Consider the following 40,582-nt stretch of genomic DNA (forward strand, 5'->3'; position numbering starts at 1 on the left):
TCCAGGAGAATACTGAAACATGAACATGCACAAAAACACCCGACTCACCCCGCACCACCGCCAAGCCATTTGGACAGCATACACACAGGAGAAGGAGAGCGTCACCTCCCTGGCCCGTCGTTACCAAGTCAGCCGCGTCACCATCTACCGCGCACTTAAAGCCGCAAGGGGTAGGCTGCTCAAACCCCAAACCAGCACCAACAACCGTTTCAAACAGACAAAGTACGGAATGAAACGTCTGGCCAAGGTAGAACGCAGTATTCAGGAAAAACTCAAAAAGCAGGCCAAACGCTACAACAAGTCCTATCCCGGCGAAATGGTGCACGTCGATACCAAACGACTGCCGCTGCTCAAAGGGCAGAAAGCCACCGACAAACGAGATTACCTGTTTGTCGCCATTGATGATTTCTCAAGAGAACTGTACGCCGCCATCCTGCCGGATAAAACCGCAGACAGTGCGGCCAAGTTTCTAACGGAACAAGTCATCGAACCCTGCCCCTATTTGATCGAGTGCGTGTATTCGGACAATGGCAGCGAATATAAAGGCGGGGCAAGTCATGCTTTCGGTACTGCCTGTTATGAAAACGGCATCAATCAAAAGTTTACCCGTCCTGCCCGTCCGCAGACCAACGGCAAAGCCGAGAGGGTTATTCGGACGATTATGGAAATGTGGCACGAAAAGCAGAGTTTTGACAGTCGGGAACACCGGCAAAAGGATCTGTGCCGATTTGCGAACTTTTATAACACCGTGAAGCCGCACGGTAGTCTGGGCGGCGATACGCCGTTTGAGGTCTTGCAGGCTTACTTTTCTCAACCTGTGGTGTAAACAATGCGGTTATTTTCTACAGCTGAGGTAGCCTAAAAATCTAAAACTTTGTCCCGTCCACCCCACCAAAGGAAACCCCATGCCCCTGCAATCCGGCGGCTACACCTTCAAGCCGCATGAAATGCCCTTTATGCCGGGTTCGCCCGCCTCGCCCGAGCATCCGAAAAAGCGGCGGCTCGCGTATCTTGCCATCGGTTTATTACTCGCGCTGTCGTCGGGCTTCCAAAACGGGCTGCTCACCGCCTCGCTGCCGCAGCTACGCGGCGATTTGTCGCTCGATTTGCAGCAGGGCGGCTGGATTCAGGCGGCGTATTTCATGGCTTACGCCTGCATGAGCGTCCTCTTTTTCAAAGTCCGCAAGGCGTATGGCCTGCAACGCTTCGTCCGCATCACCCTGTTCGCCCAGCTTGCCGCCAGCCTACTGCAACTGGTTTATCACCATTACGAAGTGCAACTCATCGCGTGTGTTGCCGCCGCCATCGCCGCCAGCGGCCTGCTGGTGCTGTCGATTTACTACATGATGCAGGGCTTTACCGGCACGAAAAAGCTGGTCGGGCTGGTGTTCGGGCTGGGTCTGATGCAGGTCGGCACGCCGCTGGCGCAGAGCCTCGTGCCGCTGCTGTATGGCGACGGCAACCTCAACGGCGTGTTCGCCTTTCAGGCTACCCTCGCGCTCGCCTGCACCGCCTGCCTGTTCGCCCTGCCGCTGCCGCCCGGCATCACCGTGCGCAAATCGTTCACGCTGACCGACGCGCTCAGCTTTACCCTGTTCGCCTCCGGCATCGCGCTGTTGTGCGCCTTTCTCGTGCAGGGGCGCACGGTGTGGTGGACGACGCAGTGGCTCGGCTGGCTGCTCGCGGGCGGTGTGGGGCTGACGGGGCTGGCGTTGTACATCGAATCGACGCGGCACAAGCCGATGCTGGACTGGCACTGGATGACCGTGCCGCAAATCCTCATCTTCGCCGTGATGGGCGTGATGGCGCGGCTCTTGACCTCGGAGCAGACCGTCGGCGCGGCGGGGCTGATGGGCGCGGTGGGCGTGGGCAGCGCGCAGATGAGCACGTTTTACCTGATTGTTGCGGGCGGAATGCTGGCGGGTGTGGTCGGCAGCCTGATTTTGCTGGATATCAACGACATCCGCCGCCCCGTGATGGTTGCGCTCGCCTGTTTCGCCCTCGGTGCGTGGCTGGAAATCGGCGTGGGCATGCAGACCCGCCCCGCGCAACTTTATTTCAGCCAGTTTATCGTTGCCTTTGCCTCGCTGCTGTTTATGGGGCCGATGATGCTTGAAGGCGCACTGCGCGCGCTGGCGAAAAGCCCCGACCACATGATGAGCTTCTCCGCCGTGTTCGGCCTGTCGCAAACCCTCGGCGGGCTGGCGGGTGCGGCGGCATTCAGCGCGTTTTTAACTTACCGCACCCGCGACCACCTCGCCGCCATCGCGCAAAACCTGACCCTCTCCAACCCCGCGCTCGCCGCCGACATCCAGCGCAACGCCGCCGCCCTCTCCGCCACCCTCTCCGACCCGGTGCTGCTGCAAGGCCGCGCCGTCTCGCAAATCACCGCGCAGGCGGGCAAAGAAGCGTCGGTGGCGGCATACAGCGACCTGTTCGCGCTGCTGGCGGCGATGGCGGCGGTATCGACCCTCGTCGCCGTCGCCCTGTGGCTGTACCGCCGTTATTACAAGATTGATATTCTGGCGGCGGAGAAGGCGAAAGTGTTTGCGGCGTTGGGGAAATAGTGTTTCAGACAGCATTAAAGGCAGCCTGAAAACCACCGCACCAACCCATTAACCGAATCAACCCCCAAATCAACGGAAAGCAAAAAATGTCCCAACCCGACACCCCCGAACAACCCGACACCGAATCCCAAAAAACCGCCGTGCCGCAGCCCGAGATGCAGCCTGAAACGTCGTCTGAAACCCCGTCCGAGCCGCAAGAGCCCGCCCAATGGCAGCCTGAAAAACACCGTTTCGGCAGCATCGGCATACTCGCCGCCAGCGCAATCGGCGTGGTGCTTGCCCTGTATGCCTTCCGCCTGCCGCCCTTCGGCATGGGCGAGGTTTACACCAACAACGCCTATGTGCGCGGCAGCGTAACCGCCGTCAGCCCGCGCGTGGGCGGCTATGTGCAGAAAGTGCTGGTGCGCGATTTTGACAACGTAAAAGCAGGGCAGCCGCTGGTGGAAATCGACCCCGCGCCCTACCGCGCCAAAGTCGCCCAAGCCGAAGCTGGGCTGGCGGGGCAGCAGGCGGCGTTGAACAAAACCGCGCAGGACAAAGCCTCCGCCCTCGCCGTCTCCAAAGCCAACCAAGCCGCGATTGACAACGCCCGCGCCCAGCTTGACCGCGCCCGCCGCGAATGGCAGCGCATACAGGCGGTGAGTGCCGATGCCGTGTCGCAAAGCAGCCGCGATGCCGCGCAAACCGCCGTTAAACAAGCCGAAGCGGGCCTGAAACAGGCGCAGGAGCAATACGCCGTGGCGCAGCAGAACATCATCAACACGGGCGTAGGGCGCGAGGGCGCACAGGCGGGCATCGCCAACGCGCAAGCCCTGCTGGACTTGGCAAAACAGGATTTGGGGCATACTGTGATTTACGCGCCCGCCAGCGGCAAACTCGGCGAAGTCAGCGTAAAACAAGGGCAGCTTGTGAGCGCGGGCACGCAGCTGATGTCCGTCGTGCCGCCCGAACGCTGGATCATCGCCAACATCAAAGAAACCGATATGGCCAACGTGAAAATCGGGCAGAGTGCCAGCGTGAGTATCGACGCACTCGGCGGCAAGGCGTTCAGCGGCAAAGTCGCCGAAATCTCGCCCGCCACCGCTTCCGAATTCAGCCTGATTAAAGCCGACAGCGGCACGGGCAACTTCGTCAAAATCGCCCAACGCATCGCCGTAAAAATCGTATTTGACGCAGGGCAACAGGATTTGGAACGCCTCGCGCCGGGGATGTCGGCGGAAGTGAACATTGCTACGAAGTAAGGTAAAAGGTCGTCTGAAAAGTTTTCAGACGGCCTTTCAGACTGCTTTTTTTATTGAAGTAAAGCAAATCGGGCATTATCCGTGCATCAATTGCCCAACCCACTCAACAAAAAGCAGCCTCAAACTCCATTCCCCCATTTTCAGGCTGCCTTGTAAAATTCTATAATTACGCTTTTATGCCAAACCATTTATCTGCGAAAGTCCCACACCCAATTTGACGTTGCCGTCATCGGCGCAGGCCCGTCAGGCTCGGTTGCCTCCGCCCTGCTTAACAAACAGGGCTTCAAAGTATGCGCGCTGGAAAAACAGCATTTTCCGCGCTTTGTGATTGGCGAGAGCCTGCTGCCGCACTGCATGGAAATGCTGGAAGAAGCCGGTTTGGCCGATGCCGTGCGCGCCGAGAAAGGCTTTCAGTTTAAAAACGGCGCAGCGTTCGCATGGCGCATTTCACGCGCATCACCGACAACATCGCCGCCGAAGCCGATTTTGACCGCAACAAAATCCTGATTACCCCCCACCCGCAGCACCGCGACGTATGGTTTTGGACAATCCCTTTCGGCGACAACACCTGCTCGCTCGGCGTGGTCGGCACACCCGACAAACTGGCGGGCGATTCCGAAGCCGTGTTGAAACAAATAGTGGCAGAATGCCCCAATCTGGTTGAATTTTTTAAACATTCCGAATGGGAAAACGGCTTCCCCTACCGCAGCATCCAAGGCTATTCCGCCAAACTCGCCGCTGACCTGCTTGCCCGCCAGCTCAAAGGCGAAGCGGCAGACTGGCAGCGCGAGTTCGCCGAGCCGCTGATGGTGGGCGTAAACGCTTTTCGCACCTATGTGGACGGCTGGTACGACAACCGTTTCCAAAACGTGGTGTACGCACCCAACCGCGCGCCCGAAATCAGCCGCATGATTTCCGCCATTCTCGCGGGCTATGCGTGGGATACGGCAAACCCGTTTGTAGAAAAATCGGAACAGCGGCTGAACACGCTGGCGGAACTGGTGGGGGATTTGGCGTTTGAATAGGTGTTGATGTCGTCTGAAAACAGTTGCAGGTTGGGCATTGATGCCCGACAAACACCGACCTGTTTATCTTAAAATGAGACCTTTGCAAAATTCCCCAAAATCCCCTAAATTCCCACCAAGACATTTAGGGGATTTTGGGGAATTTTGCAAAGGTCTCAAAAGGAGAAGAAATATTACAAACAGCTGTTCCGTTAATTGAGCAAATTGATGAGTTATTTTTCGGAAAGTTGGATAACAACGAAGAACAATTTAAGCATTTTCTTGTTAGATTAAACAAAGAATAAGAATATTATTTATGGAGTTGTCAATTTTGATAGCTCCATACCACATTTGAAACTCAAAAATAGAGCATAGCTATAGAACAGAAAGTTATTCAAGAGAAATATTTACACCAAAATATAGAAGTCCTCTGTTTTATTTTCAAAAAGTAAAACAGAGAACATAAATGGTTGGCTCTTGAAAGCAATGTGTAAAAATTTTACGTTAATATTGTAAAATATAATGATATAATTACTCTGTTATCGGGGTTATTTTTACGTATTTTTAAGAAAGTCATCAATATTTGATTGCAACAAGTTGAAATAATTAGAGTTTTATTTTTTCATTCTTTCCTTATATAGAAACAACCGTTCTGAACAGAAACAATATAAAAGGTCGTCTGAAAATTGGTTTTCCCGGTTTTCAGACGACCTTTTTGTTGTGTCTCGCAAGTTAAACCGGATTAATAGCCTGACAGCCTTCTGTGTTTACGCACAATCGTGAAATATGAATCTTGCGCGTTCTACTTGTTTAAAAACATAGTGGGCAAGTTTAAGCCGGTTCTGTTTTCGGTTTCGTTGCCTTGTCCTGATTTAATCTAAATCTACCCTGTATAATTTGAGGTTGATTCCGAATAGGAAAATACATTTGCACCAAAATTGTTTCAATGGGAAACCATTTAAGCAGAGAGTTTTCAGGATGTTTACTTATGCAGTTGAAGCAAATGAAAGCTACTTGGGTTATCATTGAAAATTACAAAAAGCAGTTGCAGAGCAGCCGGGAAAATTGTTGTGTTCGCTTTTTGAAGCGGGACGGCAAGTTATACAGTTTCACCGAATACAACAAATGAACATCTTTATTTATCAATCTTAACGCGTTATCTAGGATAGTATTTATGAGCAAACAGGTAACCTACAACCAACACCCCGAACAGCAAGCCCGCGACATCATCGACCAAAAACTGGAGCAGGCGGGCTGGGCGGTACAGTCGGTGAAGTATTTTAATCCCAACAGTAGTTTTGGGGTAGCGGTGCGTGAATATCCGACTGACAGCGGTCCGGTAGATTATCTGTTATTTGTCGATGGAGAGCCAGTTGCCATTATTGAGGCCAAAGAAGAAAACTTTGGCCATAAGCTCAATACGGTTGAAGAGCAAAGCGCACGCTATGCCGACAGCAAACTCAAGTATATTGAGCAAGCAGAGATTGCCTTTTTATATGAAAGCACGGGCGTAGTAACACGTTTTACCAACCGTAACGATCCCGCCCCTCGTGCCCGTGAAGTATTTCATTTTCATCGTCCTGAAACATTGCAAAAATGGGCAAACGAAGGCAAAAACACCCTGCGCGCCAAACTTAAAGCCATACCTGCGCTCAATCCCAACCGTCTGTCTGCGGCTGAACTCGGTTTGCGCGATTGCCAATTAACCGCCATCGAAAATATGCAAGATTCTTTGGCAAAAGATTTACCGCGCGCCTTGATTCAGATGGCCACAGGCGCAGGCAAAACTTATACCGCCATCAGCATTATGTATCGTTTGCTCAAATACACAGGCAAACGCCGCATTTTGTTTTTAGTCGACACTGTCAATTTGGGCGAACAGGCCGAGCAGGAAATGTTGGTTTTTACCCCGTCTGACGACAACCGCAAATTTACTGAACTCTACAACGCTCAAGTCATTAAATCGCCGCACATTCCCAACGGCGTAGAAGTCTGCATTTGTACCATTCAGCGCATGTATTCGCTATTAAAAGGGGAAGACCTGGCGATACCGGATGACAGCATGGAATTGGAAGAATGGGAAAACCGCTTAAAAGAACCATTGCCCGTTGCCTATCAACCGGATCTGCCACCCGAATTTTTTGATTTTATCTTTATCGATGAATGCCATCGCTCCATTTACAACCTGTGGCGGCAAGTGTTGGATTATTTTGATGCTTATCTGATTGGCTTAACCGCCACACCGGACAACCGCACTTTTGGCTTTTTCAATCAAAATGTCGTCAGCGAATACAGCCACGAGCAAGCCGTTGCCGATGGCGTAAACGTAGGCAATGAAGTCTATCTGATCAATACCAAAATCAGCCTTGATGGCGGCAAATTCAAAGCCGAAGAACTGGTCGAACACCGCGAACGCACCACACGCCGCAAACGCTGGCAGCAGCAAGATAGCGATGAAGACTATACCGCCAAGCAACTCGACAGGGATGTTGTCAATCCAAGCCAAATCCGCACTATTGTCCGTACTTTCCGCGACCATTTACCCGTAATGTTCCCAAATCGTCAAGAAGTACCCAAAACCCTGATTTTTGCCAAAAACGACAGCCACGCCGACGACATCATCAAAATGGTTCGCGAAGAGTTCGGGCAAGGCAACGAATTTTGCAAAAAAATCACTTACAAAGCCAAAGACGATATTGTGGGAGAGAACGGCGAAATCATCGAACACGGCGAAGAACCCAAAACCGTCTTGGCGAATTTTCGCAACAGCTACAACCCGCGCATCGCCGTTACCGTTGATATGATTGCCACAGGAACGGATGTCCGCCCGCTTGAATGCCTACTGTTTATGCGCGATGTCAAAAGCCGCAACTATTTCGAGCAAATGAAAGGGCGCGGCACACGCACGCTTGATAAAGAAGGCCTGCAAAAAGTCAGCCCCTCCGCATCATCAGCCAAAACCCATTATGTAATTGTCGATGCCATCGGTGTTACCAAATCGCTCAAAACGGCAAGCCAACAATTAGACACCAAGCGTTCGGTCAGCTTTTCCGATTTAGGAAAAGCCGTCGTCTTCGGCGGCGCATTTGATAGCGACAGCATCAGCTCACTGGCGGCACGCCTTGCCCGTTTAAACAAACAGCTGGATAACGAACAACAGCAGCGGATCACCGAAATCACAGGCGGCATCCCATTACCGCAATTGGTCAAAGACCTGTTTCACGCCATCAATACCGACGAAATCCATCGGGCAGCTTGCGAGCAAGAAGGCATTTCCATCGATGAGACGCCGTCTGAAAAAACAGTTTTAAAGATACAAAAACAGCGCGTCAAAGCCGCTGCACGTCCGCTTTCCATGGAGCTCATCACCATATTGGACGACATTCGCAAACAAAACGAGCAGAAAATTGACGCCCAGATTGATGAAGTCATCCACGCAGGCTGGGCAGAAAATGATGAAACCCTGACCCAAGATTTTGCCGAATGGATACACAACAACAAAGACGAAATTACCGCCTTGCAGATTTTCTATAATCAGCCTTATCAACGCCAAGCCTTAAGCCTTGCGATGATTAAAGAGCTGGCAGATGCCATCAAAAAAGCCAAACCGAAATTGGCATTCAGCCATATCTGGCAGGCATACGCGCGTTTGGATAACGTCAGCGAACAGGCAGAAAGCGAACTCACCGCCTTAGTCAGCCTTGTCCGCCGAGTGATTGGCATTGATGACAAAATCACCCCGTTTACCAAAGCCGTGCGTAAAAACTTCCAGACTTGGACTTTTGAACACAACGCCCGCGCCGACAAACCGCTGACCGAAGAGCAAATGCAATGGCTGACCATGATTCGTGACCACATCATCACCTCCTTTGCCATCGAAGGGAACGACTTTGAACTTACCCCGTTCAACCAACATGGCGGATTGGGTCAAGCCTATGATGTATTGAGTGAAATTGCCGCCAACGACCAAGACTTTAACGCCCTATTAGACGAGATTAACCAACAATGGACAGCATAACAATGACCACAGAACAGCAATTGCCTGAAGGGTGGAAGAAAACGACTTTGGGGGAAATTGCCACTTATGTAAATGGGCGAGCTTTTAAGCCAATAGAATGGAGTAAAACAGGCATACCTATTGTTCGTATCCAAAATTTAAATAATCCAAATGCTGAATATAATTACTACGATGGAAATATTGAGGAAAAATATCATATTAGAAATGGAGATTTGCTTTTTGCATGGTCTGCATCACTTGGAGCATATATTTGGAAAGGTAAATATGCTTTCTTAAATCAGCATATTTTTAAAGTGTTACCAAAAGAAAATATAGATAAGACATTTATTTATTATTTGCTTGATAAAGTTACTAATGAACTTTATGCCAAAGCTCATGGTTCAGGAATGGTTCATGTAACAAAAGGAAAATTCGAAGCAACATCCGTTAATATTCCTCCATTTGAAACCCAACAAACCATCGTCAATAAAATCGAAAGCCTGTTTGACGAAATCGACGAAGGCATAGGTCGTCTGAAAACCGCAGCGCAGCAAATCCAACAATACCGCCAATCCCTGCTCAAAAATGCCTTTAACGGCGAACTCACCAAAGAATGGCGCAGCAAGCACGCAGATGCCTTGCCGTCTGAAAACGAACTGCTCGCCCAAATTCAGACGACCCGCGAACAACACCACGCCCAACAGCTTGCCGATTGGCAAACGGCTGTCAGCCAATGGGAACAAAATGGAAAAGAAGGGAAAAAACCGAGCAAACCATCAACTTTGAAAAAACTTGAATCAATTGAAAAATTGAATGAAATTGAGCTTACAGAGTTGCCAGATGGTTGGTTTTGGGAGCGTTTAGGATTAATGACTTTAGGGGTTGAATATGGTACATCGGCCAAATCACAACCTGAAGGTAAAGTTCCTGTTTTACGCATGGGCAATATGCAAAACGGCAAAATTGATTGGACCGACCTTGTTTATTCTGATAATGATGAAGAAATTAAACAATATTTACTAAAAAAAGGTGATGTCTTATTTAATCGTACAAATAGTCCTGAGTTAGTTGGTAAAACATCAATTATTGAAACAGATGAAAAGGCAATTTTTGCAGGTTATCTTATTAGAATAAATCATTTAACAGAAATTACTGATGGACGATATTTAACCTATTTTCTAAATTCAATGATTGCAAAAAAATATGGCAATTTTGTAAAAACTGATGGTGTCAATCAATCTAATATTAATGGACAAAAACTAATTAATTATCCATTTGTATTTTGTTCTTTAAAAGAACAAAAAGAAATTGCTGACATTCTTGAGCAAAAATTTACCGCTTGCGATCAACTTGCCGATGAAATTGCCAAACAACTCAAACAAGCCGAGCTGCTTAAACAGGCCGTATTGAAAGCGGCTTTTTCAGGTAGCCTTTTGGATAAATAAATTAAAGAGAAAACGAATATGACCACAACGCAAAACCATACATCAAATGCCATCGTTCAAAAGGTTTGGAGTTTCTGCCATATGCTGCGCGATGACGGCGTAAGCTACGGCGACTATTTAGAACAAATTACTTATCTGATTTTCTTGAAAATGGCTTTTGAATACAGCCAGCCGCCCTACAAGCGCGATGTCGGCATTCCGGAAGAATACAACTGGAAAAGTCTGACCGATCGCACCGGCGCGGAATTGGAAAGCCATTATCTCGCTTTGTTGCGCGATTTAAGTATGCGTAAAGGCTTGCTCGGCCAAATCTTTGCCAAGGCGCAAAACAAAATCCAAGACCCGGCCAAATTATCCCGTTTGGTGGCGATGATTGATGAAACCAAATGGACGCGCTTGGGCGTGGATGTAAAAGGCGATATTTACGAAGGCATTTTGGAAAAAAATGCCGAAGATACCAAATCAGGTGCGGGGCAATACTTTACGCCGCGCGCTCTGATTGAGGCAATTGTTGAATGCGTCCGCCCGCAGGCAGATACCCTGATTGCCGACCCGGCGGCAGGCACCGGCGGCTTTTTATTGGCGGCATACAGCTATTTGGAAAAACATGCCAATTTAAATGCCGAGCAAAAAGTGCGGTTAAAAAACGGGACGTTTTTCGGTAATGAAATTGTCGCCAATACCCGCCGTTTGTGTTTGATGAACCTGTTTTTACACGGCATCGGCGAAATGGACGGCGATAGCCCGATCAGCTCCGATGATTCCTTGGTTGCACCAAGCCCACGCAAAGTGGACTTGGTTTTGGCCAATCCGCCATTTGGTAAAAAAAGCACCATGACCATTACCAATGCCGAGGGTGAAGCTGAAACCGAAGATTTTGTCTATAACCGCCAAGACTTTTGGGCAACCACCTCCAACAAACAAGTCAACTTCTTGCAGCATATTTACACCATGCTCAAAAACAACGGGCGGGCAGCCGTGGTCGTGCCCGATAATGTACTGTTTGAAGGCGGCGCAGGCGAAACCGTGCGCGAAAAACTGTTGCAGATAACCGATTTACATACGATTTTACGTTTACCAACGGGCATTTTCTACGCCCAAGGCGTGAAAGCAAATGTGTTGTTCTTTGATAACCGTCCCGCACAGGAAAAAGCCGTTACCCAAGAAGTCTGGGTATATGACTACCGCACCAACGTGCATCACACACTGAAGAAAAAACCGATGCAGTTGGCAGATTTGCAGGATTTCATTACCTGCTATTGCCCCGAAGACCGTTCAAAGCGCGCAGAAACCTATCATGCCGAAAACAATCCCGACGGACGCTGGCGTAAATTTAGTATCGATGAAATCAATAAGCGCGAAAAAACCAGCTTGGATATTTTCTGGCTGAAAGACCATTCTTTAACCGACTTGGACAATCTGCCCGCCCCCGATATTTTAGCCGATGAAATCATTGAAAATATCGAAGCGGCTTTGATGAGTTTTCGAAGCGTTGCAGCGCAGTTGGCGGATTAGTTAGACCATCAATGATATAGACTAAGGCAACTGCCGCATCTCATTACAACTTCAATGATTTTGTGAATTAGTTTACTAAGCAGTGATAGCATAAAAGGTCGTCTGAAAATCGGTTTTCCAGTTTTCAGACGACCTTTTTCGTTGCGTTTAAACTGCTAAACAGTCTTATCAAAAAGCAATCAAGATATCGAATAAAACCGATTTACTCCTGCCAGATAATCTCGTGTTTAGAACCATAAGTAATCTTTTTAATATCGCGGTCAAGAGCAATTTCTTTATCTAGCTTTCCTGAATATTTTGAACCTGCCAATTTTTGAAATAAAGTAATATTCAGCTCATCCTTGTGGGAAGTTGTTTTGATATCTGAAATGCCCATTGCGCTATTGCCTAATAAACCTGTCAAATGAACCTGCCTATAATCCTTAGCTTCATTGACTGTAATTTTGAAATTCCCAATATCATCCAACTTGATTTCGTCATTGGCAAAAAAGCAGCCGGACAATATCAAGCCGGTAATGCCCAGCATAGTCACCTTAATTTTCATCATCATTTTATCCTTTTATAGAGGCATCTTCTAATGTGCCGTCGAAATTGCCATCCATAACAATACGGTATCTCTCAACAAATCTTCATCATTGAAGTCGACAATACGCTATTTAAAATTCTTTAGAATCATAAATAAAGGTTTGAAGAGAATTTTCAGACGACCTGACCGACGGTTTTACCCCTATTTATCCTGTTTATTGACAAGGCTCCAATGAGAAAAGTTCTTTGATAAGCGCTTTAGACATATAAACCTACAAAGTATGATGTAATACTGTTTCTTACCCATTTGAAGTAAATGTATAGATAATGGGTAACTCTTTTGCTGTATTGCCCTTGTTATTTAGAAAAAATAATAATGATACGGTAAGTTTTATTATGTAATTTCAGGTTGTTTATCCATCATCCAATTTATCGTAGGAGCGATTATGCCTCAAATGAAATTTAAATTATGGCTGCCGGTGTTGCTGGCTGCCGTTTTAGCAGCCTGTTCACAATCACATCAAGCAGTTGAAGCACCGGCTGCCACCAATTCAGCCGTACCGAGCCAAAGTGCGCAAGCGGCAGAGAAATTAGGAACGGGTTGGGGCGATGAGGTGGAATCTCCTGTTCATTCTGTGGATTTGCGCCGTGTCAGTCAGGAACCTTTGGCGCAAAGCGTATTAAACTACTCTTCCAAAGATTATCGCGGTCGCAGCGTCAATTCGATTGCTTTAGCTTCAGGCAAAGTGGAATTGTCTGTACGCGGTGACGATGGCAGCCTGCTGCCGATATTCCGTGACACAGGCGACTACTATCTGCGCGGTACAGACGGACAGTCATACCGTTTGGTCTATCAAAACAACAGCAACAAAACCTTGGAAATCGTAGCCAGCGTTGATGGTTTGGATGTGATTTCAGGCAAATCGGCCAGTAAATACGCCGACGGTTATGTCTTGTACCCTCATGATTCTTTAGAAATCGAAGGTTTCCGCAAAAGCAGCAGCGCGGTGGCGTCGTTTGTCTTCAGCAGCCCCCGCGACTCTTATGCCGCCAACTCGGATAATGGCTCCATCCGCAATACGGGTGTAATCGGCACTGCAATTTTCGAACTGTACGACCCGAACCGCAGCAGAAATGAACCTCAAGCCTTTCCCGCCGATGACGGATACGCCAAACCGCCTACCCGATAAGGCATAAATAATAAAAGCGGTCTGTAAACCAAATAAGGTTTCAGACCGCTTTTTATTTTGCAGTAGCAATGAAAATACAGTGGATTAAATTTAAATCAGGACAAGGCGACGAAGCTGCAGACAGTACAGATAGTACGGCAAGGCGAGGCAACGCCGTACTGGTTTAAAGTTATAGTGGATTAAAATAAAAATGAGACAAGGCGGCAACGCCCGCCGTGTACGGGTAGTACATAAGGGCGTTGGCAACGCTGTATCATTGCAATTTTAATCCACTATAAAATAACTTGATAAAGATAAACAATAATAATCTGTTCTAAATCGTCCTGAGACAAAAGGTCGTCTGAAAACCGGTTTTACAGATTTTCAGACGACCTTTATGCTTTTGAAGCTCAGTTCAACCTATTTCTTCAAAATATATTTGCGTACAGCGGCATTGTGTTCTTCCAGATTATGGCTGAACTGGCTCAAGCCGGTGCCGTCCATTTTGGAGACGAAATAGAGGTATTTTTCATTCGACGGATGCGCGGCGGCATCAAGGGCGGCTTTGCTCGGCAGGGCGATGGGGGTCGGGGTTAAGCCGCTGCGGGTGTAGGTGTTATACGGCGTATCGCGCTGGAGGTCGGCTTTGCGGATTTTGCCTTTATACGCGCTACCCATGCCGTAAATCACGGTCGGGTCAGTCTGCAGGCGCATGCCGATGTTGAGACGGTTGACGAATACTGAAGCAACATGGGCGCGGTCGTCTTCGTGGGCGGTTTCTTTTTCAATCAGGCTCGCCATAATCAGCATTTCATACGGATTTTTGTAGGGCAATCCGCTTTGGCGATCTTCCCAAGCGTCGTTCAGACGACGTTGCATGGTTTGATAAGCGGTTTGGTAGATTTGCAAATCGCTGCTGCCTGCGTCGATTTCGTAGCTGTCGGGGAAGAACTGGCCTTCGGGATTGCTGCTGAGCGCGTCGGGGGCAATCGCCTGCATGAGTTCCGCATCGCTCCAACCGCGTGTTTTGTGTTCGATGTCGGGGGTGTTGTCGATGATTTTACGCATGGTGGCAAAACGCGAACCTTCGACGATTTGAACGGTAACGGCATCGGGTCTGCCGTTGCGGATTTTCTGTAAAATGCCCCATGCGGAAATGCTGGAAGGGAGGCGGTACGAGCCGGCGTTGAGTTTGTTGTGTGCGCCTATCAGGTAGGCGGCTGCGACCAGCACATGGCGGTTGTAAACGACTCCGTCTTCGGCAAGCGTACGGCTGACGGAAGAGATACCTTGGTTTTTGGCAATTTTGATGCGGTATGCTTTGCCGTTGTCTTTGGGAACGAACAGCAAGGCGGCGAACACGGCGGCAACGGCAACAAAAAATACCGCAAACCATTTCAACATTTTTTTCAGCATGGTAGGATTTTTGATTTGTGAACGTCGTGCGACAGTATAACCGAAATGCGCGCCTTCTTCCCTGCACGCCCGCCCGACGTATGTTTTTTCCGCCTCAGTGGTCGTCTGAAATAAAGGGTCGTCTGAATATGAATCTTCCGTCCGAATGCCAAGACATTGGCTGGCAACAAGGCTGGTGGCAGCCTGCGCGCCGCGCGTTTTCGCCAAACTTCGAGCCGCGTGCAGAATCAGAAGCCGTGTCGCTGGTGGTTTTACACAATATTTCGCTGCCGCCTTTCGAATATGGGACGGGCGCGGTGGAAAAGTTGTTTACCAACCGCATCGACCCCGACGAACATCCGTTTTTCAGCGTCATCCACACCTTGCGCGTTTCCAGCCACTTCTTGATTACCCGCGAGGGCGAGGCGGTGCAGTTTGTTTCTTGCGACGATATGGCGTACCACGCAGGCGTGTCGTCGTTTCGCGGACGTGAAAAGTGCAATGCGTTTTCGGTCGGTATCGAATTGGAAGGCTGCGATTTCGAGCCGTTTGCCGAAGTGCAATATCAAACGCTGGAAACCCTGGTGCAAGCGTTGGTCGGGCATTACCCCATCACCGCTGTTACCGGCCACCAAGACATCGCCCCCGACCGCAAAACCGATCCCGGCCACTTTTTCGACTGGCAAAGATTGCAGGCGGCGGGTTTTCCGGTTGTCCGTTAATCGCTCAAAAATGCCATATAGCATTTTTCAGACGACCCAGCCCGATTTTGGGCTATCATTCACGGCATTTGCTGTCAGAAAAGTTTATTTTCGTTATAATTGAACGTTCATACGGGACAATCCGTGTCCGACTCCGACGAACTTACTCGCGGCAATACGATTCCGCATACGCCCAAAGGCAAACCGCCCCGGGCAACGAAGACGGAATGCCGCTCTTACAAAAAGTGATTACCCATGATTTTCATCGTCTTAGGCTTGGCAGTCATCCTTGCCGTCATCGCCTACAATATGTACCAAGAAAACCAATACCGCAAACAGGTGCGCGAGCAGTTCGGCCACTCCGACAAAGACGCGCTCCTGAACAGTAAAACCAGCCATGTGCGCGACGGCAAAGAATCCGGCGGCAAAGGCCTGTTCGTCAAAAAAGCGAACAAAGCCCAAGAAGCCGCGCTGCGCAATCTGCAAGAACAAGACGAAATCTTCGCCGCCAAAGCCAAACTCGCCAAACCTTCCGCCATCAAAACCGATGTCGAGTTGGCGATTGAAGACGACTTTACCGACGAGCCGGTACAGCATACCGTCATCGGCCTGAACAACGAAATCACCACCCAAGCCGCCAGCGACGAGCCGGTCAACCTGCCGTCCGCCGCCAACCAGCCTTTGGTCAGCTTGGACGAATTGTCTCAAGTCGAATTGCCGTGGTTTGACCCGCGCTTCGACTACCTCGCCTACATCGCCCTCTCCGAAGCGCAAGAGCTGCACGCCCTGCCCCGCCTGTCCAACCGCCACCGTTTCCAAATCATCGGCTGCACCATGGACGACCGCTTCCAAGTTGCCGAACCGATTCCGAGCGTGTATTACCAAGGTTTCGTTGTCGGCCTGCAAGCAGTCAGCCGCAACGGTTTGGCAACCCAAGAAGAATTGCAACAGTTCAACCAACAGGTTGACACCTTCGCCCAACTGATGGGCGGCAAAGTCCTCCACACCGATTTGGCAGCGTTTACCGAAGTCGCGCAGGCATTGGACACCTTCTGCGCCCGTGTCGATCAAACCATCGCCATCCACTTGGTTTCACACAGCAACATCAGCGGCGTCGAACTGCGCGCTTCTGTTGAAAACCTCGGCTTCGTATTGGGCGAAGACGGCGCATTCCACTACACCGGACAAACCGGCAGCCCGATGTTTGCCATCCATAGCCTCACAGGCGATGCTTTTACCAACGCCCTTTTGGACAACCAGTCCTACAAAGGCTTCAGCATGCTGCTCGACATCCCGCATGCGCCCGCCGGCGAAAAAACCTTCGACCTCTTCATGGACTTGGCGGTACGCCTCTCCGGTCAGTTGGGCTTGGATTTGGTCAACGACAAAATGGAAGAAGTTTCTACCCAATGGCTCAAAGACATTCGCAATTACGTCTTGGCGCGTCAGGAAGAAATGCTCAAAGTCGGCATCAAACCCGGCAGCAAACAAGCCCTGCGCCTGTTCTCCTAAAATCGAATGTAATCAAAGCGGATATGTCGTTACGGCATATCCGCTTTTTTTCGGGTAAAATTCAGCTGTTTTCAACTTATCCTTTTTCAGACGACCTTTGCCCGTCCCATCATGTATAGTGGATTAAATTTAAATCAGGACAAGGCGACGAAGCCGCAGACAGTACAGATAGTACGGAACCGATTCACTTGGTGCTTCAGCACCTTAGAGAATCGTTCTCTTTGAGCTAAGGCGAGGCAACGCCGTACTGGTTTAAAGTTAATCCACTATATCAGACAAAGGTCGTCTGAAAACCTTCCTCCATGAATCCGACCGCACAACACATCCGCCACCTCACCGACCTCCTCAACCGCTACGCCTACGAATACTACACCCTCGACGCGCCCAGCGTACCCGATGCCGAATACGACAAATTATTCCGCGAACTCGAAGCGTTGGAACGAAACCATCCCGAGCTCAAACTGCCCGACAGCCCGACCCAGCGCGTCGGCGGCGAGCCTTTGGCGGGATTTGCCGAAGTGCGCCACGAAGTGCCGATGCTGTCTCTGACCAACGCCTTCTCCCCGCAAGATGAAAACGGCGTGTTCGACCATGCCGAAATGTACGCCTTCGACCAACGCGTGCGCGACGGCTTGGACGGCGGCAATCCCGAATACGTTATCGAACCCAAATTCGACGGCCTCGCCATCAGCCTGCTCTACCGCGACGGCGTATTGGTGCAGGCGGCGACGCGCGGCGACGGCACGACGGGCGAAGACGTTACCCAAAACGTCAAAACCGTCGCCAACATCCCCCTGCGGCTGCACGGCGATAATCCGCCCGAACTCATCGAAGTGCGCGGCGAAGTGCTGATGCTCAAAGCCGACTTTGCTGCCCTCAATAAAAGACAAGCCGAAAACGGGCAAAAACCCTTTGCCAATCCGCGCAACGCCGCCGCCGGCAGCCTGCGCCAACTCGATTCGCGCATCACCGCGCAACGCAAACTGCACTTTTTCCCCTACTCCATCGCCCGCCAGCAAGGCGGTTTTGTCGCGGAAGAACACATCCAAGAACTCGCCTATTTCCGAGAACTCGGCTTCAGCCTGCCTAACGGCAATTTCGGCTGTTTCAAAAATATCGACGAAGTATTGGCGTTTTACGAACAAATGCAGCAAAAACGCCCCTCCCTACCCTACGAAATCGACGGCATGGTGGTCAAAGTCAACAGCTTGGCGCAACAGCGCGAACTCGGCTTCATCTCCCGCGCGCCGCGCTGGGCGATTGCCCACAAATTCCCCGCCGAAGAAGCCCTGACCGTCGTTGAAGCCATAGACGTGCAAATCGGGCGCACCGGCGCCGTTACCCCCGTCGCCCGCCTGCAACCCGTATTCGTCGGCGGCGTCACCGTCACCAACGCCACCCTGCACAATCAAGACGAAGTATCGCGCAAAGACGTGCGCGTCGGCGACACCGTCGTCGTGCGCCGCGCCGGAGATGTGATTCCTGAAGTCGTGCGCGTGATTTTCGAACGCCGCCCGATGCAGGAAACTACCGTTGCCGTTTCAGACGACCTCAAACATCAGCAAGACGACCTGTTTGCCGAAACACCGTCCGCCAACCAAACCCAATCCGTTCCGCTCCATAAGCCCTACCACCTGCCGACCCACTGCCCCATCTGCCGCAGCGAAATCGAACGTGAAGAAGGCGAAGCCGTCGCCCGATGCAGCGGCGGCATGCTTTGTCAGGCACAACGCGCGCAAGGCTTAATCCACTTCGCCTCGCGCAAAGCCATGGACATCGACGGGCTCGGTCAAAAACAAATTGAGCAACTTGTCGCCCAAGACCTCGTCCGCCATTTTGCCGACCTCTACCACCTCGACATCCCGACCTTGCAAAAAATGAAGGAAACGGCGGATAAAGCGTCGTCTGAAAACGAAAACGGCAACACAGAAACGGTTTCAGACGACCTGTCTGAATCCAACACCCAAAACGGCAAAAAACAACCGACCAAGTGGGCGGAAAACATCCTTGCAGGCATAGAAGCCAGCAAAACGCCCGAACTCGCCCGCTTCCTGTTCGCGCTCGGCATCCGCCACGTCGGCGAACGCACCGCCAAAACGCTGGCGCAGGCATTCGGCTCGCTGGAACACGTCCGCCGCGCACCCGAACCCATTCTCGCCTGCCTGCCCGACATCGGCACCGTCGTCGCCCGCTCCATCGCCCACTTCTTCGCCCAAGATGCGCAGCAGGCGATGATAGACGAGCTGCTCGCCGCAGGCGTTGCCCCGCAAACCCAAGCCGTTACCATCCCGCCCGCCCGCCATGCCGAGCCGCAACGCTGGATTGCCCGCCTGCCCGGTTTCAAAATCAGCGAAAACAAAGCCCAAACATTATGGGAACTCGCCGGCAAAAGCATAGAAGGCCTGCAAACCGACAAAGCCCTGCCTGCCGACTGGCAAGCATGGCGCAGCGAAACACAAAACGCCGCACTGCTCGAAAACCTAAAAACCTTCTTCGCACAAACGTCGTCTGAAAACCAAGATCAAGCGTTTTCAGACGACCTAAACGAAGCCGTAGCAGGCAAAACCTTTGTGTTAACCGGCACGCTGCCCACCCTCAAACGCGACCAAGCCCAAGCCTTGATCGAAGCCGCCGGCGGCAAAGTTTCCGGCAGCGTGTCCAAAAAAACCGACTACGTCGTCGCCGGAGAAGCTGCCGGCAGCAAGCTAGAAAAAGCCAACGCCTTGGGTGTGGCGGTTTTGAGTGAGGAAGAGCTTTTGGCGATGCTGGATTAAGCATTTATTAAGGATAACCGAGCCAATTTTCCGACTGTCCAAATCGTTGATTCTGTTCTCAATCAATTTGGCAACTTATCGGGGAATGAACACTCTAAATCTGTTGAACGCCTTTTAAATACCTTACCTTTTTGCCGCCGACAATGTGGCAACCAAGTCAAACCTAGACAACCGAGGTCGTCTGAATTTTCGATTCGACAATCAAATAGAAGGAAACTGAATGAAACCGATCAAAAAAGCCGTCTTCCCCGTAGCCGGTATGGGTACACGCTTTCTGCCCGCTACTAAAGCCAGCCCGAAAGAAATGCTGCCCATCGTCGACAAACCGTTGATTCAATATGCGGTAGAAGAAGCAGTAGAAGCAGGCTGTACCGAAATGGTGTTCATCACCGGCCGCAACAAACGCAGCATCGAAGACCATTTCGACAAAGCCTACGAGCTGGAAACCGAGCTGGAAATGCGTCAAAAAGACAAACTGCTGGAACACGTCAAAGACATCCTGCCTTCCAACATTACCTGTCTTTACATCCGTCAGGCCGAAGCTTTAGGCTTGGGACACGCCGTATTGTGCGCCCGCGCCGCAGTGGGCGACGAACCCTTCGCCGTTATTCTTGCCGACGACTTGATTGACGCGCCCAAAGGCGCGCTGAAGCAAATGGTTGATATCTACAATCAAAGCGGCAACAGCGTTTTAGGCGTGGAAACCGTCGATCCGTCGCAAACCGGCTCGTACGGTATTGTTGAAGTGGAAAAACTGAAAAGCTTTCAAAGAATTACCAATATCGTCGAAAAACCGAAACCCGAAGAAGCGCCGTCCAACCTTGCTGTTGTCGGCCGCTACATCCTGACCCCGCGCATTTTCAGCCTTCTGGAAAACCTGCCGCGCGGTGCGGGCAACGAAATCCAACTGACCGACGGCATTGCCCGCCTGTTGGATCACGAGTTCGTCCTCGCCCATGCCTTCGATGGCAAACGCTACGACTGCGGCAGCAAACTGGGTTATCTCGAAGCCACCGTCGCCTACGGCTTGAAACATCCTGAAACCGGCGCGCAGTTCCGCGAACTGCTGAAACAATACATCCCCCAATAAAGCAAATGACAAAAGGTCGTCTGAAAATTTCAGACGACCTTTTTGTTTGTACGGACACACAGTTTTCTGTGTATAGTGGATTAACTTTAAATCAGTACGGCGTTGCCTCGCCTTAGCCCAAAGAGAACGATTCTCTAAGGTGCTGAAGCACCAAGTGAATCGGTTCCGTACTATCTGTACTGTCTGCGGCTTCGTCGCCTTGTCCTGATTTAAAGTTAATCCACTATAAAAACCAAAGTGCAATGCTTAAAGCTTAAAGCGGCCCCCGTAAATCTTCCTGCGTATTGCAGCTGAAAAAAACATGTTCCGAACCAAAATGCACCGATCTCGCCCGTTGCTGATGCAGCCAGCCGCTCAAGGTTTTCATCCCCGAATACAGATACGGGACGGTGCTTTGCAGGATTTGCGGACGGATATACATTACGTTGTAATGCGGCGTGACCGGTGTTTCCACATAAAACGCATTGCACAAAGGCGTGCGTTTGGAAACCGTTTCAAATTTCGCCACCAAATCAGGCGGCAGCGCAGGCATATTGCACGGCACCACCAGCAGCCAATCCGCCGCCGCAATCTGCAAATCATTGGCAGCCGTACACAAAGCCGCCAGCGGTCCCAAATGCTGCCATTGGCGCGAATCGGCAAAAATATGTGCACTACGGCGAGCATATTCCTCCAGATTCCGGTTGGCGCTGATGGCAATGTGTTCAACTTGCGGACGCAACGCTTCAATAACATGATCAATCAAAGGTTTGTCACGCCACAATACTAATCCTTTATCCGTCCCTCCCATTCGCTCTCCCTGCCCGCCGGCCAATATCAATGCGAAGGTTTTCATTTTGGTAGTCCTTTGTGAAGTCGCTGGTTTTGTGTGCCCATACTGTTAATCGGCTGATTCTTATGTTTTTAATTCATAGGTGTTATGTTCCTACCGATTCCCTGCGAAATCGGCACATCATCCCAGGTCGTCTGAAAAGACGGTTGCCCGCGATAAAATTCATATAAAGTGAATTTTATCATAACACGATTTTACATTAAAGCGCATATCACCTCATTCACACCAAATTCCCCTTCGGACAGGTTGTTTCCCCGCCTAAAGGATGATATGTTTATAACATTTGGCAACAAAACGCCCTTCCTTTATTCCATGAGCTTACGAACCCTATTTTCAGGCGGCCTGAGCCTGTCCTCACGATTAAAACTGCTGACTGTCTTATGGGTTGGTTCGGCTTTATTGTCCGTCATCCTGACCCTGATTTTATCACTGAGGCTGGAAAACGCAGCCACCGTCATTGATGATGCCGCAAGCTTGAGAATGCAGGTTTACCGTTTGGCTTACATGGCCAGCGAACGCACCCCGCAAGCGCAAATCGACAACCAATTGCGCGAATTTGAAGGAACACTCCTGCGCATCACCCAAAGCGATGCCATCTATCCCCTGATGCCTTCGGAAACACCGCCGGCCTATGGCCTGATCCAATCCATGCTCTTAATCGACTGGAAGTCAAACATCCAACCCGCGCTGAAACGTTACCGCAGACCGACGCAGATCGAACTCTACCGCTTTGCCGGCAATATCGAATTGTTCTTGCAGGCATTGGAAAACGCCAACGAAAAAAACACCTTATGGCTGCGCCGTTTCCAAATGGCGATGATGCTGATGATTTTTGTCGCCGCAGGTTTAATGATCGTATGGCACTACGCTTGGATTATCCGTCCGCTTGAAACCCTGCGCGACGGCGTGGAAACCATCAGCCAAGGCCGATTCGGCGTACAAATCGATACCGAACAGATTCAAGAGTTTGCGCAAGTCAGCAAAGGCTTCAATCAAATGAGCAGTCGTCTGAAAGTCCTCTATACCGATTTGGAAGGACAAGTCGCCAGACAAACCCAAGACCTCGCCCGTCAAAACCGTGACCTGACCCTGCTCTACCAAACCACGCGCGACCTGCACCAAACCCTAACCCCGCGCGAAGCGGCAGAAGAATTCCTAGCACGGACCCTGCCTGCCGTTTCCGCAAGCGCAGGCAGCATCCGCCTTTTAGACAACGACCGTAAAAACACAAATCTTATTGCCTCCATCGGACTGTCTGAAGCCGAAGACAGAGATTCAGATACCGAACAAACCCAGCCTGAAGAAGAAACACCCCTATTCAAACATACCGTCGTTTTTCCCATCACCTATCAAGAAGAAGAACTCGGCATCCTGACCCTATATTTTTCAGACGACCCCACACTTAACGACAACGACAACGAACTCCTGCGTACATTATGCGGTCAATTAGGTGTATCCATCGCCAGCAGCCGTCTCGAACAAGAGCGGCGCCTGCTTGCCGTACTCCAAGAGCGCAACCTGATTGCCCAAGGTTTGCACGACAGCATCGCCCAAGCATTGACCTTCCTCAATCTTCAAGTTCAAATGCTGGAAAGCGCGTTCCATGCCAACCAGAAAGAACAAGCCGAAGAAAACATCCGCTTCATCAAAGACGGCGTGCAAGAATGTTACGAAGACGTGCGCGAACTCCTGCTGAATTTCCGAACCAAAATCAGCAACAAAGACTTCCCGGAAGCCGTAACCACCCTGCTGTCCAGATTTAAACGCCAAACCAAAATCAATGTCGAAACAGTATGGCAGGACGACGGCCGCACATTAAACGATGACGAACAGCTGCAAATCATCTTCATCCTGCAAGAAAGCCTGTCCAACATCCGCAAACACGCCAAAGCCCAACACGTCAAAATCAGCATGCTCAACCAACAAAACTTTACCCTGAGCATCGAAGACGACGGTATCGGCTTTAACCTGCAACACCTGCACAAACTCTCCGGCGAACATGTCGGACTCGGCATCATGCAAGAACGCGCCCGCCGCATCAATGCCAACCTAGACATCCAATCCCAGCCCGAACAAGGCACAACCGTTACCTTAACCTTACCGCAACACAAGAGAACGACCCATGACTATTAAAATCATCCTCATTGACGACCACACACTCTTCCGCAGCGGCATCAAAGCCCTGCTCTCCCGTCAAAGCGACTTCGAAGTCATCGGAGAAGCCGCCGACGGTTTGTCCGGCGTCAAAATGGCGGAACAGCTCAAACCCGACGTCGTCTTACTCGACCTTGACATGCCCGTCATGAACGGTCGCGAAGCACTGGCACAAATCTTGGGCGTCAACCCGAACCAAACCGTCATTATGCTGACCGTTTCCGAAGACAGCGACGACCTGACCGAATGTATGCGCATCGGCGCACGCGGCTTTTTGCTGAAAAACATCAACGCCGACTTCCTACTCGACAGCATCCGCAAAGCCGTCGACGGCGACAACGTCTTCTCTCCCGAAATGACCACCCGCCTCGTCCAATCCCTGATTTCCCCATCCGCACCGCGCACCGACCAGGCACTCTCCACCCTCACCCCGCGCGAACTCGAAATCCTCGGCTACCTCGCCGCCGGACACAGCAACAAAGTCATCGCCCGCCATTTGGACTTGGCAGAATCCACCGTCAAAGTCCACGTCCAAAACCTGCTGCGCAAACTCAACCTCAGCAGCCGTGTCCAAGCCGCCGTTTACGCCGTCCAACACAAAGTCCCGCAGCCTGAAATCAATTAAACGGCTCAGGATATCGATGCCAAAGCGGTAAAAACAAAAAAGGTCGTCTGAAAACGGGCAGAACGAATTTCGCTCCAACGTTTTTCAGACGACCTTTTCCATCAAACAGGTGTAGAAATAAAGATACTGATTTATTCGGTTTTATAGTGGATTAACTTTAAACCAGTACGGCGTTGCCTCGCCTTGCCGTACTATCTGTACTGTCTGCGGCTTCGTCGCCTTGTCCTGATTTAAATTTAATCCACTATACTTCCCATCAGCTTGCTTGTCCTGCCAGCTCATCGGCTTAATGCTCCCTAAAACACGCCGACTCAGCAAAACAACCATATTCGATGCACCGATAAACCGTGTCTACCAAACCATTACCGACAATCAACATTGGCAATACCGCTCTTCTTTGGACAATTTACAAATTATCAGCCAAGAAAAGACGAAAAAATAACCGCTCGAAAGCGGTTAGATTTTATAGTGTGACGGAGGGACACAAACTAAAGGCATAATTCATTGTTTTATATTATAAAAATAATAAAGCAATTCAAATATACCCACAAAAAACACCACATTTTGCAAAGGTCAAAAAATAATTTAGCAGTTTAGGCCGGTCATTATAACTTTTTTTGGGCGTGTTGTTATTTGAGTGATTAGGCCGGCGGCTTCTCTCTCAAATTTAAACTGCTATATATATATAAAAAACACTGGTTACCCTGGTTACCTGGTTACCAGCCCCTAAAAACCTTTATAAATCAACGATAATGCGGTAACCAGTTATGCTCTTGTCATTGGTTACCAGTGCCGGTTAAGTGGTTACCCGCCGCGTTTTGCTTTCTTTTCATGGACTTGCAAAAATCTAGGGACTGCATTATTACGCGCGCGCGCGTATTGGTGTCGAAATTATTTATTCCACTGCCTGCCTTTTGGGTAGATATGGCGTAAATAGGCTAAAATTGCGCTGTAAGCGTGTTTCATTGATTGGGTAGCAACTGTATTTTGCCCGACGGGGTGAAAAATACAGTTGCTACACCTTGGTTTTAAAGTTTGTGCCACCCTCAGGTGGGGTGTGTGGCGCAGCCACGAACGCGGTTAGCGGGGATGCAGGCTACGGCTTACTTTTTTTGTTGTGTGCTTTAAGCCATTTTTGCATTTGTTCAATTTCCGCTTGTTGTGCGTTAATAATATCCTCAGCAAGCTTACGCATCTCAGGATTCTTTCCGTATTTTAATTCAACTTCCGCCATTTTTACTGCGCCAATATGGTGTGGCAACATACCTGCTGCAAAAGCAACATCAGGGTCTTTATATTGCGCAGCTGCCATCATGTCTTGATTCATTTGATTCATACCTTGCATTAATTCTTGTTGCATTGCAGAATCTGTCGACATTGACATATTCATGTGCGCTTGATGCGGTTGTTCATTAGCTTGGGCATAATTTGAAATTGCAACAGCGCTAAGTGTGATAAAAGTCATAAGTTTTTTCATGTTTTTCGCCTATGTGATAACTGAAGGAGCACAAATCATAAACTTTGACCTAAGGTTAAAGTCAATATTTATTTCGATACACAAGGGTTGGTATAAGGAAAGGGTCAAACAGTCCTAATTTTTGAAATTTAGGGGCTTCCTGTTGATTTTATGCTTTCTTGGTTGGTCTGCCTGAATGTTTGGACGTAAAAAAGCCCGCCATTGTCGGTAATAGCGGGCTTGCTCTTGGTTATTCGTCAAAGTCGGGAGGGGCTTCTCCCATCAAAACATAGAATCGTGCTGACGCGCCGTTGTATTTGCGCTGGTGTTGCCATCTGCCGTTGTTTGGTTTTTTCAGCCATTGCTCGGCGTGTAACACTTCGCAAACTTTCAGCTTGTCGAAGTTTTGGCAGATTTCTTCTTCAAATACAACAGGAATCAACCAATACTCAGTTATATGCCCTTCTTGTTTCCGATAGCCTGCGTGATTTTGGTTCACGGTTTGGCTGTTCCAATCTGAAAAGCGCATGGACAGGGCGTAAACGTCCATAAATGCGGCTGCCTGCTCGATGATTCGGCGGTCTTCGTGTTTCCCCGCCCCGTTGGTTTCCAGCCATTCGTCAAAGCATTGTTTCACGCCTGCCATGCCTACGCCTGCGGCTAAGCCTGTAACGGGGGCGGCAAGCTCCAATGCGGCGGCGGCAAGGGCAAAGCGTTTTGCCACTCTTCGCGCCTGCCCTGACAATTCGGGGACGGTCTCCATAAATGCGGTCATGCGCTCGTTTGCCTGCCGTTTGGCTTGCTCTAGGTCGTCTGAAAGCCGTCGGATGAACGCTCTGCCCGCCGCTCCGTGATATTGCTCGGCGGATTGGGCGATATGTTCGCTCAATAATGCGCCGCTCTCGAAGCCGTGCAAGGTGTCGTAAATACCGTATCGGGCGGCGGCTCTGATACTGGGCAGACGGGCGGCTTGCCCTGCGTTCCAATCGCCTTTGTGGTGTTTCAGGATGGAATCGGGGGTCTTTTCGCCTGTCGAGAACATCATCACTTTCCAGCGGCTCAAGGCGCGGTTGCCGCCCTGTTTTGCGCCCTGTACTTTGTTGATGCCGTTCATGACGCTGTAAACGGTGTCGCCGATGACGTGGGGGCTTGCCTGCCCGATTTCGTCTAATACCAGCAAGCCGTCATTGCGGGCGGCGGCGGTATTGGAAAAGCCTATTTTCGTGCCGCTCCAAGACAACAGGCTGCCCGATGGTCTGCCCCATACGCTCAAGGCTGCTTTTGCGGCGGTAGTCTTGCCGTCGGATGAATCGCCCGTTAGGTGGAAGCCGCCTGATTCTTCGCTCAACAGGGACAGCAAGGGGGCGGCAAATGACGCGCCCAATGCCAGGCAAAGGCGGCTGTTCCCCGCTGCGTATCGGGCGATATTTTGCTGCCAGTCGGTTAATTCTCCGTTTGGTCGGTATGCCGCCGCTTGGCTGGTGTCGCCGTTGTAGATGACGGCGGGCGTTTTGCCGTCTGCCGTGATGGTTTCGCCGCTGGGTATGATGTAGGTGTCGCCGTGCCAGCCCGCGCGGTCGGTAATGGTAAAGGCGGTACGGCCGCCCTGTGTCTGCAAATAATCTGCCAGTCTTTCCCTTTTTGCCCGCCCGCTCATGACGGTCAAGCCGTAACTCTGCAATCGCTGCCAGCCCTGAACCGTGCCGATTTCCGCTTGTGGGATGGCGGCGGTCTTGGTTTGGCGTGTGATTTTGTCCTGCCAGCGGATAACGCGGTAATACGCGCCGTCGTTGTCCTGCCCTGTGCCGATGATATCGATAGGGTCGGAAAGCAATAGCGGCTCTGTTTCGATGGCTTCGCCGTCTTTGCCTATTCTGACGTTTATCCACCATACGCCCCGATGGTCGGTATCGAAGCGGGGGCGCGGGCGGTATGGTTCGATGTTGTCGATGTTGTAGTCTTCAATGGCTTTAGCGTCTATAATTACGTTTGTTTTCATGGCGTAACATCTCCGTTTTGTTGGATAGGGTCGTCTGATTGGGCTTCAGACGACCTTTTTTCTTTCAGTTCGTCCAATGCGTCATAGCCTGCCGTATCGCTCTGCCATATGCGCGCCTTGATGCCCTGCTTGATGGCTCGGACTGCCAAATCATGCGCGGCTTTGAAACCTACGGGGCGCGGCGTGTCGTTATCGGCAATAATCACGATTTCCTTTAGGTCGTCTGAAAGTCGGTATTTCGCCATGCTGTTTGCGCTCAAGGCGGCAGATAAGCCCCAATCGCGGGCTTGGAACAGTTCGCGGGCGGCAAGGGCGGTTTCTATCCCCTCTGCGATAACAAGTCGTCCGTTTGCAGGGATGGGGAACAAGTGAACCGCCAGCCCTGAAATGCTGCCCTGTTTGCGGCTCTGCATCTTCTTGGCGGGCAAGGCTTCGCCCGTTTCGGGGTGTTTGATTGCCAGCTTTCGATAATGCGGGGCGTGTAGCCCGTTCTCTCCGTATGGCGTGTCATAGGTCGTCTGAAAATAGGTCATGTGCAAGCCTTGAAGCTCGCCGCCCGTATCGCGTATGGCGCAAACCATACAGGGGAAACGACCGATGAAAAGCGGCTTGTCCTCCCCTGTCGTCCAATAATCCGCCTCTCTCAAATAACGGATGTTTTCAGGTAATTGCGCCATGCCCAAACCGCGCGATTTCAGATACTGCACGGCGGTGGAATCGGCGGTTATCGGCTCTGCTCCGTTCCACAATGCGGCAAGTTTGCCGATTTGGTCTTTTTCTGGGCGTGGCTGCGTCTGTGGGCGTGTAGGCGGTATCGGCAAGGGGTTTGCCCCGCCCATGTTCAACACGCCTGCTACGGCGCGCAATGCTTCGTCAAAATCGCAATGCAGATAGTGCATGACCAAGCCGAAACCGTCGCCCGCGCCGTTGTTGTAATGGCTGCAAATGAATGTGCCGTTGCCGTCCTTGTCGTCGTATCTGAAACGGTCTTTACCCCCACACGCGGGGCAAGGCTGGTGTTTGTTTTTCAGGCATCGCGGGTCTATACCGATGGCGGCGTGAATTTCCTGCCAGCGGTATTGCGCGGCGGCTTTGATGTCTTGATAGGTCGGTTTCATTGTTCTGCCTCCCCTGTTACAGGTTCTAAAACCACCCCTGCCATCGGGTCGGTCTCCCATATGGTCGGCGTTGTCTGCATTGCCTGCTCCGTTTCTGCATGGGCAGGCTGGTTACAGGCTCGGATTGCCAAAGCCATCAACAACACCCCAAACACCAGCAAAGCGCGGTTGGAATAGCGGCGGAAACGGTCGTTTTTGTCAGTCGGTTTCATGGTTTCATGTCCTCCATGCCCCAGCGCACTAAAATTATCAAGCATTGAAAAATCAGATACTTATGAAAACACTAGGGCGAAGTTTGCCCTATGCCGTCCAAAACGGGCGGCATAAAGGCGGGTGTTTTTCAGGGATTTAGTGGATTTGTTCGGCTGTCGTTACGCTGAAAGCAGCCCATGCCTTGAGGTCGTCTGAAAGCGAAGCAATAAACGACTGACAGGCGGCAACGGCGGCGGCGTGTGATGGATAGATGCCCAAACGGCGGGCGGTGCATGAATGAACGTCAATATCGGCTAAATACGCGGTCGGTTCGTGGACGACGGCGCAAAAGCCTTGTTTTACTTGACGTTGAATGTCTTGGATTTGGATAGAATTTGAAGATTGCATTTGAAATGCTCCTAATCGTAAAGTGAGATTTGAGAATGCCCAAATAGGGGGCGGTGCTCTCTCCTGCGATTAGTCAGGCGTGGGCGTTACCGTTACCACACACCGCCATAACTCGTGATAGGTCGTCTGAAATGTTAACGTTTGATAACATTGCAAACGCCCGTGAAAGAATTTTGGCGATAAAAAATCAGCGTTTACCCTGCTGATTTGGGCTAATCGTATTTGAGAGAGAACCTAGATTCTGATTCTCAAGGCTCGATTTGTCAAATGATTTTTGCATCAGACGGCTAAATTTTTTTATCCACGATAATCATGGTTATCACATACCCGATGCGCTCTATATCTTCTCCAGTGGTTCCGATAATGTCTTCAAGCGTGATTTCTCTGTATGGCTTATTGAAAAAATCTCTCCTGATTTGCTGTATTTCTTCCTGACTTAGCAGGCATTTGCGCTCTTCCTGTTTTACTTGGCTGATTTCCGCTTCTGCCTTGATTTCCGCCTTATCCACCAGCAAGCCCAGCATTTTTGCCTTGCCCATCGTTGCCGATACCGCCGCGCTGCTTTGCGGGGTAGGGGCTGCCAGTGCCGCCGCCCGTGCCTGTTCCAATTCGTGCAACAGGTCGCCCACCGTTACCGCGTGTCGTTGCCGCGCTTCTTCCTTTAAGCCGTCCACCATCGCGGAAATATCGGGGTTTTGAAGCAGCTTATAGGCTTCATTCGTTACCGTTTCGGGCTTCATGTTGTCGGTGTTGTAGATTTGCCGATAGGCTTCGCTCGCATTGCCCGTTTCCACATACAGACGGGCAAACTGTTCTTGTTTAGGGGTCATGTCCTTAATCCTTTCAGAACGCCGCCCGATAGCCGTTTTTCAGCCTTTGGGCGGCTGTTTGAGTGTTGCTATTTCAAATTGTCCAAAGCCGCTTCTTTTTCTTTCTCCATATCCTCCAAGATGTCGAAAATAGCGTTTTCTTCTCCGCTTGTGCCGTCCATCATGTTGAAGAAGCCGGGCAAACGTAGATCAATGATTCGATTTGGCAAACCTTGCCCATAGGACGGGCAATCAACCCGCAAACCGTTTTCTTGTAGCTTCTCTCTCATCTCAACGGCGGCTTTACCGATTCCCACCAATTTCGCGGCGGCATTGGCATAGGCGCGCGCGGCTTCCAAATATTCGGGCAAGTGGGTTTCTTCTATGCCGATGATAAACATCTCATAACGGGAAACGGACAATAAATTGCGAAGCTCTGAAATGCGGTTCAGATGTTGGAGGCGTTCATCAAAAAGGCTTTCCAACAGTTCTTTTTGCGCTTCCAGCATATCGGCGGCGCGGTCTGCTTCTTCACGTTTGGCGGCAATCTCTGAATCAAGCCCTTTGGCTTCTTCGCTGTTTGTGGGTTTGCCCATTTTCAACAAATTTGCAAATATGCCTTTGCGCCTGTTTCGCAGCCCTGCAAATTCATTGATTACCGCCTGTGCTTCTGTAACACCGGCTTCCGCCGCTTCAATTTGGGCGGTCAGTTCGCTGCATTTGTCTTCTGCTTCTTTCAGTAACTTTTGACGGGTCTCAAAAGTTGTCTTTGTATATTCGATGTTCATAGTTAAAGCTCCTGATCTAATTGATTAATACGAACCGACCGCGTTTCACGGTTTTGCCAAACTGGTTTGTTACTTCTTCCATCACGGTAACGATGTCATGCCCCGCCCTGCGAAGCTCCACGATGCGCGTGTTGTAGCCCAATATGCCCATTTGGGTAAGTTCCCATGATGTAACGCTGCCCTGTTTCAATCGGGACAAAACGCGCTCTTTTTGGCTTGGCGTTTTTGCCTTGCCGTTGGTAGAATAGCTGCTCATGCTTAATAATCCTTTCCGCCGTCTGAATGTCCGTTCAGGCGGCATTTGTTTGCGCCTGATAAATCAATTTGCCTGCTCTTCGCGTTTGGCTGCCAGTTTGCCGATATAGTCGTCAATCTCGCTTGCAAGCCAGCCTGTCGCATTGGCGGAAATTTTGAAAGGACGGGGAAAATCAGGGCGGTAATGGCGGCTCTTAGGATTTACCCAATTCCAAATAGTCGCCCGTGAAACACCTAATGCGCGGGCTGTATCGTCTGCTCGCAATACTGTGTTATTCATATGCTTTTGCCTTTCTCTAGTCGGATTAGATGACAGGCAAAAATATAGCCGCCCATGTGGGCGGCTTCTAGGAAGTAGCTTGCTCATTTCCTGTAATAGCCTGATGACTTCCTGTAGTCAGCTAGCTTACTTCCTATTTTCAAAGTTGGTTATCCATTGAAGTATGGTTTTTTCTGTTGGTTCTTTAGGGGCGGAGATAGTCTGCGAAGCAATTAAATCTCTTATCAATTTGTACAATGTCGTTTTGCCGCCCTTTTGTTTCAGAATATCTTGTTTTTCTTCTAGTAGCTCATTCACTGCTGTTATTGTGCCGGCTTTCTCGTAAGGGCTTTGCTTAGTGCGTCCTCCTTTTCGGGCAGCTTCTATAAGAGATTCATCCGGATTAGCTTCAAGTTCTATTACTCCCAAAGAAGCGGTTATAAAGTTTGCAAGTCCTTGAAATTTATATAATCTATCTTCAAAGCTAAGACTATCAAATTCTGTTACATAATCAAAAATGGCTTTTGCTGTAAAGAAATTCAGCATATTTACGGCTGTTTCCCAGTCTGCATCATCAAGTATAAAGGATTCAAAAGGGTTTAGTTCCTCCAGATAATTATATGGCTGGTTATATTCCTCCTCATATCTTTTAATAGCCTCCAAACATTTTTGTTCAGTTCGTTCAATTTCTTTTATGCCCTTTATTATCCAGCCGGTAAATTCAGGGTGTTTTAAATGCTTGAAGTCATGGAAAGCCCTTATTAAAACTCTTTCAGCGTTAAACCAATATACACCCAATGCTTCATAGAACATTTTTGAGTTTTTTATTTGATAAATAGCGTTGTATTTTTCATAGTCAAGACAGGATTTATCATCGCTATCTGTACTAAAAAACATATGGTTAATAGGATATTCATCTTCCATGTCAGTTATCTGCTCAATAGGTTTGTCATCTGTAAAGTCAGTCATTTGCTTATATCTCCTCTGTTGTAGCCTCAAAAGGGTTTAAAAGTTTCACGCCTCTATGCTCACATACTGGCCGCTGTTGCGTGTTGCTCCGTGCCGGTATCATCTCCTACGTCCAGGCGATCAAACGAAAGCAAAACATCTAATGCACTGTATTTCATAGGGTTAATTTCTTTCTGTATAAAATGGTAACCAGTGGTAACCAGTTGGTAACCAGTAAATTTACGTTAACTGGTTACCGCTTTTTCTTTGTATTTATATTTATATTCATATAGTTATATTTGTTAAATTTTGTGGTAACCAGTGTAACCAGTATATTTACTCACGCGCATAGGGAATTTTTAATCCGTCTTGTCTTTTTGAATCATCTGTAATGCCTGGTTGTATCGCTCCCGTAAATAGTCGCTATACCATTGCATAAACTCGATCCGCTGGGGCATATAATCGGCTTGGTAGGCGTATGAATCCTTTATCTTGTTTTCTTCAACGTGGGCAAGCTGTGTTTCAATCGCGCCGCCGTTGAAGTTGTTTTCATAAAGCAAACTACTTGCTACTGCTCTGAAGCCATGCGGCGTGGCCTTGCCTTTATAGCCTAGTTTCTCGTTAATGATTTTTCCTAGTGTGTTCTCGCTGATATGGCGGTTTACGTTGGTTCTACTTGGAAACATAAACCGGCTATGCCCTGTCAGCGTGTGTAACTCTTGAAGTAGCTCTATTGCCCAATCAGAAAGAGGTACACATAAAGCGGGCTTTGGCTTCATCTTTTCATGCTTCATTCTTTCGGCGGGAATAATCCAACGCTTGTTTTTAAAGTCCACTTCTTCCCACTGGCCGCCGCGTAATTCGTTATTTCTCACAAACACCAGCATAACCAGCATGATGGCAATTTTGTTTTGCCGCTCTATATTGTTTGCCAGTATCAGGCGGCGGTAAAACTCCGGCAATTCTTCACGGGGTAGGGCGGGTTTGTGTTTGGTGGGTAAGTTGGGAATGTGATTTTTCAATAGGCGGGCGGGGTTGTTTTCTGATATTTCCAGCATGGCGGAATAGTCAAAAACCGCCCCGATCCAGCCCCTGATTTTGTCAGCGGTATCAGTAACGCCCCTTGCCATAATGTCATCAAGCAAGTTTTTGATGTGGGTTACCTTGATTTCATTAACGGGGATTTCTCCAATGACTGGGAAAACGTCATTTTTCAAATAACGCATGATCCGCTCGGCGTGATGTTCTTTCCAGCGGGGCAAATTGTCCTCGTACCATTGCTTGGCCAAATGCTCAAAAGTATTTAATAAGGCGGCTTGTCGGGCTGCTTTGGCTTCTTGCTTGGCTTTGTTGGGGTCTTGCCCTTGTGCAATCATGCGGCGGGCGTTTTCGGCGGCTTGGCGGGCTTCTACCAGTGAAACGGTCGGATATTTCCCGATAGTGAAGTCTTTCTCTTTGCCATCTATGCGGTATCTCATACGGAATATTTTTCCGCCCGCTGGTGTAACTTCAAGATACAGGCTATTTCCGTCAAATAACTTGATTTTCTTTCCAGTGTCAGACGGCTTGGCGGCTTTGATTTGGCGGTCGTTTAGTGGCATTTGTGGGTATGCTTTACAGTGGTTTTGGCTGATCCCCTGAATCATACCCACATTTTGTGCTTTACTCAATTAAATGGCATTGGGGGTATTTAGACACTTGGCAAGGGGTATATTGGCCTGAAAGCCTTGCCAGTATTGAATCTTGATTACTGTGTTAGATTTGATTAGACGAAAAAAAAGCCCCTAAAAGGGGTTGGGTGGTGCGGACGGAGAGACTCGAACTCTCACACCTCTCGGCGCCAGAACCTAAATCTGGTGCGTCTACCAATTTCGCCACGTCCGCGCGATGAAACTGTGGATTATACACAAAGTATCCTGCTCTGCAAACAACCTTTGGCTTGAAATTGCTTTATTCCGACCGATATAATGGCAGATCGGTTATCTGCCGGAACACACTAATATCAAAGAGGAACATCATGCCTGTTTTACTGATTCAGGATTTTTTACAGACACAGGGTTTGAAGCTGTCTTCAGACGACCTCCGTATTGCTTATCTGACCGCAAAGACGGTGATGGATATGGGCAATGCTTCGATTGACCGCTCGGTTTTGTGGCGTGAGGAAGACGGTTGGAAGCTGGCAGACCATATTGAAGAAACGCCTGAAAACGAAGCTTTGCTCAAACAGGTTTTCATGGCTTTGGATTCGGTATTCAGCCGTGCAACAGCCGTCAAAAGCGCGGCGGTTTACATCCACCTTCTGGGCGAACCGCATGCAAGGCTGGTTCGTATCTCGGCGCAAGGTGAGCCTTTGGAGAACCTGTTGGCGGTGCATGAAGAAAACGGTACGGTTTACCTTGCCTGCCGTACGGCGCAAAGCGGTTGGATGAATATTGCCAACGATATAGCTTATTGGCTTTCGCTGGACGAAATCCAAGGCAGCCGGAACGAGGGCAGCGGAAGCCAGTTGTCCATCCCTGTGGCAACGCAAAACGGCACGGTTTTAGGCGTGGTTCACGTTGAATTTGCCGATAAAGATCAAGCCGATGACGCAGCCCAAACAGATTGGTCGGCGCTGGCGTTGGCACTTGCCGAGCCGCTGAAAGCATTGGCAGGCATCGAGGACAAGGAAGAAGAGCATGAATAATACCTTGAAATTCGTCGCCTCTTGCCGCCTGCCGACCGAATGGGGCGACTTCACTATGCACGGTTTTGAAGAACTGAGTGGGCAAGAACACATCGCTTTGACGATGGGCGATTTTTCAGACGACCTCCCTGTCCTGACCCGCATCCATTCTGAATGTTTGACCGGAGATGCCCTGTTCTCCAAAAAATGCGACTGCGGCCCGCAGCTTGAGGCGGCGATGAAGGCGGTTCAACAAGAAGGGCGCGGTGTCATCGTTTATTTGCGTCAAGAAGGGCGCGGCATCGGCTTAATCAACAAAATCCGTGCCTATAAACTTCAAGACGAGGGGATGGATACGGTCGAAGCCAACCTCGCACTCGGACTGCCCGTTGACGCACGCGACTTTACGCTTGCCAAGCAAATCTACGACCATCTGAATATCCGCGCCGTCAAACTGTTGACCAACAATCCTGAAAAAATTCAGACGTTGAAAAATGCAGGCATCAATGTTGTCGAACGTATTCCGCTCCATGTCGGCGAGAATGCGGAAAACGAACGATATCTGCACACCAAAGCCGATAAATTGGGGCATATGATTTTTGATTGAGATAATACTAAACTTATTTATTATTTATATTCAAATAAATATATTTATCTTGAAACAAACGGCTTGCCCTGATAGAGGTTTTTTGGTTTAATCCCGAGTTCTCGGGTGATTAGCTCAGTTGGTAGAGCGTCTGCCTTACAAGCAGAATGTCGGCGGTTCGACTCCGTCATCACCCACCAAGTTTCCTTCATTGTTGTAAAACAATGATGCGCGGTGGTAGCTCAGTTGGTTAGAGTACCGGCCTGTCACGCCGGGGGTCGCGGGTTCGAGCCCCGTCCGCCGCGCCAAATTTTAAAAAGCACCGATTTGTCGGTGCTTTTGTTTTTTAGTTGCTGCATTTTAAATATTGGGTACTCAATCTAAAAAAGGTCGTCTGGAAACCGAATACAGTTTTCAGACGACCTTAATCTCAAAAAGCTTTATTTATGACCATATTCAGCAATATATTGTGCAATTGCAGCTTCAGGGTTAGCAGCGTTAATAAGTTGAGGTAATTCTACATAACCGTGTTTAACCAGATTTTTTTCACGCAAAGTATTACCGAACATGCCAAACGCAAGAAAAACACTGAAACCAAGAAGACTATTGATTGCCCTCAACAAATCATTCTGACCAGCTAATAAACTTAACACAACAAACGTGACAAGAATTCTAATTCCCAAACCCCACATTTGTTTCACACAAGCCCACATAGCCCAAAAGAAAAATGCAGGCCAAGACCAGCCTTGTTTGACCGCCTCGTACTGGTTCATAGGATCTTTAAAAATCTTGTAAAGTCTCATTAAACACCTTGCCTTTATGCCTTAAAACGTTAGCGTCATGATTCTATCAGAATACATTAACAAGTTGAGTCATTACAAGATAAAAGGTCGTCTGAAAACCAAATGCAGTTTCAGACGACCTTTCATTTACTTACACAATCCCAACCTTATCACTCAGCCCAGTTTTTCTTCTTACTGGTTTTGCCTATACCCGGATTGAAGCTGTTGGTCGGGTCGAGTTTGCGGTAGAACTGCTTGAGCGCAGGTTTGGCCTCGTATAAATGGCCGACGTTGTGTTCGGCGGGATACTGCGCGCCGCGTTGGTCTAAGAGATGAAGCATTTCGTGTTCCAATGCCATGCAGTCGTTGCCTTTTTTGATGATGTAATCCTGATGGAAAACGTGGCACATGAAATGTCCGTAGTAGAGTTTGTGGATGATTTTATTGTCGATTTCCGACGGCAGTTTTTCAAACCAGTCGCGGTCGTCGCGGCGCAGGGCGATGTCCAGCGCAACCAAGTCTTCCACTTCGTCGTCATGCACGGCGCGGTAGCGGATGGCGGCAGACGCGACGGCAAAACGGTGCAACATGGCGGCTTGGGTTTCTTCGGCGTTGCATTCGAAAAACGCGCCGCCGTGGTGTGCAAAATACTCTTTCAAAAACGCGCGCGCTTCATCGACGCCTTTTCCGCCCATTTTCAGAATCAGATGGTGTTCGTATTTGTCGCGGTAATCGCGCATGGATTTGGGCAGGTGGTCAGGCAAGTATTTGCTGACGAACTGCATGACCTTGTCGGAAAAATGTTTGGGCAGAAAGCTGACTTTTTTGCCGAAGCGGTCAACTTTGGCTTTAAAATCAAATAATTTCGGCAGTTGGTGCGTACCGAATTTTTTGATGACGTAGAACGTGTCTTTGCCGTACACGTCGGCAATATCAAAAGCATGACGGTGGATGTATTCGCCGGAAACAGGCAGGCTTTCAAATTTGCCCAAGGCGGCGCGGCGGATGTCGGTCAATTCGTTAATATCGTTAGTGCCGATGTAGAACACCGCGGTTTGCTTCTCTTGCGGGAAGGTGTCCAAGCGGACGGCGAAAACCATCAGCTTGCCTGCGCAGCCCGACGCCTCGTAATGGCGCGCTGGGTCGGCGTTAAAACGCGCGGCGGTCGGCTCGTCCACTTGGCGCACATGGTCGCAATAGGCGTGGTCGTGTCCTTTGCCTGCATCTTGCGTGATGTCTTTTCTTTGATAGTGATGGCCTTGAAGATTAGTCAGGATTTCTTCGGGCGTGTCGCCTAAATCTATGCCCAAATGGTTGACCAGCTCCAATTTGCCCTCTTCGTTGATTTGGGCGAACAGCGCCATTTCCGTGTAGGCCGGGCCGCGCTGCACCAATGCGCCGCCGGAGTTGTTGCACACGCCGCCCAAGACGGACGCGCCGATGCAGGATGAACCGATGACCGAATGCGGTTCGCGCCCCAAAGGTTTCAGCAGCAATTCGAGTTGATTCAGGGTTGAACCGGGCAGGCAGACGACTTGTTCGTTGTTGTTGATGGTTTGGATGATGTTCATCCGCATGGTGTTCACAATCACGATGTCGCGGTCGTAATCATTGCCGTCGGGGGTTGAGCCGCCTGTCAAACCGGTATTCGCCGCCTGCGTAATCACAATCACGTCCGCTTCGACGCATGCCTGCAAAATTTTCCACATTTCCAGAATGGTTCCGGGGCGCACCACCGCCAACGCCCTGCCCTCGCCGAAACGGTAGCCTTGGCGGTATTGTTCGGTTTTCGCGGGGTCGGTGATGATGTATTTTTCGCCGACGGTTTGAGTCAGGCTGCTGATTAATTGCGAGGCGTTCATGATGCGCTCCTTAGGGCTGGTTTTATTGGATTAAAATAGTGATTGTAGTAACGCGACACGGCAAAGTAAAGGTCGTCTGAATACGGTCCGACAAGGAATACTGCAAACCATCCACATCATCCGTCCACACGCCCTACCCCTGAATTGGCCATTTTCCCCGCTATACACAATTTTTTTGCCGAACGGTGTGAACAGCCTGTGAATAAGTTCTATTACCTTTTGATAATCAAACAAAAAAATACAATGCTTAAAAAATAGGCAGTTTGTCGGTTTAGTCACATACCGTGTTTGCCTTTGTGTGTGCAGTCTGTGGAAAAGTCAGCTAACTTATTCTATTCTCAACCAAAATATTCAATGATTAAAAATTAGGCAATACGGCGTATAATCCGATTGATCAAACACACCCACTCAAAAATCCCGATTTTCAAAAAAAGGAAAAGGAATGCACACCCTTTCGGAACAAGTCCGCTTAAATGAGGCGCGCAAAAAGTTGGCAAAAAGCAGGCGTTGGGCGACGGGCTTGCTGCTTGCGGCGTGCGTGCTGTTTGCAGCCTCCGCCGTTTATGTGCGCCAATATCCTTGGTTGGGATTTGTCAAAGCGTTTGCCGAAGCGGCGATGGTGGGTGCGCTGGCGGACTGGTTTGCCGTAACCGCGCTTTTCAGACGACCTCTCGGGCTGCCGATTCCCCATACCGCGATTTTGCCGCGTAATCAGGCGCGTATCGGCGATGAATTGGGGCGGTTTATCGAACATAATTTTTTGCAAGGCAAACCCATTGCCATGCGTATTTATCAAGCGCAGCCCAGCGATAAATTATTGAAATGGCTAGACGGCGAAGACGTGAAATCGCACTGGCTGCCGTGGCTTTCCAAGCAGATTCCGACCCTGCTCGCCATCGCCAAACCGGAACAGACGGCGCGTTTCACGGCGATGCTGCTGGAAGAACGTTACAGCGGCGGACAAATCGGCAACGCACTTGCCGACGGTTTGCGGCTGCTGAAAGCGCAAGGGATGCACGAAAAAGCGTTTGAAAGCCTGCTCCGTCAGATTCGGCGTTGGCTGAAAACGCCGGAAACCCGCGAAATGCTGGAGCAGAACCTGCGCGAATGGGCGGCAAAAATCGAAGGTGGCAATCCCGGAACTTGGGACAGGCTTAAAGCAGCGGTGAAATCAACCTTGGTGGAGAAAGTCGATGATTGGGCGGCAGAAAAAGCGTTGGCATGGATAGACGGCTATTTGGCAACAGCGGACAAGCAGGACAACGCGCTGCGCCGACAATTCTTGGTGCAATACGACGAACTGACCGAACGCCTGAGCACATCGCGCCTGTGGCACCGCCGTCTGGACAAATTCAAAAAACAGCTCGCGCAATCGCCCGCACTGCAACGTCAAATCATGACCTTATGGCGCGGCATTTTGGACTGGGCGCGGGAAGATGTGGAAAAACAAGACTCTTTGTGCCAAGCGCAACTGGAAAAGCTGCTGCATCATATGCGTTCGCAAGCTCAGGCATACCCGCAATTTATGCGGCGGGCGGATGTGCGGATTTCGCTTTTGGTTCGGGATTTTGTGATGCGTTATAAAGATAAGGCCGCTTTGTTCGTCGCGGACAAAGTCAAAGGCTGGGACAGCCGCCTGATGGTGGAAAAACTGGAATTGAGCGTGGGCAAGGATTTGCAATATATCCGTATCAACGGCACGCTCGTCGGCGGACTGGTCGGACTGGTGATTTATACGGTATCGCTGTGGCTGGCGGGATAGTATAGTGGATTAACTTTAAACCAGTACGGCGTTGCCTCGCCTTAGCTCAAAGAGAACGATTCTCTAAGGTGCTGAAGCACCAAGTGAATCGGTTCCGTACTATCTGTACTGTCTGCGGCTTCGTCGCCTTGTCCTGATTTAAAGTTA

At 49.8% G+C, this 40,582-nt stretch carries 32 protein-coding genes, 3 tRNA genes and 1 pseudogene; 19 read left to right on the forward strand and 17 right to left on the reverse strand.

Translation table 11 applies throughout. From position 1 onward, the window contains the following. Window positions 1-19 precede the first annotated feature (19 nt). The 7 genes and pseudogenes from HMPREF1051_RS02325 to HMPREF1051_RS02355 all read left to right on the forward strand — a co-directional run bounded on the left by HMPREF1051_RS02325 (window position 20) and on the right by HMPREF1051_RS02355 (window position 11,769). Window positions 20-826, forward strand: coding sequence for an IS481 family transposase (locus HMPREF1051_RS02325; protein ID WP_003763926.1), 807 nt, complete (start codon window positions 20-22; stop codon window positions 824-826). A gap of 79 nt (window positions 827-905) precedes the next feature. After that, window positions 906-2,567, forward strand: coding sequence for an MFS transporter (locus tag HMPREF1051_RS02330; RefSeq protein WP_003763947.1), 1,662 nt, complete (start codon window positions 906-908; stop codon window positions 2,565-2,567). A gap of 86 nt (window positions 2,568-2,653) precedes the next feature. Then, window positions 2,654-3,808 carry an HlyD family secretion protein gene (locus HMPREF1051_RS02335; protein WP_003763928.1) on the forward strand — a complete coding sequence of 385 codons (1,155 nt, stop codon included), beginning with the start codon at window positions 2,654-2,656 and terminating at the stop codon, window positions 3,806-3,808. Between the two features lie 192 nt (window positions 3,809-4,000). After that, a pseudogene (locus HMPREF1051_RS02340) lies at window positions 4,001-4,833 on the forward strand (NAD(P)/FAD-dependent oxidoreductase). 1,153 nt (window positions 4,834-5,986) lie between these two features. After that, window positions 5,987-8,830 (forward strand): DEAD/DEAH box helicase family protein, encoded by a 2,844-nt coding sequence (locus HMPREF1051_RS02345; RefSeq protein WP_003763958.1) that lies wholly within the window; start codon window positions 5,987-5,989, stop codon window positions 8,828-8,830. A gap of 2 nt (window positions 8,831-8,832) precedes the next feature. Continuing rightward, a complete protein-coding gene (locus HMPREF1051_RS02350; RefSeq protein ID WP_003763955.1) occupies window positions 8,833-10,254 on the forward strand; it encodes a restriction endonuclease subunit S in 1,422 nt (473 codons plus the stop codon). A gap of 18 nt (window positions 10,255-10,272) precedes the next feature. Then, the gene (locus tag HMPREF1051_RS02355) at window positions 10,273-11,769 is read left to right on the forward strand and encodes an HsdM family class I SAM-dependent methyltransferase (RefSeq protein ID WP_003763896.1); all 1,497 of its coding nucleotides are present in this window, start codon (window positions 10,273-10,275) and stop codon (window positions 11,767-11,769) included. 202 nt (window positions 11,770-11,971) lie between these two features. On the opposite strand, the gene HMPREF1051_RS02360 is transcribed toward HMPREF1051_RS02355, so the two are convergent. Then, entirely contained in the window at window positions 11,972-12,316 is a 345-nt protein-coding gene (locus tag HMPREF1051_RS02360; RefSeq protein ID WP_003763953.1) for a hypothetical protein, read from the reverse strand. A gap of 424 nt (window positions 12,317-12,740) precedes the next feature. Between HMPREF1051_RS02360 and HMPREF1051_RS02365 the strand changes: the two genes are divergently transcribed. Continuing rightward, window positions 12,741-13,484, forward strand: a complete 744-nt coding sequence (locus HMPREF1051_RS02365; RefSeq protein ID WP_003763929.1) for a hypothetical protein — start codon at window positions 12,741-12,743, stop codon at window positions 13,482-13,484. A gap of 399 nt (window positions 13,485-13,883) precedes the next feature. Here HMPREF1051_RS02365 and mltG read toward each other — a convergent pair whose 3' ends face one another. Beyond that, complete coding sequence (gene mltG, locus HMPREF1051_RS02370; RefSeq protein WP_003763922.1) at window positions 13,884-14,879, reverse strand: endolytic transglycosylase MltG; 996 nt, start codon at window positions 14,877-14,879, stop codon at window positions 13,884-13,886. A gap of 128 nt (window positions 14,880-15,007) precedes the next feature. Here mltG and ampD point away from each other — a divergent pair, with 128 nt between their 5' ends. From ampD to galU, 4 genes are all read left to right on the forward strand, one after another. Then, on the forward strand, window positions 15,008-15,580 hold the full coding sequence (ampD, locus tag HMPREF1051_RS02375; RefSeq protein WP_036491378.1) for a 1,6-anhydro-N-acetylmuramyl-L-alanine amidase AmpD: 573 nt from the start codon (window positions 15,008-15,010) through the stop codon (window positions 15,578-15,580). Window positions 15,581-15,814: 234 nt separating this feature from the next. Next, complete coding sequence (locus HMPREF1051_RS02380) at window positions 15,815-17,071, forward strand: cell division protein ZipA C-terminal FtsZ-binding domain-containing protein (protein WP_003763891.1); 1,257 nt, start codon at window positions 15,815-15,817, stop codon at window positions 17,069-17,071. A 302-nt stretch (window positions 17,072-17,373) separates the two neighbouring features. Then, window positions 17,374-19,845, forward strand: a complete 2,472-nt coding sequence (gene ligA, locus HMPREF1051_RS02385) for an NAD-dependent DNA ligase LigA (RefSeq protein WP_003763940.1) — start codon at window positions 17,374-17,376, stop codon at window positions 19,843-19,845. Between the two features lie 220 nt (window positions 19,846-20,065). Continuing rightward, the gene (gene galU, locus HMPREF1051_RS02390; protein WP_003763898.1) at window positions 20,066-20,935 is read left to right on the forward strand and encodes a UTP--glucose-1-phosphate uridylyltransferase GalU; all 870 of its coding nucleotides are present in this window, start codon (window positions 20,066-20,068) and stop codon (window positions 20,933-20,935) included. Window positions 20,936-21,188: 253 nt separating this feature from the next. On the opposite strand, the gene HMPREF1051_RS02395 is transcribed toward galU, so the two are convergent. Beyond that, window positions 21,189-21,770 carry a molybdenum cofactor guanylyltransferase gene (locus HMPREF1051_RS02395; RefSeq protein ID WP_003778310.1) on the reverse strand — a complete coding sequence of 194 codons (582 nt, stop codon included), beginning with the start codon at window positions 21,768-21,770 and terminating at the stop codon, window positions 21,189-21,191. 309 nt (window positions 21,771-22,079) lie between these two features. Here HMPREF1051_RS02395 and HMPREF1051_RS02400 point away from each other — a divergent pair, with 309 nt between their 5' ends. Beyond that, entirely contained in the window at window positions 22,080-23,900 is a 1,821-nt protein-coding gene (locus HMPREF1051_RS02400; RefSeq protein ID WP_036491395.1) for a histidine kinase, read from the forward strand. Further along, window positions 23,890-24,546 (forward strand): response regulator, encoded by a 657-nt coding sequence (locus tag HMPREF1051_RS02405; protein WP_003760231.1) that lies wholly within the window; start codon window positions 23,890-23,892, stop codon window positions 24,544-24,546. The genes HMPREF1051_RS02400 and HMPREF1051_RS02405 overlap by 11 nt, the downstream gene beginning before the upstream one ends. Window positions 24,547-25,642: 1,096 nt before the next feature. Here the strand turns inward: HMPREF1051_RS02405 and HMPREF1051_RS02415 are convergent. The 12 genes from HMPREF1051_RS02415 to HMPREF1051_RS02470 form a co-directional block, all read right to left on the reverse strand. Further along, entirely contained in the window at window positions 25,643-26,023 is a 381-nt protein-coding gene (locus HMPREF1051_RS02415; protein WP_036491385.1) for a DUF305 domain-containing protein, read from the reverse strand. Between the two features lie 229 nt (window positions 26,024-26,252). Further along, window positions 26,253-28,001: a DUF927 domain-containing protein gene (locus tag HMPREF1051_RS02420; protein WP_003763915.1), complete on the reverse strand. Its 1,749-nt coding sequence runs from the start codon at window positions 27,999-28,001 to the stop codon at window positions 26,253-26,255. Then, the gene (locus tag HMPREF1051_RS02425) at window positions 27,998-29,119 is read right to left on the reverse strand and encodes a DUF7146 domain-containing protein (protein ID WP_003763886.1); all 1,122 of its coding nucleotides are present in this window, start codon (window positions 29,117-29,119) and stop codon (window positions 27,998-28,000) included. Before HMPREF1051_RS02425 ends, HMPREF1051_RS02420 begins: the two co-directional genes overlap by 4 nt. Next, window positions 29,116-29,331 carry a hypothetical protein gene (locus HMPREF1051_RS02430; RefSeq protein WP_003763885.1) on the reverse strand — a complete coding sequence of 72 codons (216 nt, stop codon included), beginning with the start codon at window positions 29,329-29,331 and terminating at the stop codon, window positions 29,116-29,118. The genes HMPREF1051_RS02425 and HMPREF1051_RS02430 overlap by 4 nt, the downstream gene beginning before the upstream one ends. A gap of 136 nt (window positions 29,332-29,467) precedes the next feature. Further along, window positions 29,468-29,719, reverse strand: coding sequence for a hypothetical protein (locus HMPREF1051_RS02435; RefSeq protein WP_003763957.1), 252 nt, complete (start codon window positions 29,717-29,719; stop codon window positions 29,468-29,470). A gap of 287 nt (window positions 29,720-30,006) precedes the next feature. Further along, window positions 30,007-30,549: a terminase small subunit gene (locus tag HMPREF1051_RS02440; RefSeq protein WP_003763949.1), complete on the reverse strand. Its 543-nt coding sequence runs from the start codon at window positions 30,547-30,549 to the stop codon at window positions 30,007-30,009. A 68-nt stretch (window positions 30,550-30,617) separates the two neighbouring features. Further along, complete coding sequence (locus tag HMPREF1051_RS02445) at window positions 30,618-31,316, reverse strand: hypothetical protein (RefSeq protein WP_003763907.1); 699 nt, start codon at window positions 31,314-31,316, stop codon at window positions 30,618-30,620. 16 nt (window positions 31,317-31,332) lie between these two features. Beyond that, window positions 31,333-31,572 (reverse strand): helix-turn-helix domain-containing protein, encoded by a 240-nt coding sequence (locus tag HMPREF1051_RS02450; RefSeq protein ID WP_003763931.1) that lies wholly within the window; start codon window positions 31,570-31,572, stop codon window positions 31,333-31,335. Window positions 31,573-31,635: 63 nt separating this feature from the next. Continuing rightward, window positions 31,636-31,851 (reverse strand): helix-turn-helix transcriptional regulator, encoded by a 216-nt coding sequence (locus tag HMPREF1051_RS02455; RefSeq protein ID WP_003763941.1) that lies wholly within the window; start codon window positions 31,849-31,851, stop codon window positions 31,636-31,638. Between the two features lie 126 nt (window positions 31,852-31,977). After that, a complete protein-coding gene (locus HMPREF1051_RS02460) occupies window positions 31,978-32,799 on the reverse strand; it encodes a hypothetical protein (RefSeq protein ID WP_003763917.1) in 822 nt (273 codons plus the stop codon). A gap of 338 nt (window positions 32,800-33,137) precedes the next feature. Next, window positions 33,138-34,379 carry a tyrosine-type recombinase/integrase gene (locus HMPREF1051_RS02465; RefSeq protein WP_003763905.1) on the reverse strand — a complete coding sequence of 414 codons (1,242 nt, stop codon included), beginning with the start codon at window positions 34,377-34,379 and terminating at the stop codon, window positions 33,138-33,140. 198 nt (window positions 34,380-34,577) lie between these two features. After that, window positions 34,578-34,662 (reverse strand) — tRNA-Leu (locus HMPREF1051_RS02470). A gap of 133 nt (window positions 34,663-34,795) precedes the next feature. On the opposite strand from HMPREF1051_RS02470, the gene HMPREF1051_RS02475 reads away from it, so the two are divergent. The 4 genes from HMPREF1051_RS02475 (at window position 34,796) to HMPREF1051_RS02490 (ending at window position 36,337) form a co-directional block, all read left to right on the forward strand. Continuing rightward, window positions 34,796-35,464, forward strand: a complete 669-nt coding sequence (locus HMPREF1051_RS02475; protein ID WP_003763945.1) for a hypothetical protein — start codon at window positions 34,796-34,798, stop codon at window positions 35,462-35,464. Beyond that, entirely contained in the window at window positions 35,457-36,050 is a 594-nt protein-coding gene (gene ribA, locus HMPREF1051_RS02480; RefSeq protein ID WP_003763943.1) for a GTP cyclohydrolase II, read from the forward strand. The genes HMPREF1051_RS02475 and ribA overlap by 8 nt, the downstream gene beginning before the upstream one ends. A 103-nt stretch (window positions 36,051-36,153) precedes the next feature. Then, window positions 36,154-36,229: transfer RNA gene (locus HMPREF1051_RS02485), tRNA-Val, on the forward strand. Window positions 36,230-36,260: 31 nt separating this feature from the next. Then, window positions 36,261-36,337, forward strand: a tRNA-Asp gene (locus HMPREF1051_RS02490). 132 nt (window positions 36,338-36,469) lie between these two features. On the opposite strand, the gene HMPREF1051_RS02495 is transcribed toward HMPREF1051_RS02490, so the two are convergent. Both HMPREF1051_RS02495 and dld read right to left on the reverse strand, forming a co-directional pair. Beyond that, the gene (locus HMPREF1051_RS02495; RefSeq protein WP_036491390.1) at window positions 36,470-36,832 is read right to left on the reverse strand and encodes a DUF2628 domain-containing protein; all 363 of its coding nucleotides are present in this window, start codon (window positions 36,830-36,832) and stop codon (window positions 36,470-36,472) included. A gap of 149 nt (window positions 36,833-36,981) precedes the next feature. Then, on the reverse strand, window positions 36,982-38,673 hold the full coding sequence (dld, locus tag HMPREF1051_RS02500) for a D-lactate dehydrogenase (protein WP_003763912.1): 1,692 nt from the start codon (window positions 38,671-38,673) through the stop codon (window positions 36,982-36,984). A gap of 442 nt (window positions 38,674-39,115) precedes the next feature. On the opposite strand from dld, the gene HMPREF1051_RS02505 reads away from it, so the two are divergent. Next, window positions 39,116-40,435, forward strand: coding sequence for a DUF445 domain-containing protein (locus HMPREF1051_RS02505; protein WP_003763962.1), 1,320 nt, complete (start codon window positions 39,116-39,118; stop codon window positions 40,433-40,435). Window positions 40,436-40,582 lie beyond the last annotated feature (147 nt).

Origin of the sequence: Neisseria sicca VK64 (assembly GCF_000260655.1) — a bacterium.
Lineage (GTDB): Bacteria > Pseudomonadota > Gammaproteobacteria > Burkholderiales > Neisseriaceae > Neisseria > Neisseria sicca_B.

Coding starts and splice junctions, on each gene's coding strand:
- HMPREF1051_RS02350 (WP_003763955.1), top strand. CDS start 8,833: ATGACCACAGAACAGCAATTGCCTGAAGGGTGGAAGAAAACGACTTTG.
- HMPREF1051_RS02380 (WP_003763891.1), top strand. CDS start 15,815: ATGATTTTCATCGTCTTAGGCTTGGCAGTCATCCTTGCCGTCATCGCC.
- ligA (WP_003763940.1), top strand. CDS start 17,374: ATGAATCCGACCGCACAACACATCCGCCACCTCACCGACCTCCTCAAC.
- HMPREF1051_RS02335 (WP_003763928.1), top strand. CDS start 2,654: ATGTCCCAACCCGACACCCCCGAACAACCCGACACCGAATCCCAAAAA.
- HMPREF1051_RS02445 (WP_003763907.1), bottom strand. CDS start 31,316: ATGAACATCGAATATACAAAGACAACTTTTGAGACCCGTCAAAAGTTA.
- HMPREF1051_RS02345 (WP_003763958.1), top strand. CDS start 5,987: ATGAGCAAACAGGTAACCTACAACCAACACCCCGAACAGCAAGCCCGC.
- HMPREF1051_RS02330 (WP_003763947.1), top strand. CDS start 906: ATGCCCCTGCAATCCGGCGGCTACACCTTCAAGCCGCATGAAATGCCC.
- HMPREF1051_RS02420 (WP_003763915.1), bottom strand. CDS start 28,001: ATGAAAACAAACGTAATTATAGACGCTAAAGCCATTGAAGACTACAAC.
- mltG (WP_003763922.1), bottom strand. CDS start 14,879: ATGCTGAAAAAAATGTTGAAATGGTTTGCGGTATTTTTTGTTGCCGTT.
- HMPREF1051_RS02435 (WP_003763957.1), bottom strand. CDS start 29,719: ATGCAATCTTCAAATTCTATCCAAATCCAAGACATTCAACGTCAAGTA.
- ampD (WP_036491378.1), top strand. CDS start 15,008: ATGAATCTTCCGTCCGAATGCCAAGACATTGGCTGGCAACAAGGCTGG.
- HMPREF1051_RS02325 (WP_003763926.1), top strand. CDS start 20: ATGAACATGCACAAAAACACCCGACTCACCCCGCACCACCGCCAAGCC.
- HMPREF1051_RS02465 (WP_003763905.1), bottom strand. CDS start 34,379: ATGCCACTAAACGACCGCCAAATCAAAGCCGCCAAGCCGTCTGACACT.
- HMPREF1051_RS02430 (WP_003763885.1), bottom strand. CDS start 29,331: ATGAAACCGACTGACAAAAACGACCGTTTCCGCCGCTATTCCAACCGC.
- HMPREF1051_RS02505 (WP_003763962.1), top strand. CDS start 39,116: ATGCACACCCTTTCGGAACAAGTCCGCTTAAATGAGGCGCGCAAAAAG.
- HMPREF1051_RS02495 (WP_036491390.1), bottom strand. CDS start 36,832: ATGAGACTTTACAAGATTTTTAAAGATCCTATGAACCAGTACGAGGCG.
- dld (WP_003763912.1), bottom strand. CDS start 38,673: ATGAACGCCTCGCAATTAATCAGCAGCCTGACTCAAACCGTCGGCGAA.
- HMPREF1051_RS02365 (WP_003763929.1), top strand. CDS start 12,741: ATGCCTCAAATGAAATTTAAATTATGGCTGCCGGTGTTGCTGGCTGCC.
- HMPREF1051_RS02400 (WP_036491395.1), top strand. CDS start 22,080: ATGAGCTTACGAACCCTATTTTCAGGCGGCCTGAGCCTGTCCTCACGA.
- HMPREF1051_RS02415 (WP_036491385.1), bottom strand. CDS start 26,023: ATGAAAAAACTTATGACTTTTATCACACTTAGCGCTGTTGCAATTTCA.
- HMPREF1051_RS02405 (WP_003760231.1), top strand. CDS start 23,890: ATGACTATTAAAATCATCCTCATTGACGACCACACACTCTTCCGCAGC.
- HMPREF1051_RS02455 (WP_003763941.1), bottom strand. CDS start 31,851: ATGAATAACACAGTATTGCGAGCAGACGATACAGCCCGCGCATTAGGT.
- HMPREF1051_RS02360 (WP_003763953.1), bottom strand. CDS start 12,316: ATGATGAAAATTAAGGTGACTATGCTGGGCATTACCGGCTTGATATTG.
- galU (WP_003763898.1), top strand. CDS start 20,066: ATGAAACCGATCAAAAAAGCCGTCTTCCCCGTAGCCGGTATGGGTACA.
- HMPREF1051_RS02475 (WP_003763945.1), top strand. CDS start 34,796: ATGCCTGTTTTACTGATTCAGGATTTTTTACAGACACAGGGTTTGAAG.
- HMPREF1051_RS02440 (WP_003763949.1), bottom strand. CDS start 30,549: ATGACCCCTAAACAAGAACAGTTTGCCCGTCTGTATGTGGAAACGGGC.
- HMPREF1051_RS02450 (WP_003763931.1), bottom strand. CDS start 31,572: ATGAGCAGCTATTCTACCAACGGCAAGGCAAAAACGCCAAGCCAAAAA.
- HMPREF1051_RS02355 (WP_003763896.1), top strand. CDS start 10,273: ATGACCACAACGCAAAACCATACATCAAATGCCATCGTTCAAAAGGTT.
- HMPREF1051_RS02460 (WP_003763917.1), bottom strand. CDS start 32,799: ATGACTGACTTTACAGATGACAAACCTATTGAGCAGATAACTGACATG.
- ribA (WP_003763943.1), top strand. CDS start 35,457: ATGAATAATACCTTGAAATTCGTCGCCTCTTGCCGCCTGCCGACCGAA.
- HMPREF1051_RS02425 (WP_003763886.1), bottom strand. CDS start 29,119: ATGAAACCGACCTATCAAGACATCAAAGCCGCCGCGCAATACCGCTGG.
- HMPREF1051_RS02395 (WP_003778310.1), bottom strand. CDS start 21,770: ATGAAAACCTTCGCATTGATATTGGCCGGCGGGCAGGGAGAGCGAATG.